This window comes from Pantoea sp. FN0305 (assembly GCF_050113845.1).
In the GTDB taxonomy this organism is placed as follows: domain Bacteria; phylum Pseudomonadota; class Gammaproteobacteria; order Enterobacterales; family Enterobacteriaceae; genus Mixta; species Mixta alhagi.
Window position 1 is genome coordinate 1 of the sequence record NZ_JBNJSN010000010.1, and the last position, 56953, is coordinate 56953.

At 53.8% G+C, this 56953-nt stretch carries 55 protein-coding genes and 1 riboswitch (1 of these 56 cut by a window edge); of the genes, 27 read left to right on the forward strand and 28 right to left on the reverse strand.

Translation table 11 applies throughout. The features are described 5' to 3' along the window. Positions 1–368: 368 nt before the first annotated feature. Together murI and btuB are read right to left on the reverse strand one after the other, a co-directional pair. Positions 369–1220 carry a glutamate racemase gene (gene murI / locus ACQE3Y_RS17740; RefSeq protein WP_426982178.1) on the reverse strand — a complete coding sequence of 284 codons (852 nt, stop codon included), beginning with the start codon at positions 1218–1220 and terminating at the stop codon, positions 369–371. Continuing rightward, positions 1165–3048, reverse strand: coding sequence for a TonB-dependent vitamin B12 receptor BtuB (gene btuB, locus ACQE3Y_RS17745; protein WP_426982179.1), 1884 nt, complete (start codon positions 3046–3048; stop codon positions 1165–1167). Before btuB ends, murI begins: the two co-directional genes overlap by 56 nt. A 69-nt stretch (positions 3049–3117) precedes the next feature. Then, positions 3118–3298, reverse strand: a riboswitch (cobalamin riboswitch). A 121-nt stretch (positions 3299–3419) separates the two neighbouring features. Here btuB and trmA point away from each other — a divergent pair. Next, complete coding sequence (gene trmA, locus ACQE3Y_RS17750) at positions 3420–4520, forward strand: tRNA (uridine(54)-C5)-methyltransferase TrmA (protein WP_426982180.1); 1101 nt, start codon at positions 3420–3422, stop codon at positions 4518–4520. Here the strand turns inward: trmA and ACQE3Y_RS17755 are convergent. The 3 genes from ACQE3Y_RS17755 to fabR are packed head-to-tail and all read right to left on the reverse strand — an operon-like array spanning position 4517 to position 5860. Next, positions 4517–4792 carry a hypothetical protein gene (locus ACQE3Y_RS17755; RefSeq protein WP_426974964.1) on the reverse strand — a complete coding sequence of 92 codons (276 nt, stop codon included), beginning with the start codon at positions 4790–4792 and terminating at the stop codon, positions 4517–4519. The genes trmA and ACQE3Y_RS17755 overlap by 4 nt on opposite strands. A 60-nt stretch (positions 4793–4852) precedes the next feature. Next, a complete protein-coding gene (locus tag ACQE3Y_RS17760; RefSeq protein ID WP_426974963.1) occupies positions 4853–5200 on the reverse strand; it encodes a YijD family membrane protein in 348 nt (115 codons plus the stop codon). Between the two features lie 18 nt (positions 5201–5218). Next, positions 5219–5860, reverse strand: coding sequence for an HTH-type transcriptional repressor FabR (fabR, locus tag ACQE3Y_RS17765; RefSeq protein ID WP_250651161.1), 642 nt, complete (start codon positions 5858–5860; stop codon positions 5219–5221). 193 nt (positions 5861–6053) lie between these two features. Between fabR and sthA the strand changes: the two genes are divergently transcribed. Continuing rightward, positions 6054–7454: a Si-specific NAD(P)(+) transhydrogenase gene (gene sthA / locus ACQE3Y_RS17770; RefSeq protein ID WP_426974962.1), complete on the forward strand. Its 1401-nt coding sequence runs from the start codon at positions 6054–6056 to the stop codon at positions 7452–7454. Here sthA and oxyR read toward each other — a convergent pair. Beyond that, entirely contained in the window at positions 7437–8354 is a 918-nt protein-coding gene (oxyR, locus tag ACQE3Y_RS17775) for a DNA-binding transcriptional regulator OxyR (protein ID WP_085069399.1), read from the reverse strand. The genes sthA and oxyR overlap by 18 nt on opposite strands. Positions 8355–8494: 140 nt before the next feature. Between oxyR and ACQE3Y_RS17780 the strand changes: the two genes are divergently transcribed. Then, a complete protein-coding gene (locus ACQE3Y_RS17780) occupies positions 8495–9229 on the forward strand; it encodes a redoxin family protein (RefSeq protein ID WP_085069397.1) in 735 nt (244 codons plus the stop codon). Between the two features lie 137 nt (positions 9230–9366). On the opposite strand, the gene ACQE3Y_RS17785 is transcribed toward ACQE3Y_RS17780, so the two are convergent. The 5 genes from ACQE3Y_RS17785 to argC all read right to left on the reverse strand — a co-directional run bounded on the left by ACQE3Y_RS17785 (position 9367) and on the right by argC (position 14257). Then, complete coding sequence (locus ACQE3Y_RS17785; protein WP_426974960.1) at positions 9367–9492, reverse strand: hypothetical protein; 126 nt, start codon at positions 9490–9492, stop codon at positions 9367–9369. Between the two features lie 263 nt (positions 9493–9755). Then, the gene (gene argH, locus ACQE3Y_RS17790; protein WP_426982181.1) at positions 9756–11135 is read right to left on the reverse strand and encodes an argininosuccinate lyase; all 1380 of its coding nucleotides are present in this window, start codon (positions 11133–11135) and stop codon (positions 9756–9758) included. A 90-nt stretch (positions 11136–11225) separates the two neighbouring features. Continuing rightward, positions 11226–12437 carry an argininosuccinate synthase gene (locus tag ACQE3Y_RS17795; RefSeq protein WP_275553213.1) on the reverse strand — a complete coding sequence of 404 codons (1212 nt, stop codon included), beginning with the start codon at positions 12435–12437 and terminating at the stop codon, positions 11226–11228. A 25-nt stretch (positions 12438–12462) separates the two neighbouring features. Next, a complete protein-coding gene (gene argB / locus ACQE3Y_RS17800; RefSeq protein WP_250651167.1) occupies positions 12463–13239 on the reverse strand; it encodes an acetylglutamate kinase in 777 nt (258 codons plus the stop codon). A gap of 13 nt (positions 13240–13252) precedes the next feature. Beyond that, entirely contained in the window at positions 13253–14257 is a 1005-nt protein-coding gene (argC, locus tag ACQE3Y_RS17805) for an N-acetyl-gamma-glutamyl-phosphate reductase (protein ID WP_426974958.1), read from the reverse strand. Positions 14258–14434: 177 nt separating this feature from the next. Between argC and argE the strand changes: the two genes are divergently transcribed. Both argE and ppc read left to right on the forward strand, forming a co-directional pair. Further along, positions 14435–15583 carry an acetylornithine deacetylase gene (argE, locus tag ACQE3Y_RS17810; protein ID WP_426982182.1) on the forward strand — a complete coding sequence of 383 codons (1149 nt, stop codon included), beginning with the start codon at positions 14435–14437 and terminating at the stop codon, positions 15581–15583. 243 nt (positions 15584–15826) lie between these two features. Continuing rightward, a complete protein-coding gene (gene ppc, locus ACQE3Y_RS17815; RefSeq protein WP_426974956.1) occupies positions 15827–18478 on the forward strand; it encodes a phosphoenolpyruvate carboxylase in 2652 nt (883 codons plus the stop codon). 73 nt (positions 18479–18551) lie between these two features. Here ppc and metF read toward each other — a convergent pair whose 3' ends face one another. Beyond that, positions 18552–19454 (reverse strand): methylenetetrahydrofolate reductase, encoded by a 903-nt coding sequence (gene metF, locus ACQE3Y_RS17820; RefSeq protein ID WP_426974955.1) that lies wholly within the window; start codon positions 19452–19454, stop codon positions 18552–18554. 270 nt (positions 19455–19724) lie between these two features. On the opposite strand from metF, the gene ACQE3Y_RS17825 reads away from it, so the two are divergent. Then, on the forward strand, positions 19725–20198 hold the full coding sequence (locus ACQE3Y_RS17825; RefSeq protein WP_426982183.1) for a hypothetical protein: 474 nt from the start codon (positions 19725–19727) through the stop codon (positions 20196–20198). Between the two features lie 33 nt (positions 20199–20231). On the opposite strand, the gene ACQE3Y_RS17830 is transcribed toward ACQE3Y_RS17825, so the two are convergent. Beyond that, positions 20232–22667, reverse strand: coding sequence for a bifunctional aspartate kinase/homoserine dehydrogenase II (locus tag ACQE3Y_RS17830; protein ID WP_426974953.1), 2436 nt, complete (start codon positions 22665–22667; stop codon positions 20232–20234). A 3-nt stretch (positions 22668–22670) separates the two neighbouring features. After that, positions 22671–23831: a cystathionine gamma-synthase gene (gene metB / locus ACQE3Y_RS17835; protein ID WP_426974952.1), complete on the reverse strand. Its 1161-nt coding sequence runs from the start codon at positions 23829–23831 to the stop codon at positions 22671–22673. Positions 23832–24110: 279 nt separating this feature from the next. On the opposite strand from metB, the gene metJ reads away from it, so the two are divergent. Continuing rightward, positions 24111–24428: a met regulon transcriptional regulator MetJ gene (gene metJ / locus ACQE3Y_RS17840; protein WP_038629044.1), complete on the forward strand. Its 318-nt coding sequence runs from the start codon at positions 24111–24113 to the stop codon at positions 24426–24428. A gap of 92 nt (positions 24429–24520) precedes the next feature. Here metJ and rpmE read toward each other — a convergent pair whose 3' ends face one another. Then, positions 24521–24733 (reverse strand): 50S ribosomal protein L31, encoded by a 213-nt coding sequence (rpmE, locus tag ACQE3Y_RS17845; protein ID WP_085069375.1) that lies wholly within the window; start codon positions 24731–24733, stop codon positions 24521–24523. 216 nt (positions 24734–24949) lie between these two features. Between rpmE and priA the strand changes: the two genes are divergently transcribed. From priA to rraA, 7 genes are all read left to right on the forward strand, one after another. Beyond that, positions 24950–27145 carry a primosomal protein N' gene (gene priA / locus ACQE3Y_RS17850; protein WP_426982184.1) on the forward strand — a complete coding sequence of 732 codons (2196 nt, stop codon included), beginning with the start codon at positions 24950–24952 and terminating at the stop codon, positions 27143–27145. 189 nt (positions 27146–27334) lie between these two features. Continuing rightward, positions 27335–28360 carry a DNA-binding transcriptional regulator CytR gene (gene cytR, locus ACQE3Y_RS17855; RefSeq protein WP_426974950.1) on the forward strand — a complete coding sequence of 342 codons (1026 nt, stop codon included), beginning with the start codon at positions 27335–27337 and terminating at the stop codon, positions 28358–28360. 176 nt (positions 28361–28536) lie between these two features. Further along, positions 28537–29487, forward strand: coding sequence for a cell division protein FtsN (gene ftsN / locus ACQE3Y_RS17860; protein ID WP_426982185.1), 951 nt, complete (start codon positions 28537–28539; stop codon positions 29485–29487). Positions 29488–29577: 90 nt separating this feature from the next. Continuing rightward, on the forward strand, positions 29578–30108 hold the full coding sequence (hslV, locus tag ACQE3Y_RS17865) for an ATP-dependent protease subunit HslV (RefSeq protein ID WP_085069368.1): 531 nt from the start codon (positions 29578–29580) through the stop codon (positions 30106–30108). 11 nt (positions 30109–30119) lie between these two features. Further along, entirely contained in the window at positions 30120–31451 is a 1332-nt protein-coding gene (gene hslU, locus ACQE3Y_RS17870) for an HslU--HslV peptidase ATPase subunit (protein ID WP_250651181.1), read from the forward strand. 158 nt (positions 31452–31609) lie between these two features. Then, positions 31610–32530 (forward strand): 1,4-dihydroxy-2-naphthoate polyprenyltransferase, encoded by a 921-nt coding sequence (locus tag ACQE3Y_RS17875; RefSeq protein ID WP_426982186.1) that lies wholly within the window; start codon positions 31610–31612, stop codon positions 32528–32530. A gap of 96 nt (positions 32531–32626) precedes the next feature. Then, positions 32627–33112, forward strand: a complete 486-nt coding sequence (gene rraA / locus ACQE3Y_RS17880; protein WP_085072261.1) for a ribonuclease E activity regulator RraA — start codon at positions 32627–32629, stop codon at positions 33110–33112. Between the two features lie 109 nt (positions 33113–33221). Here the strand turns inward: rraA and zapB are convergent, their stop codons facing one another. After that, positions 33222–33461 carry a cell division protein ZapB gene (zapB, locus tag ACQE3Y_RS17885; protein ID WP_085069362.1) on the reverse strand — a complete coding sequence of 80 codons (240 nt, stop codon included), beginning with the start codon at positions 33459–33461 and terminating at the stop codon, positions 33222–33224. A gap of 441 nt (positions 33462–33902) precedes the next feature. On the opposite strand from zapB, the gene ACQE3Y_RS17890 reads away from it, so the two are divergent. The 3 genes from ACQE3Y_RS17890 to glpX all read left to right on the forward strand — a co-directional run bounded on the left by ACQE3Y_RS17890 (position 33903) and on the right by glpX (position 37412). After that, entirely contained in the window at positions 33903–34760 is an 858-nt protein-coding gene (locus ACQE3Y_RS17890) for an MIP/aquaporin family protein (RefSeq protein WP_426974947.1), read from the forward strand. A gap of 30 nt (positions 34761–34790) precedes the next feature. Then, on the forward strand, positions 34791–36305 hold the full coding sequence (gene glpK, locus ACQE3Y_RS17895) for a glycerol kinase GlpK (protein WP_085072260.1): 1515 nt from the start codon (positions 34791–34793) through the stop codon (positions 36303–36305). A 96-nt stretch (positions 36306–36401) separates the two neighbouring features. Continuing rightward, the gene (gene glpX, locus ACQE3Y_RS17900) at positions 36402–37412 is read left to right on the forward strand and encodes a class II fructose-bisphosphatase (protein ID WP_250651184.1); all 1011 of its coding nucleotides are present in this window, start codon (positions 36402–36404) and stop codon (positions 37410–37412) included. Positions 37413–37415: 3 nt separating this feature from the next. On the opposite strand, the gene emrD is transcribed toward glpX, so the two are convergent. Continuing rightward, positions 37416–38594 carry a multidrug efflux MFS transporter EmrD gene (gene emrD, locus ACQE3Y_RS17905; RefSeq protein ID WP_426974946.1) on the reverse strand — a complete coding sequence of 393 codons (1179 nt, stop codon included), beginning with the start codon at positions 38592–38594 and terminating at the stop codon, positions 37416–37418. Positions 38595–38897: 303 nt separating this feature from the next. Here emrD and fpr point away from each other — a divergent pair, with 303 nt between their 5' ends. Further along, positions 38898–39644 carry a ferredoxin--NADP(+) reductase gene (gene fpr / locus ACQE3Y_RS17910; protein ID WP_426974945.1) on the forward strand — a complete coding sequence of 249 codons (747 nt, stop codon included), beginning with the start codon at positions 38898–38900 and terminating at the stop codon, positions 39642–39644. Here the strand turns inward: fpr and ACQE3Y_RS17915 are convergent. After that, positions 39635–40087: a DUF805 domain-containing protein gene (locus ACQE3Y_RS17915; RefSeq protein WP_426974944.1), complete on the reverse strand. Its 453-nt coding sequence runs from the start codon at positions 40085–40087 to the stop codon at positions 39635–39637. The genes fpr and ACQE3Y_RS17915 overlap by 10 nt on opposite strands. Positions 40088–40190: 103 nt before the next feature. Between ACQE3Y_RS17915 and ACQE3Y_RS17920 the strand changes: the two genes are divergently transcribed. Together ACQE3Y_RS17920 and tpiA are read left to right on the forward strand one after the other, a co-directional pair. Further along, positions 40191–40793, forward strand: coding sequence for a DUF1454 family protein (locus tag ACQE3Y_RS17920; protein ID WP_426974943.1), 603 nt, complete (start codon positions 40191–40193; stop codon positions 40791–40793). Positions 40794–40917: 124 nt separating this feature from the next. Continuing rightward, positions 40918–41682 (forward strand): triose-phosphate isomerase, encoded by a 765-nt coding sequence (tpiA, locus tag ACQE3Y_RS17925; RefSeq protein ID WP_085069348.1) that lies wholly within the window; start codon positions 40918–40920, stop codon positions 41680–41682. Between the two features lie 40 nt (positions 41683–41722). Here tpiA and ACQE3Y_RS17930 read toward each other — a convergent pair whose 3' ends face one another. The 5 genes from ACQE3Y_RS17930 to cpxP form a co-directional block, all read right to left on the reverse strand. Next, positions 41723–42478, reverse strand: a complete 756-nt coding sequence (locus ACQE3Y_RS17930; protein ID WP_426974942.1) for a CDP-diacylglycerol diphosphatase — start codon at positions 42476–42478, stop codon at positions 41723–41725. A gap of 80 nt (positions 42479–42558) precedes the next feature. Further along, positions 42559–43548: a sulfate ABC transporter substrate-binding protein gene (locus ACQE3Y_RS17935; protein ID WP_426974941.1), complete on the reverse strand. Its 990-nt coding sequence runs from the start codon at positions 43546–43548 to the stop codon at positions 42559–42561. Positions 43549–43689: 141 nt separating this feature from the next. Further along, positions 43690–44652 carry a 6-phosphofructokinase gene (gene pfkA / locus ACQE3Y_RS17940; protein ID WP_426974940.1) on the reverse strand — a complete coding sequence of 321 codons (963 nt, stop codon included), beginning with the start codon at positions 44650–44652 and terminating at the stop codon, positions 43690–43692. A 218-nt stretch (positions 44653–44870) separates the two neighbouring features. Then, positions 44871–45767, reverse strand: coding sequence for a CDF family cation-efflux transporter FieF (fieF, locus tag ACQE3Y_RS17945; RefSeq protein ID WP_426974939.1), 897 nt, complete (start codon positions 45765–45767; stop codon positions 44871–44873). Positions 45768–45937: 170 nt separating this feature from the next. Continuing rightward, positions 45938–46453, reverse strand: coding sequence for a cell-envelope stress modulator CpxP (cpxP, locus tag ACQE3Y_RS17950; RefSeq protein ID WP_426974938.1), 516 nt, complete (start codon positions 46451–46453; stop codon positions 45938–45940). A 151-nt stretch (positions 46454–46604) separates the two neighbouring features. On the opposite strand from cpxP, the gene cpxR reads away from it, so the two are divergent. Genes cpxR through trmL form a run of 3 tightly spaced genes read left to right on the forward strand, consistent with a single transcriptional unit; the run spans position 46605 to position 49182 of the window. Further along, positions 46605–47303 (forward strand): envelope stress response regulator transcription factor CpxR, encoded by a 699-nt coding sequence (gene cpxR, locus ACQE3Y_RS17955; RefSeq protein WP_085069337.1) that lies wholly within the window; start codon positions 46605–46607, stop codon positions 47301–47303. Beyond that, positions 47300–48673: an envelope stress sensor histidine kinase CpxA gene (cpxA, locus tag ACQE3Y_RS17960; RefSeq protein WP_426974937.1), complete on the forward strand. Its 1374-nt coding sequence runs from the start codon at positions 47300–47302 to the stop codon at positions 48671–48673. Before cpxR ends, cpxA begins: the two co-directional genes overlap by 4 nt. 35 nt (positions 48674–48708) lie before the next feature. Beyond that, a complete protein-coding gene (trmL, locus tag ACQE3Y_RS17965) occupies positions 48709–49182 on the forward strand; it encodes a tRNA (uridine(34)/cytosine(34)/5-carboxymethylaminomethyluridine(34)-2'-O)-methyltransferase TrmL (protein ID WP_085069334.1) in 474 nt (157 codons plus the stop codon). An 18-nt stretch (positions 49183–49200) separates the two neighbouring features. Here trmL and cysE read toward each other — a convergent pair whose 3' ends face one another. From cysE to ACQE3Y_RS17990, 5 genes are all read right to left on the reverse strand, one after another. Then, positions 49201–50022 carry a serine O-acetyltransferase gene (gene cysE / locus ACQE3Y_RS17970; RefSeq protein ID WP_085069332.1) on the reverse strand — a complete coding sequence of 274 codons (822 nt, stop codon included), beginning with the start codon at positions 50020–50022 and terminating at the stop codon, positions 49201–49203. Between the two features lie 72 nt (positions 50023–50094). Further along, complete coding sequence (gpsA, locus tag ACQE3Y_RS17975; protein WP_426982187.1) at positions 50095–51114, reverse strand: NAD(P)H-dependent glycerol-3-phosphate dehydrogenase; 1020 nt, start codon at positions 51112–51114, stop codon at positions 50095–50097. Further along, positions 51114–51578: a protein-export chaperone SecB gene (secB, locus tag ACQE3Y_RS17980; RefSeq protein ID WP_085069328.1), complete on the reverse strand. Its 465-nt coding sequence runs from the start codon at positions 51576–51578 to the stop codon at positions 51114–51116. The genes gpsA and secB overlap by 1 nt, the downstream gene beginning before the upstream one ends. 51 nt (positions 51579–51629) lie before the next feature. Next, entirely contained in the window at positions 51630–51881 is a 252-nt protein-coding gene (grxC, locus tag ACQE3Y_RS17985) for a glutaredoxin 3 (RefSeq protein WP_085069326.1), read from the reverse strand. Positions 51882–51899: 18 nt separating this feature from the next. Further along, entirely contained in the window at positions 51900–52331 is a 432-nt protein-coding gene (locus tag ACQE3Y_RS17990; RefSeq protein ID WP_085069324.1) for a rhodanese-like domain-containing protein, read from the reverse strand. 333 nt (positions 52332–52664) lie between these two features. Between ACQE3Y_RS17990 and envC the strand changes: the two genes are divergently transcribed. The 4 genes from envC to ACQE3Y_RS18010 all read left to right on the forward strand — a co-directional run. Then, positions 52665–53972: a murein hydrolase activator EnvC gene (gene envC / locus ACQE3Y_RS17995; protein WP_426982188.1), complete on the forward strand. Its 1308-nt coding sequence runs from the start codon at positions 52665–52667 to the stop codon at positions 53970–53972. 21 nt (positions 53973–53993) lie between these two features. After that, entirely contained in the window at positions 53994–54881 is an 888-nt protein-coding gene (locus tag ACQE3Y_RS18000; RefSeq protein ID WP_426974969.1) for a divergent polysaccharide deacetylase family protein, read from the forward strand. 86 nt (positions 54882–54967) lie between these two features. Continuing rightward, positions 54968–56200 (forward strand): glycosyltransferase, encoded by a 1233-nt coding sequence (locus ACQE3Y_RS18005; protein ID WP_426974935.1) that lies wholly within the window; start codon positions 54968–54970, stop codon positions 56198–56200. Continuing rightward, on the forward strand, positions 56193–56953 hold the 5' portion of the coding sequence (locus ACQE3Y_RS18010; protein WP_426974934.1) for a hypothetical protein. It continues 148 nt past the right edge of the window; the window shows 761 of its 909 coding nt (coding positions 1–761); it begins with the start codon at positions 56193–56195; its stop codon lies beyond the right edge, outside the window. The genes ACQE3Y_RS18005 and ACQE3Y_RS18010 overlap by 8 nt, the downstream gene beginning before the upstream one ends.

Below are 56953 nucleotides of genomic sequence, written 5' to 3' on the forward strand. Positions count from 1 at the left end.
GCCAGCGTTCAATCTGAGCCATGATCAAACTCTTCAATTTAAAAGTCTGATGCTCAAAGAAAAACGTCGTAATGAATTACGTGTTCACTCTGAGACTTGATACTGCAATAGTTTTTGCGATATCCCGTCCGTGAGTGCCCACACAGATTGTCTGATAAATTGTTAAAGAGCGGCGCCACATTCTTCAGTGGCGCGGGCTGCGTATACTACGCTTTCCCGCTGAAGAGTCAAGAGTTTATTTTCTTTTCCCTTCCTGACAAGGCCGACTAAGAAGTCGTTGTTCCGTGTCAGTGGAGGCGCATTATAGGGAGTTCTTTTTGCCTGACAAGTACTAATTTCAAAAATAAATTCAGATGTTGTTTTTTTCATCAAAGTGCGAGTTTTTCAAGCTTTTCGAAGCCATAACGCTGTAAAACGGGTGTTAATTGTACTGTTTCCGGCTTCATTTCCATGCAAAAAGCCAGATTGGCATCTGAAGAGCAGGCGTTTGGCGCTTCATGCTCAAGCAGCCATACGGTACGCCGTGCAATAGCCGCCCCTGAATCAATCAGTCGAGTGCCTTCAGGTAATACCGCCTGAAGCTCTTCCGCTAACAAAGGAAAGTGGGTACATCCCAGCACAACGGTATCGGGCGGTTCAGACATACGCAGCCAGGGCTGTAAAATCCGACGAATAGTTTCAAGAGGGATGGTTCGCCCGTGGAGTTTCATCTCTGCCAGTTCCACCAGCTCCGCTGAACCCAGCATCTCGGTTTTACACTCGCTGGCAAACTGCGCAACCAGCTCGCGCGTATAAGAACGGCGTACTGTTGCACGCGTAGCCAACAGCCCAACAATACCGTTTCGGGTTAGCCGGGCGGCAGGCTTGATGGCAGGTACGACGCCGACAACCGGAAAGGCGAAATGCGCACGTAATGCAGGCAGTGAAACGGTGCTGGCAGTATTGCAGGCCACAATCACCATAGATAATGGATAGCGTCGCGTTACTGCTTCCACGATAGCCACTACGCGATCGACGATAAACTCTTCCGATTTCTCACCATACGGAAAAGCGACATTATCAAAAGCGTAAAGGTAATGCAGATCCGGCAGCAGTTGCCGGACCTCATCATAGACAGAAAGCCCACCGACGCCGGAATCAAACACCAGCACGGTAGGCCGCAGATTAGAAGCTGTAGATTCCGCTGAGGTAGTACTCTCGTCCTGCAGTTGGATAGCCATACACTGTCTCATAATCTTTATCGAACAGGTTGGCAATTCTACCACGAACCGTCAGGCGAGAGGTGAGCGGATAAGAGACGGCAACATCCCAAAGGCTGACACCGCCCATTTTTATCCGACGAGAGGGATGGCTATTAAAGTCCTGATCGTAGCGTTGGCCTAAATAGTGCCAGGTTAAAGACCAGTCAAACTGATGCAGCGTCAAGTCCAGCTGGTATTTGACCTGCTGTTTGGCGCGGCGTAGCAGTATCTGATCGGTTTCGCTGTTGCGCGGATCAACATAATCATACGATACCTGATGACTGAATAGCCCGGTATCAAATTGCGCGGTCGCTTCGACGCCTTTAATACGCGCTTTGCCAATATTGTAGTAACGAGAAGTCGCAGGATCGCTGCTAATCAAATTATCAACATCGTTGCGCCAGGCGGACAGACGCCAGTTTACCGGCCCGGTTAATCCTTCTACGCCCCCTTCCCACTGCTTACTTTCTTCTGGATTAAGCTCACGATTGCCATAATTAGGGCTGTAAACCTGCGACAGACCCGGGGCTTTAAACGCTGTACCGTAAGAAGCGAAAAGGCGATATCCTTCCACGAACTCCCAGCCGGCGGCAGTTTGCCAGGTGCTATGCCAGCCAAACTGGTTGTTATCATCGCCGCGCAACGCGCCTTCCAGCGTCACGCTTCCCATCTGCTGCTGGCCGGTAATATAGATACCGGTGTTGCGCTGTTCGTATCCCTCATTTAAATAGTTAGTGCCGGGTTCGGTAGTCTCTTTTTGCCAGTCGATGCCCGTGCTTATTGCACCATTACCTACCTGGAAAGTATTGCCCCACTGCAGGTTATATTGTTCAAGATCATCCAGCGTGTCGTGAGCGCTATAACGGCCAATACGCCGGTCATAATAATAATCTTTGCTATGACTGTAGCTTGCGATCAGTTGAGTAGAATAGATGCCGTCGTGAAAACGCAGGCCACCATCCCAGGTTCGACTATAGAGCTGACGCGTATCCAGCAATACGCCGGGAACAAACTGAAAGTTGTTGTCGTAGGTATATGAGGCATCAATATCAGTACGGTTATCGAAACCATAACCGCGTACAAAACCACTAAACCGCTCGTCAAACTGATGTTCTAACGAGCCATAAAGCGTTTTACTCATAAAACCATCGCGGTCTGGCTGCGCCGGACCACTGGCGCTTGGGAATCCCGCTTTAACATCATATCCTTTGGTATAAGTGTAATCGCCCGCCAGGGTTAATTTAGTGGCCTCGCCCAGCATCTGTTGCGTTGTGCCATCATAGGATTGGTAACCGTTAGATCCCATGCCAGCGGTTAAGGTCGTACCCGGCTGCGCGCGTCCGGTAATGATATTGAGAACGCCGCCGATAGCATCAGAACCATATACAGCAGACCGCGCACCACGGATATATTCTATCCTTTGCACCAGCGAAAGCGGAATTTGACTTAAATCGGATGAGCCGCTGATACCTGCCTGATTCAGCCGCACGCCGTCAATCAGAATCAGTACATGCCTGGACTCGGAGCCACGAATAAACAGCGAGCTGAGTTGTCCCATGCCGCCGCTTACCGCAGTATCGACGCCGGGCAAACGCCGCATAACATCGACCAGGCTTTTCGCCTGCCAGCGATCGATATCTTCGCGAGTGACAACGGTCGTTGGAGCCAGCACGGAAGAGACAGGCTGAGCGTAACGATTTGCCGTCACTGTCATAGCCTCATCACTGTTTGCGGCAATGCCGGATTGCGCCCAGAGGGAAACCGCCGCGACAGCCAGTGCCAACGGCGTTTTTTTCATTATAATCATCGGTTTCAAGCATCCAAAAAACACAGCAGGATGCCGCATGCATACGGCCAATAGTACGCGATAGCCGTAAAGTGCGACGTGTTGCCGGCAGGTCTTCGGGCTTGGAATCGATTAAATGGCGAAGACTTCCCATCAAAAGACAGTGTCTGCGTTAGCAATCGCCACGACATTCCTTACCGCTGCGCGTCAGCTCCAGAATTTCACTGGATTCCCTATTAACTCAGCAGGAGGCCGGCTCGCGCAGTCTACAATTGAGGCTTATGGAAGTCCAGACTTCTGGCCCGCCATAACAGAGACGATCACAGCACTGGACATCACCTGGCGAATCCCTACAATCGCCCGGCAAGTTTGCCATTCAATCAGGAAAAGCCATGACGCCCGAAAAACTGCCTGTCGACCAGTATGAAACCCAGCTCGCGGAGAAAACGACGCGCCTGCAAAACATGATGGCACCGTTTTCTGCGCCTGCCGTTGAGGTCTACCGCTCGCCGGTCAGCCACTATCGTATGCGCGCCGAATTTCGTATCTGGCACGAGGGCGACGACCTTTACCACATCATGTTTGATCAGCAGACGCGCGATCGTATTCGTGTCGATCAATTCCCGGCCGCAAGTGAACTGATTAATCAACTTATGCCGTTGATGATCGCCGCGATCCGCCGTAACGATGCGCTACGCCGTAAGCTTTTCCAGATCGATTACCTTTCGACCATGAGCGGTCAGGTGGTGGTATCACTGCTTTACCACCGCAAGCTGGATGATATTTGGCAGCAGGCGGCAGAAGCGCTGCGCGATGATCTGCGGGCCCAGGGCTTTGACTTACAGCTTATTGGCCGGGCGACAAAAACCAAAATCTCTCTTGACCGCGATTATGTCGATGAGCGCTTGCCGGTAGCCGGCCGCGAAATGATTTACCGTCAGATTGAGAACAGTTTTACTCAGCCTAACGCAGCAATGAATATTCAAATGCTGGAATGGGCGCTGGATGTGACAAAAGGCGCTACCGGCGATCTGCTGGAACTCTATTGCGGCAACGGCAACTTTTCTCTGGCGCTGGCCCGTAATTTCCGTCGCGTACTGGCAACGGAAATCGCCAAACCTTCCGTAGCGGCCGCTCAATATAATATCGCGGCGAACCAGATCGATAATGTGCAGATTATTCGCATGTCGGCAGAGGAATTTACTCAGGCGATGAATGGCGTTCGCACCTTTAACCGTCTGCAGGGCATTGACCTTCAGGCGTATCAGTGCGAAACCATTTTTGTGGATCCGCCGCGCAGCGGCCTGGATGAGGAGACGGTAAAACTGGTGCAGGGCTATCCACAGATTCTCTATATTTCCTGCAACCCGCAAACACTGTGCGCCAACCTGGAAACGCTATCGCAGACGCACGATATTACGCGTCTGGCGCTGTTCGATCAGTTCCCCTATACCCATCATATGGAATGCGGCGTACTGCTCACGCAACGTTAAAAATGCAGCGGGACAGTAACGCCCACATAATCAGGATCAGGATGCTGCGAACGTTCGGTACAACGGCTGCGCTCGGCTTTGCTGTCCGCTTTCTTGCTGGCGGAAAGGCAGTCGTTGTATCTCTGTGACGGGCTGCGTTCATCGCCATGGATGCGTCCCTGGGATGAAGCCGGGTAAATAGCCTCGCCCGGTGTCCAGCTGCTGCCCTGATAATCGCTGCAGCTGACGCAAAGTACCAGCATTAGGGCGGCTGAAAAGCCATGTTTATTCATGCACTACCTCCTTGTAAACTTTATGGATTTGGCGCAGTCGCCCTGACTGCGCCAGGCATCTTAACGTCGGCGGCGCAGCCTGGTGCCAATCCAGAAAATCAGCGCCACCATTAATACGACGGGCAGAAAATTAGAGCCGATTTCCGGGTAGTCGGCACGTACAGTCGCGCTATACAGCAGAATACCCAGCAGGAAAAAGGCCGCGGCAAGCGAAGGCATCCCTTCCGGCATGGCGCGATTAAGATAGCGTTGATGCAGGCACCAGGCTGCAAGACCCAGCGCGATAAGCGGAAAAATCGAAAACGGCACGAAAGAATTAAAAAGCACTGAAAAAGAGCCATTGATCGTCAGGCCAGTAATAAACGCCAACAGCAAGGTTCCTTTATCGCGTGGATTTTTATCTGTCATGTCCTCTCCTTTTTATATTTAGTTATGGTTATCAAGCGTAACGGCCATGCGCTCTTGTTCCCGACGATACCAGTAGTAGGCGCCTTTAGAAATCATGCGCAATTGTAAAACCAGCCGCTCTTCCAGCTTGCGTCGTTGTTCAACATCAACATCCAGCGCCTCGGCGCCCGCGTTAAAAACGATAATGACCATCGCTTCCGCCTGCGCTTCGGTAAAGCTACGCGGCATACGATTTTCTAATTCAAGGTAATCCGCCAGTTCGGCAATAAAGTGCTGAATTTCACGTGCAACGGCGGCACGAAAGGCGGCAGAAGTGCCGGAGCGTTCCCGCAGCAGCAGACGAAACGCATTGGGATTACTGTCGATAAATTCCATAAAGGTGGCGACGGAGGTTTTGATCACGCTGCCGCCTTTGGCAATACGCTGGCGCGCCTGACGCATTAACTGTCTTAACATCAGTCCGCTTTCATCAACCATGGTCAATCCCAGCTCATCGACATCGCGAAAATGGCGGTAAAAGGAGGTTGGGGCAATTCCGGCTTCACGAGCAACTTCCCGCAGACTCAGGCTGGCAAAACTACGCTCGGCACTTAATTGACTGAATGCCGCTTCAATTAGCGAACGTCGTGTACGTTCTTTTTGCTGTGCTCTAACGCCCATTTTTCTGCCTGTTAGCCTGCCGGAAGCCCACTATAACAAATTACTCAGCATACAGTCCGTCAAAGTTTGTGACCGACTGTTAACCTCTTTATTTAGCTAATTGAGGCTAAAATCATTCAGGGAATTGGGATGTACGCGCCGGGATGTTAGAATCTCGTTGCTAAAATGTATATAAAATAAAGGAAGTGCCGGTATGCAACATGCTTACGATTACGATGTTATTGTGATTGGCTCCGGTCCGGGCGGTGAAGGCGCCGCAATGGGCCTGGTGAAACAAGGGGCCCATATCGCGGTAATTGAGCGCTATCACAATATAGGCGGCGGCTGCACACATTGGGGGACGATACCGTCTAAAGCATTACGACATGCAGTAAGCCGTACCATCGAGTTTAACCAAAACCCTTTATACAGCGATCACTCCCGTCATCTTCGCTCTTCATTCGCCGATATTCTGAATCATACAGAAAACGTCATTAGCCAGCAGACCCGTATGCGTCAGGGCTTCTATGAGCGTAACCGCTGTGAGCTTCATCAGGGCGACGCCCGTTTCATTGACATGAATACCATTGCGTTAACCCGACCTGATGGTTCCGTTGAGCGGCTGACAGCAGAGAAGTTCGTCATTGCCTGCGGTTCACGCCCTTATCATCCGATTGACGTTGATTTTACCCACCCGCGCATTTATGACTCCGACTCCATCCTTAACCTTAATCATGAACCGGGCCATGTCATTATCTATGGCGCAGGTGTGATTGGCTGCGAATACGCTTCTATTTTCCGTGGCCTGAATGTGAAAGTGGATCTGATCAATACGCGCGACCGCCTGTTGGCTTTCCTGGATCAGGAGATGTCCGATGCGCTTTCTTACCATTTCTGGAACAGCGGCGTGGTTATTCGTCATAACGAAGAGTTCGAGAAGATCGAAGGCGTTAACGATGGCGTGGTAATTCACCTGAAGTCAGGTAAAAAAGTCAAAGCAGACTGCCTGCTCTATGCGAACGGACGCACGGGCAATACAGACTCTTTGTCGCTGGAAAACGTTGGGCTGGAAGCGGATGGACGTGGTCTGCTAAAAGTTAACAGCATGTACCAGACGGCACAGCCGCATATCTATGCGGTAGGCGATGTCATTGGCTATCCAAGCCTGGCTTCCGCCGCGTACGATCAGGGACGGATTGCCGCTCAGGCCGTGATAAAAGGTGAAGCGACGGCGCATCTGATTGAAGATATTCCGACTGGCATCTATACCATCCCGGAAATCAGCTCAGTAGGGAAAACCGAACAGCAGCTGACGGCGATGAAGGTGCCGTATGAAGTGGGCCGGGCACAGTTTAAGCACCTGGCGCGCGCGCAGATTGTCGGGATGAACGTTGGCAGCCTGAAAATCCTGTTCCACCGTGATACCAAAGAGATCCTGGGTATTCATTGCTTTGGCGAACGTGCGGCCGAGATTATTCATATTGGCCAGGCGATCATGGAGCAAAAAAATGGTGGCAACACGATTGAATACTTCGTGAATACCACCTTTAACTACCCTACGATGGCGGAAGCATACCGCGTTGCCGCGCTAAACGGCTTAAACCGCCTGTTTTAACGTGGTTTCCATATAGTTCTGCATTTGGCTACGGATAGCCTCGGCCAGTTGCTCATAGCGGCTGCGCAGAGGCGATCCCGGGCGGTAAACCAGAGCGATAGTACGCTGCGGCACCGGCTTATAGCAGGAAACGTAGGTTATGCCGTCGCGGGTGCGATCCTGAGGAACCGCCAGCGCAGGCAGCAGAGTAATGCCGCTTCCTGCCGCAACCATATTGCGCAGCGTTTCAAGACTGGTAGCACGGAAGTGCGTATCTTCATCAGCGCCCGCCTGGAAGCAGAAACCCATCGCCTGATCGCGCAAGCAGTGACCATCTTCGAGCATCAGCAGTTTCTCACCAGCAAGATCGGACATCGGCACACGATCGCGATCTTTCCACGGATGATCCTGCCAGATCGCCAGTTTCATTGGCTCATCAAACAGCGGCACTTCGATAAAGGCTTCGCTCTCTTTTACCAGCGCGATGATTGCGCAGTCGAGCTTCCCGCTATCCAGCTGGCTTAACAGCTGCTGCGTTTGCGCTTCGTGCAAATACATTTCCAGCTTGGGAAAACTTTGATGCAGCTGAGGAATAATATGCGGCAGCAGATAAGGCCCCACCGTTGGGATTAAGCCAATATGCAGCGGACCGGACATCGCTTCGCCCTGCTGGCTGGCCATCTCTTTCAGCACTTTGACTTCACGCAAAACGGTGCGCGCCTGATCCACCAGCAGCAGACCCGCCTGGGTAAACAGCACCTTACGACTGGTGCGCTCCAGCAGCATGACACCAAGCTCATCTTCCAGCTTACGGATCTGACCGCTTAAGGTAGGCTGACTAACGTGGCAGGCGTCGGCAGCGCGACGAAAGTGGCGGTGTTCAGCCAAAGAGACAAGGTATTCAAGATCACGAATATTCATTTTATCCTCCGAGCCACGATAGCCCGTGGCAATGAATAGAATAGCAATGAACGATTAGCCCTATCAAGGGTAGATGGGAATAATGCACACCAGAAGCTAAACACATCAAGCGCAACGCTAATTAAGAGGTATTGATTCTTATGTTTGCAAGTCAGGAAGGTAAACGCGTCCCACAGGTAACTTTTCATACGCGTCAGGGCGATAGCTGGGTCGATGTTACAACTGACGAGCTGTTTAAGGGCAAAACCGTAATCGTATTTTCACTGCCGGGCGCGTTTACGCCAACCTGCTCTTCCAGCCATTTACCGCGTTACAATGAACTGGCAGGCGTCTTCGCTCAGCATGGCGTTGACAGCATTTTGTGCGTTTCAGTTAATGACACCTTTGTGATGAACGCCTGGAAAGCCGATCAGCATGCCGAAAACATTACCTTTATTCCGGACGGCAACGGCGAATTTACGCGTGGCATGGAGATGCTGGTTGAGAAAGCTGACTTAGGTTTCGGTCCGCGCTCATGGCGTTACTCAATGCTGGTTCGTGACGGCGTAGTGGCTAAAATGTTTGTGGAGCCGAATAAACCGGGTGACCCGTTTGAAGTTTCCGACGCTGATACCATGCTGCGTTACCTGGCGCCAGAATTCAAAGTGCAGGAGTCTGTCTCGTTGTTTACCAAACCCGGCTGCCCGTTCTGTACCAAAGCGAAGCAGATGCTGCTCGATCGTGGCATTCAATATGAAGAAATCGTTCTTGGACAAGATGCTACCACCGTTAGCCTGCGTGCGATGACCGGTCGTGCAACGGTACCACAGGTCTTTATCGGTGGACGTCATATCGGCGGCAGCGATGACCTGGAGAAATTTTTCCACTTTGCCTGAGACTGAGAATCCGGAAACCGGCTCCGTTACCCTGGTCGGTTTTCAGATGTGCCCATAACAAAAAAGTATCTGAAGTCAGAGGTTGGCGGGCTAGTATGCCCGCCTTTTTTTGATACATCAGTAACCGGACGAATATTTCATTTAAAGTAGATTAATATTTTCAGACTACCCGATTTGCCTTCCATCAGATTATCAATAATGTCTTCCGCCACGATCAGGCCTGGCTGATAGCCAACGAAAGGTCCTGCAACCGCTCCCGCCATAGCGCCTAATACCGTATGACTTATCCGGCATATAAATTTAGCCGCATGACACAATATGCTGGCGAAGGATGTTTATGCGGAGGGTTAAAAAAGGAAATGAAGGAGTGATATAGCGAGGCACGGAAGAGGAGTGGTCAACATTGGTTGTTAAATCAACAGCGCGCTTTTACATTTTATCAGCCACAAAACAGGCGTTGTTTTGTGGCTGAATCTTTTATCAAAACACATTATTCCGATCAGTTTATTGTTCGGTTACCGGTAAATTACCGATCGCTGAGTCTTGCCTTTGCCTCAGCTATCGCGTTGGCAACCTGTTGTGGTGCCACGCCACCTTTGGCATTACGCTTATCCAGGCAGGACTGAAGCGAAAGAATTGGGTAAACATCCTGTTCGATTTGCGGACTAAACTGCTGAAGCTGTGCCAGCGTTAACGCTTCCAGCGCCACGCCCTGGCCGATTGCCACCACCACCGCTTCACCCACAATATGATGCGCTTCGCGGAACGGGATGCCTTTCGCCACCAGATAGTCCGCCAGTTCGGTCGCATTAGCATAGCCCTGCTCTGCCGCTTCCTGGCAGCGTGGACGTTTTACCTGAATGCCATCCAGCACCAGCACCGACATATGCAGACAATCAAGCCAGGTATCAAGCGCGTCAAACAGCCCTTCTTTGTCTTCCTGCATATCTTTGTTGTAGGCCAGCGGCAACCCTTTCAGCGTCATCATCATGCCGGTCAGCGCACCCTGCACCCGACCACACTTGCCCCGGATCAGCTCCAGCGCATCAGGATTTTTCTTTTGCGGCATCAGTGAAGAGCCGGATGTCACGCGATCGGATAACTCAACAAAGTTGGCTTCACCGGTATTAAAAAAGATCAGATCTTCGGCAAAGCGCGACAGATGCACCATGCCGATCGCCGCATCGGAAAGCAGTTCCAGCGCATGATCACGATCGGAAACGCTGTCCAGGCTATTACGTGTGGCACAGGCAAAGCCCAGCCATTCGGCCAACTGCTCGCGATCGATTTCATATGCGGTTCCAGCCAACGCACCGCTACCCAGCGGGCTGACATCCAGGCGTTTCAGCGTATCCTGCAGGCGGCTCTCATCACGCGCCAGCATTTCAACATAGGCCAGACACCAGTGCGCGAAAGTCACCGGCTGCGCGCGCTGCAGGTGGGTATAGCCTGGCATAACTGCATCCTGATTGGCTTCTGCGGTATCCACTAATGCCCGTTGCAGTTCGCGCACCGCGCTCAGCAGCAGCAAAACCTGCTCTTTGCACCAGAGCTTTAAATCGGTCGCAACCTGATCGTTACGGCTACGCCCGGTATGCAGCTTTTTGCCCAACGCGCCCACTTTTTCAATCAGACGGCCTTCAACCCAGCTATGGATATCCTCAGCGTCGCTTTGCAGAATCTGCTGTGGATTAGCACGAACTTCTTCCAGCAGCGTATTCAGCGCAACTTCCAGTTGCTGCTGCTCATCCTGAGTTAATACGCTAACGGTCACCAAGGCTTTTGACCAGGCGACAGAACCGATAATATCCTGTTCTGCCAGTCGATAATCAAAGCGCAACGAATCATTGAACTGCTTAAACCGTCCATCCGCCGCCTGTGTAAACCGTCCACCCCATAGTGCCATCTTGAATGCTCCTGAAATCTGTTGCGCGCAAGGCTCAGCCTGGCTTGTTATCAGGGCGGCTTCAACGCCTGCCGCCCGTTGCCGTCCCGGTTATTTCTTCTCGTTCAGCGCCCGAATGCGTGAAGAGAGAGAGAACAGACGGATAAAGCCGCCCGCATGGCTGTGATCGTAAACTTCATCTTCGCCAAAGGTTGCGAACTCTTCAGAATAGAGGCTGTTTGCCGATTTTTTCTGAATCGCCGTTACCTGACCTTTATAGAGCTGCAACACAACTTCGCCGTTGACTTCGGTAGCCAGTGACTCAGCGGCAGCCTGTAAGGATTTACGCAGCGGAGCGAACCAGCGCCCGTCATAAACCACATATGACATCTCCAGGCCCAACTGCTCGCGCCATTTAAAGCTATCGCGATCCAGTACCAGCTGCTCTACGGCACGCAGCGCATTGACCATAATGGTGCCGCCAGGCGTTTCATAGCAGCCGCGGGATTTGATGCCTACCAGACGGTTTTCCACGATATCGATACGTCCCACGCCGTGCTTCGCGCCCAGCGCGTTGAGTTTATCAAGGCACTGGAACGGGCTCAGCTGCTCGCCGTTAACTGCCACAACGCGGCCTTTTTCTACCGTTACCGTTACCTGCTCTGGCTGATCCGGCGCTTCCTGAGGATCCACTGTCCAGACCCAGCAATCTTTATTCGGCGCGTTCCACGGGCTTTCCAGCACGCCGCCTTCGGTAGAAATATGCCAGGCGTTTTCATCACGGCTGTAGATTTTTTCCAGCGAGGCGGTGGTCGGGATATTGCGCTCTTTCAGGTAATCCAGCAGCGCTTCACGCGAGCGCAGGTTCCACTCACGCCACGGTGCCACCACTTTCAGCTGCGGAGCCAGCGCGGTGTAGGTGGTTTCAAAACGCACCTGATCGTTACCTTTACCGGTTGCGCCGTGACATAAAGCATCAGCACCCACTTTTAACGCCAGCTCAACCTGCGCTTTGGCAATGATCGGACGCGCCATAGAGGTGCCCAGCAGATAGCTGCCTTCATACAGCGCGCCGGTTTGCAGCACCGGGTAAACGTAATCACGGATAAACTCTTCACGCAGATCGGCAATATGGCATTCTGACGCACCTGACTGCAGCGCTTTCTTCTCTACGCCGACTAAATCTTCGCGATCCTGACCAATGTCCGCGACAAAAGCGACCACTTCACAGCCGTAATTCTCTTTCAGCCACGGAATAATGGCAGAGGTATCCAGGCCACCGGAGTAAGCTAAAACGATTTTCTTGATGCCTTGATTTTGCATGTCTTAGTCCTTGAATATTTTTACTTTATGCGTGGATCCGGGTGCCGATAGACACACCGTTAAACAGAGAGGGCAATTGCTCAGCATGACGCCAGCTGGCGATATCGACCGGACGCCCCAGCGTACGTGCCGCATCCAGAGCCGCATGGACTTTCACAATCATACCGTCGGTAATAATGCCCTGAGCGATCAGCTGCTCCGCTTGCATCGCCGTCATTTCAGGAATGCGCTGACCTTTGCCATCCAGAATACCGCTGACATCTGAAAGCAAAACCAGATCCGCGCCAAGTGTCGCCGCTAACGCTGTTGCCGCCTGATCGGCGTTAACGTTCATCAACTGACCCTCTTCCGTGATGCCGATTGAGCTGATAACCGGCATATACCCTGCCTGCAACAGCGTGTTCAGCAACGCCGGCGAGCCTGGCAAAGCGTTACCGACATGGCCCAGCTCATCATCGAATTGAGCTACATTCGCCATGCCGCCATCGCCCAGGCAAAGTCCAACCGCCTGAATATGATGTTTCTTTGCCCAGGCCAGTAGGGTTTTATTAGCGGTTCCCGCCAGCGCGCCGGTGATAATGTCGATCTGATCGGCGGGCGTAACGCGCAGGCCATTTTTCTTTTGCACCGGCAGCGCCAGCTTTTTCATCAGTTCATCAACCAGACATCCGCCGCCGTGAACGATCAGCAGAGGACGCTGATGTGCCTCCCGATAAGTCACCAGCGCCGTAAACAGACGCGCCAGCGCTTCTTCGCTATCCAGCAGCACGCCGCCCAGTTTGATAATTAATGGAGTGGTCATAGTATTTATCCGCTTAAATAAGTGACTGGGTTTCCGGGAAACCGAAACGAATATTGAGACACTGCACCGCCTGCGAGGCTGCGCCCTTCAGCAGGTTATCTTCCGCCGCCACCACAATCAGATGCTCATCCTGTACGGCAAAGCCGATATCACAGAACGGCAGGCCCACCACGGATTTCAATGCCGGCACGCCCTGCTCATAGATACGCACCAGCGGTTTATCCTGATAGGCGTTATGGAAAGCTTCGGCAATATCCTCGCGACTGACGCCCGGCTTCAGGCGACAGGTAATAGTGGCAAGAATGCCGCGAGGGAAATTGCCGAGATGCGGCGTAAAAATAACCGGCACGCCAAGGTGCGCGACGATTTCAGGATGATGCCGATGATTAAAGATGCCGTAAGGTTGCAGACTGACCTCACAAAAGCTGTTATTGAGGCTGGCTTTACGTCCAGCGCCGCTTACGCCGCTGGTGGCATTAATTACCGGCCACTGCGCATTATTCAGCAATCCTGCTTCAATTAATGGCTTAAGCGCCAGCTGCGACGCAGTGGGATAGCAGCCAGGCACGGCAATCAGCTGCGCTTCTTTAATCGCGTCATGCTGCCATTCAGCCAGGCCATAGACCGCTTTCTCCAGCCACGCTGCGTGCTGATGAGTAAAGCCGTAATAGCGTGTATAAAAGTCACCATCGTTTACGCGGAAGGCACCGGAGAGGTCAAACACCACACAGCCTGCCGCCAGAAATTGCGGAGCCAGATCGTGACTAACTTCATGGGCGGTGGCGAGGAACACCACATCCACCTTGTCGGCCCACACTGACACATCGCTCAACGGCTCCAGCGGCAGATCAAGGATCCCTTTTAGCTGCGGGTGCAGGTCAGAAAGACGCTTTCCGGCATCCGGGCTTTGCGCTGAAACCGCTAAAGCGGTTATGTTCATATGGGGATGGCGATTCAGGAAGGTCGCCAGCTCAACACCAGCATAGCCACTGGCACCTACAATCAGCGTATTCAACATCAGGCTGTATACCTTTTACAGTCATTCAGATCCGGTGTGCAGCCGTGTCGCCGCGCGCCCATGAAGTTTAACGTCAGTCAGCGGGTAAATTCATTTCCCATCCCGCGAACGTTATTGTATTTTTATTCACTATTAATGCATGAATATTGATACATCCTAACTCAAGGACCGTCAACAGTGAAGACAAAATTACCGCCTTTTATCGAACTTTACCGCCAGCTGATAGCCACACCGTCGATCAGCGCTACCGATAGCGCGCTTGATCAGAGTAATGAAAGTTTAATCACTCTGCTGGCCGGCTGGTTTCGTGATTTAGGCTTCAGCGTAGAAGTCCAGCCGGTGCCGGGCACGCGGCATAAATTCAATATGCTGGCCAGAAGCGGTGAAGGCACAGGCGGCCTGTTACTGGCTGGCCATACCGATACGGTTCCCTTCGATGATGGGCGCTGGACGCGCGATCCTTTTACGCTGACAGAGCATGACAACAAGCTGTACGGCCTCGGCACGGCAGATATGAAAGGTTTCTTCGCCTTTATTCTTGATACGCTTCGTGACGCCGATATCAGCACGTTTCAGAAGCCGCTCTATATTCTCGCTACGGCGGATGAAGAAACCACAATGGCCGGTGCTAAATACTTTTCTGAATCCACCAGGCTACGCCCCGATTGCGCGATTATCGGCGAACCGACCTCGTTGAAACCGGTGCGGGCGCACAAAGGCCACCTATCCAATGTGATTCGCATAGAGGGGCAATCGGGCCATTCCAGCGATCCTGCTCGCGGCGTTAACGCGATTGAGCTGATGCATGAGTCAATCGGTCATCTGATGCAATTGCGTAATACGCTCAAAGAGCGTTATCACCATGATGGCTTCGCCATTCCTTATCCCACGATGAATTTTGGTCATATTCACGGCGGCGATGCAGCGAACCGTATTTGTGCCTGCTGCGAATTACATATGGATATTCGTCCTCTGCCCGGACTGACGCTGACCGATCTTGACGAGCTGTTGAATGAGGCGCTGGCGCCGGTTAGCGTGCGCTGGCCGGGCCGTTTGACAGTGGCCGAACTTCATCCGCCGATTCCGGGCTACGAGTGCCCGCGTGAGCATCAGCTGGTTCAGGTAGTGGAAAAGCTGCTTGGTACGCCAACGGAAGTCGTGAACTACTGTACCGAAGCGCCTTTTATTCAGCAGTTGTGTCCTACGCTGGTGTTAGGACCGGGATCGATTAATCAGGCGCATCAGCCAGATGAATTTATTGATATGGCATTTATCAAGCCGACACGTGAGCTGATCGGTCAAATGGTTAACCATTTTTGTCACTGATTTGCATCATTTGGGGCAATTCACTGCTAAAACGGTAAATTGCTCCTGAAAAGTTTCAACTTTGCCGATAAGAATAACTTATCCCACTCCGTCAGCGTTAAATTTCTTAAATTACCAGCATTTACCTGCATTACGCGGCACGTTTTACGCAATTGACGAACGGTAAGTTACATGGCTAGATAAAAGGCGGCGTTATACCCGCAAGGGTAAAAACTAAAAGACAAGAAGGGTGTCAGGGGTCATATGAACGAACAATATTCCGCAATGCGAAGTAATGTCAGTATGCTCGGCAAACTGCTCGGGGATACGATTAAGGATGCGCTGGGAGAAAACATCCTTGATCGGGTGGAAACCATCCGCAAACTCTCCAAGTCATCCCGTGCGGGAAATGACGCTCATCGGCAGGAACTGTTAACTACCCTGCAGAACCTCTCCAATGACGAACTACTGCCGGTAGCACGCGCTTTCAGCCAGTTCCTTAATCTCACGAATGTGGCTGAACAATATCAGACCATTTCACCCAACGGTGAAGGCGCCAGTCATGCTGAATTGATGAAAAAGGCGTTCGAGCGGCTGAAGCAACAGCCTGACCTGAACGAAGCGGATATCCGTGAGGCGATTGAATCGCTTTCTCTGGAGCTGGTTCTTACCGCACATCCTACCGAAATTACACGCCGCACGCTGATTCATAAGTTGGTTGAGGTAAATACCTGTTTAAAACAGCTCGATCATAATGATATCTCTGACTATGAGCGCAACCAGATTATGCGCCGCCTGCGTCAGCTGGTAGCCCAGGCGTGGCATACCGATGAAATCCGTAAATATCGCCCTTCTCCGGTTGATGAAGCCAAATGGGGATTTGCGGTAGTGGAAAACAGCCTGTGGGAAGGTGTGCCGAATTTTCTTCGTGAACTGAACGAACAGGTCGAAGAGGCCTTTGGCTATACGCTGCCGGTAGACTTTGTACCGGTGCAGTTTACTTCATGGATGGGCGGCGACCGCGATGGCAATCCCAACGTTACCGCCAGTATTACCCGTCATGTTCTGCAATTGAGCCGCTGGAAAGCCACCGATCTTTTCCTGCGGGATATCGGCGTGCTGGTCTCCGAGCTGTCGATGTCGGAATGCACCGAAGAGCTGCGCGAGCTGTGCGGCGATCCGCACGCGCAGGAGCCCTACCGCGAAGTTTTAAAACGCCTGCGGACCCAGTTGATGACGACCCAGGCTTATCTGGAGCGGCGTCTGAAAGGCGAGCGCCTGCCGCGTCCGGAAGGGCTGCTGATTTCCAACGATCAGCTATGGGATCCGCTTTATGCCTGTTATCAGTCATTGCAGGCGTGCGGCATGGGCATCATCGCCAACGGACAGCTGCTTGATACGCTGCGTCGGATTAAATGTTTCGGCGTTCCACTGGTACGTATCGATCTACGTCAGGAAAGCACGCGTCACACCGAAGCGCTGGCAGAAGTCACGCGTTACCTCGGCCTTGGTGATTACGAGAGCTGGTCTGAAGCGGATAAACAGGCATTTTTGATCCGTGAGCTGAACTCAAAACGTCCTTTGCTGCCGCGTCAGTGGGAACCAGGCGAAGAGACGCGTGAAGTACTGGAAACCTGCCGCGTAGCGGCGGAAGCGCCACGCGGATCGATTGCCGCCTATGTTATTTCCATGGCGAAAACGCCTTCCGACGTGCTTGCGGTTCATCTGCTGCTGAAAGAAGCCGGTATACCTTTCGCCCTGCCGGTCGCACCGCTGTTTGAAACGTTGGATGACCTGAATAACGCTAACGATGTCATGTCGCAGCTGCTGAGCATCGACTGGTATCGCGGCTTTATTCAGGGCAAGCAGATGGTCATGATCGGTTATTCCGATTCAGCCAAAGATGCTGGCGTGATGGCCGCATCCTGGGCGCAATATCAGGCGCAGGACGCGTTGATTAAAACCTGTGAAAAAGCCGGTATCGCCCTGACGCTGTTTCATGGTCGCGGCGGCACCATTGGTCGCGGCGGCGCACCGGCGCAGGCGGCTCTGCTCTCCCAGCCGCCGGGTAGCCTGAAAGGCGGCCTGCGCGTCACCGAACAGGGCGAAATGATCCGCTTTAAGTATGGTCTGCCGGAAGTAGCGGTGGCCAGCCTGTCGCTTTATACCAGCGCTATCCTCGAGGCTAATCTGCTGCCGCCGCCAGAGCCTAAAAGTGAATGGTGCGACATTATGAATCAGCTCTCTAAGACTTCCTGCGCCGTCTATCGTGGTTATGTGCGTGAAAACCCTGATTTTGTGCCCTATTTCCGCTCTGCTACTCCGGAACTGGAATTAGGCAAACTGCCGCTGGGATCGCGCCCGGCCAAACGTCGCCCTACCGGCGGCGTTGAGTCACTGCGCGCCATTCCGTGGATTTTCGCCTGGACACAAAACCGTCTGATGCTGCCCGCCTGGCTGGGCGCAGGGGCGGCGCTACAGCAAGCGATGGATGAAGGTCATCAGGATCAGCTGGAGGCGATGTGCCACCACTGGCCTTTTTTCTCTACCCGTCTCGGCATGCTGGAAATGGTTTTCTCGAAGGCCGACCTGTGGCTGGCGGAATACTACGATCAACGTCTGGTAGATCCATCTCTGTGGCCGCTGGGCAAGCAGCTGCGCGATCGCCTCGCTGCGGATATTAAAGCAGTGCTGACTATCGCTAATGATTCGCATCTGATGGCTGATGAACCATGGATTGCAGAATCGATTGCTTTGCGTAACGTCTATACCGATCCGCTCAACGTTCTACAGGCTGAACTGCTGCACCGATCGCGTGCGCAGGAAGCCAAAGGAGAAGAGCCGGATCCGTGCGTTGAGCAGGCGCTGATGGTCACTATCGCTGGTGTGGCAGCAGGTATGCGTAACACCGGTTAATTGCCACGACAAAAGGCGCATCGCCATCTGGCGATGCGCCTCATCAGGCATTCTTTTTCGATTACTCAGTTAATCAGGCAACCAGCTGCGCTGACGGGCGCACGCCCAGCGTATGGCAAATGGCGTAGCTCATTTCAGCGCGGTTCAGCGTATAGAAGTGGAAATCCTTAACGCCTTCACGGCTGAGGATTTTTACCATGTCCATCGCCACATTGGCGCCCACCATTTTGCGCGTTTCCGGATCGTCGTCCAGTCCGGCAAACATGCTGTTCATCCAGCCCGGTACGCGAACGTTGGTCATGGCGGCAAAGCGCTGCAGCTGTTTAAAGTTAGAAACCGGCAGAATGCCAGGTACGATCTCTACATCAATGCCGGTCGCTACGCAGCGGTCGCGAAAACGCAGATAGCTTTCCACATCAAAGAAAAACTGCGTAATGGCGCGGTTGGCGCCCGCATCGATTTTACGTTTCAGGTTAATCAGATCCGCCTGAGCGCTTTTCGCCTCCGGATGCACTTCAGGATAGGCAGCGACGGAGATATCAAAGTCACCGACCTCTTTGAGCAGCGCCACCAGATCGGTCGCATACAGCTCTGGTTTGCCTCCGCCTGGCGGCAGATCTCCGCGTAGCGCGACAATATGGCGAATGCCATTTTCCCAGTAATCCCGGGCAATGGTACGTAGCTCATCCCGGGTGGCGTCAACACAGGTCAGATGCGGTGCCGCTTCCAGTCCGGTGCGCTCTTTGATGCCCTTGATGATAGAGTGGGTGCGATCGCGTTCTCCTGAATTCGCACCGTAGGTAACGGAGACGAACTTTGGCTTCAGGCTGCTGAGCCGATCAATAGAACTCCACAGCGTCTCTTCCATTTCACTGGTGCGCGGCGGAAAAAATTCAAATGAAACATTAATCCGCCCGTTCAGTTCTGCCAGGCTCTGGTTCAGCGCTTCGCGCTGGTTGGCGTGAAAGAAACTCATATCCGCTTACCTTATCAATCGCTTAGTGGATGATGCGTGAGCATCACGCTAAACATCTATACGTTTAGACGTCTATAACTCCATAAGATGCTATCAGCCTGGCTATTTGTCAATCAAAAAGCAGTGCAGTGGCGCTGAATTCCTTTCAGGTGCACATGAAAAAAAAGCAACATCCTTCAGATACGTGCAGAAGCGAGAAAACCAGGAATTTTCTTTATTAAAAACCTCCTAAAAAAGAGGCTATTACCGTTATGTAACCGATTTACTTCCATGAAACGTAATTTATCGTATTTAACCTACAGCAAAGGGGCCGATGGCGGCGTCAGCGTGCTATATGGCGTGGAAGCGATTAAGGAAACCTACTGGAACTGGTTCGAGTATAAAGACCTCACCTATTCCGTCACCAGCAACGGGCTGGCGCTGGATGGCAAGCACGCCCTTGATTATGCTGACGCGGTGCATGGCGATCAGTCCGGCAGCGGTAATGACATCATGTATGCCAACGGCGGCGATGATACCGTTATGTTTGCTGGCGACAGCGTCGGCGATAACGTCATCTATCGGTTCGACCAGGACGATAAGCTGGTGATCCTGGGCAACAAAGAAATTAACGCCAACGGCAACTATCTGGATTATTTGAGCGTATATGATGATGGTCTGCTGTTTACCTGTGGAGACAGCAGCATTTCACTGGTGGGCCTGACGCTTGATCAGGTGCATGAAAGCCAGTTCGTGCTGGCCTAAAACAACGGGTGGCTCAGGCCACCCGTTTTGTTGTTACACCAGCTGCGCCAGCCGATTAATATCAGACTGAATCGCACCCGCCGTTACATCACGTCCTGCACCCGGCCCGCGGATCACCAGTGGATTATCGCGATACCAGCGGCTTTCAATGGCAAAGACGTTATCACACGGCAGCAGCGCCGCCAGCGGATGTTCCGGACGCACCGCCTCGATACCCACACGCGCTTTGCCGTTAGCATCAAAACGCGCGACGTAGCGCAATACCAGCCCCATCTCCTGTGCCGCTTCCAGACGCTGCAGCATCTGTTCGTTTAGCGCATCGCTGTTTTCGAAAAAGTGATCGACAGAGCCTTTTTCACAGCCCGCTGGCACCAGCGACTCAACGCGTACCTGATCCGGTTCAATATCGTAGCCCGCCTCACGCGCCAGGATAACCAGCTTACGCATTACATCCTGACCAGAGAGATCAACGCGGGGGTCCGGCTCGGTTAACCCCTGCTGCCACGCCTGATCGACCAGCTCGCTGAACGGCACCGTACCGTCAAACTGCAGGAACAGCCAGGAGAGCGTGCCGGAGAAGATGCCGCTGATCGACAGAATACTGTCGCCGCTTTCCCGCAGATCGCGCACCGTATGGTTGACCGGCAGCCCTGCGCCCACCGTGGCGTTATACAGCCAGTGACGTCCGGTTTTCGCAAATGCGTCCCGGATCTGCCGCCACTGATAGCTGCCTGACGCGCCGGCCACCTTGTTGGCGCTAATCACATGAAAACCGTGGCTGGCGAAATCAAGATATTGTTCAGCCAGCGCTTCGCTGGCGGTCACATCCAGCACCACCAGATCATCATAAGGATGCGCCCGCATCCACAGGAACAGAGACTCTTCATCCTGTGCAATCGCTTCATCTTCAAAGAAAGCCAGCGCGCGGCTGGCATCCAGCCCTTCATAGCTCAGCAGACTGCGACGGCTGTCCACCACTCCCGCCAGCACAAATTCAAAACCGGTGCGCGCCGAGAGATTTTTCTGTTCCCGGGCAAACAGCTCCAGCCAGCGCGAACCGATATTTCCTTTGCCAAACAGCATCAGGCCAATACGTTTTTCCGCGCGGAACAGCGACTGATGCAGCCCCTGAACCAGATGTTCCGTCGGGCCAACACGCAGCACCGCCACCAGGCTGATTTTATCTTCCGACTGCCAGATAAACTCTACCGGTTGATCGTTAATCTGCTGCCAGAAACGATGAGTATGCAGCGGGTTGCGGCTGACGCCCGCGCCAACCAGCGCCACCAGCGCCAGCCCTTCGCGCAGCTGCAGATGGCCTGGCAACCCGGCATCCTGCAGCAGTTCAAACACGCTGCTCACCACTTCGGAGGTATAGCAGAGCTGAAGCAGGTTGCGATCGCTATGTACGCCTATGGCCAGCGGACGAATCTGCGCCCGTTTCAGCAGATGATCGACTTCTTTATGCAGCGCATTGAAATCGTGTTGCGCCGACACTTCAATATCGATCAGGCAAACATCGTCATGACTGGTCACAATACGCGCGCCGGTGCCGGAAGCCAGCACACGCTCAATGCGCGTCGATCCCTGCTCAGGCTGATAGCTGCAGCGCAGCTGTAAATCGATATCGCTGTTGGAAACCGGCTGCAGCGTGCGGGCATGCAGTACCGGCGCTGCCAGACGCGCCAGCTCGCTGGCTTCATCCAGTCGCAGCAGCGGCAGCAGACAAGCGTCTTTTACTTTGCGCGGATCGGCGCTGTAGACTCCGGCGACATCGCTCCAGATGGTGACACGACTGACGCCCGCCAGCGCACCGATTTGCGTTGCTGAATAGTCAGAGCCGTTACGCCCCAACAGCACCGTTTCACCTGCCTCATTGCGACAGATAAAGCCGGTAACCACCAGACGCTGATGCGCATGCTGCGCGATCAGCTGCTGCAGCAGCGGCCAGGACTTTCCTTCGTCAACCTGCGGCTGCGCCGCCCGCTCGGCGCGTAAAAACTCGCGGGCGTCCAGCCAGCACGCTTCCAGATCGCGCTGCTGCAGCACTGCCGCCATCAGCCGCGCCGACCAGATCTCACCGTGCCCGACCACCTCGGCATAAACGGCGTCGGTAATTTTTCCATCCAGTAACCCGGCCAGGTGCTCCAGATCCTGAATAAAGCGGCTCAGCAACGGCTGAGCTAACTCCGGCGCGAGCAGGCCGTTGATCAGATCGGACTGATAACGACGCAGGCTCTGCTGCACCTGATGAGCCGATAAGCGATCGGTCTGGCTGAGCTTCAGCCAGCTAATCAGCTGGTTAGTGGTGCTGCCAGCGGCAGAGACCACCATTAAATCGCCCGGCTGACTGTAATCGGCCATGATACCCGCGACGCGCTGATAACAGCTGACATCGGCAAGGCTGCTACCGCCAAATTTATGCAGCTGCCTGCTCTGCGGCGCTCCCGCTGCGGCTGAAATACTCATTTCTTAATCCTCGGCTGCCACCCGGAATGCATTATCCAGATCGGCGATTAAATCTTCATGATCTTCTATCCCAACCGACACGCGCAGTAAGGTATCAGAAATCCCTGCCGCCGCACGCGCTTCTGCCGACATCCCCGCGTGGGTCATGGTTGCGGTATGGGAAATCAAACTTTCCACTCCCCCCAGCGACTCAGCCAGGGTAAATAATTCCAGCGCCTTCAGAAAACGGCGCAGACGCTGTTCGTCGCCATCAAGTTCAAAACTTAACATTGCGCCAAAGCCGCGCTGTTGACGCACCGCATGCTGATGGCCCGGGTTCTGTGGCAAAGAGGGATGATACAGTTTTTTCACCAGCGGCTGCTGCTGCAAATACGCTACAATCTCCAGTGCGTTACGCTGCGCTGCCGCCATACGCGGGCCAAGGGTACGCATTCCACGCAGCAGCAAATAGCTGTCAAAGGCAGAGCCGGTCACGCCGATATTATTCGCCCACCAGGCAAGTTCGGTTGCCACCGCCGCATCTTTCGCGATCACTGCGCCAGCCACCACATCCGAGTGACCATTGAGGTATTTGGTACAGGAGTGCACCACCAGATCGGCACCCAGCGCCAACGGATTTTGCAGAGCGGGGCTTAAAAAAGTGTTATCCACGACGCTTATCGCGCCAGCGGCGCGCGCGGCCTGACAAATCGCGGCGATATCCACTACGCGCAGCAGCGGATTGCTGGGACTTTCCACCAGTACCAGTTTCGGCTGTTCAGCCAGCGCCGCCTGCAGGGCTTCGGCATCGCCCTGATCGACAAATTTAACGCGCCAGGCGCCGCGCTTGCTTTGGCTGTCAAACAGACGATAACTGCCGCCATAGCAGTCATGCGGCGCAACCAATAAATCGCCAGGTTTCAGGAACAGCGTACAGACCAGATGAATCGCGGACATACCGGTATTGGTCATTACAGCCCCGGCACCCCCCTCCAGTTCGGCCAGCGCACGCTGTACGACATCACGCGTAGGATTACCGCGACGCGAGTAGTCATGAGCGCGTGGCTGATTGAAATCAGTGAAGTTATAGGTGCTGGAAAGGTGAATCGGAGGGACAACGCAGCCATACTGCTCATCATCATTCAAACCGCTGCGCACTGCGATGGTTGCCTGTTTACGCGTCATAGTGCTTACTGTTCCTGAAAGACCCTGAAAGAAGGCTAACAGGATAACATCACGCCACTGGACGTCAATACATCTGGACATCTAAATGTCTTTGCGTATAGATTGAGCAAATGCGCAATAACCGCTAAAATTGCAGTGAATTGCCTCCTACTGCAGCGCAACCCAGGTAAAAGCAGCAAAGTTACGTATTAAATGCTGACTTTGATTAGTGAGGCGTGAAAATATCGGGCATAATTGGCTGAATTTCGACAATTTAACTTTTAATAATTAAGGTAACTCATGGCTGAATGGAATGGCGAATATATCAGCCCTTATGCTGAGCATGGTAAGAAGAGCGAGCAGGTCAAAAAAATTACCGTGTCTATTCCGCTGAAAGTGTTAAAAATCCTGACAGATGAACGTACGCGCCGTCAGGTAAACAATCTGCGTCATGCCACTAACAGCGAGCTGTTATGCGAAGCATTTCTGCATGCGTTTACCGGTCAGCCGCTACCGGACGATGTCGATCTGCGCAAAGAGCGCAGCGATGAGATCCCGGAAGAGGCGAAAAAGATTATGCGTGAACTGGGTAAAGATCCCGACACATGGGAATACTGATACGCTGTTTTTGCGCATAAAAAAACCCAGCCGAAGCTGGGTTTTTTCTTGCATCCGCTCCATCGAAAATAACGTAGCGTCTGCCGGGAAACTTATTTGCTGCCCGGAATGCTGAAGCGTTTGTTGAAGCGCTCAACACGACCACCGGTATCAACAACACGCTGTTTGCCGGTGTAGAACGGGTGGCATTTACCGCACACGTCCAGGTTCAGATCGTGACCCACTGTAGAGCGAGTTTTGATCACATTACCGCAAGAACAAGTTGCAGTAATTTCAACATACTTAGGATGAATACCTTCTTTCATGGGGTAACCTCAGTAAAGGCCGTGTCGCTCTCCCGCGCCAGGAAAAACCTGCGCCGGCACCACACGCGGATTGAACATTCTGGTGATTTTTGATGCCTTATTCCGCATCAAAGGCGGCGAACTATACAGAAAATAACCGCCCAATGCAATCGAATCCGCACATTTATGGCTACACAGTGTACACTACGCCGTTCAACTCTTTTTACGGATAACGTCATGCCCGTTGCTCAGGTCGCGCTGCCCGTTCCGCTCGCACGCCAGTTTGATTACCTGCTTCCCGCGCATCTTCACCCGGTGCCTGGCGGGCGCGTTCGCGTGCCCTTTGGTAACCGCACGGCAATCGGTATCGTGGTTGGCTTCAGTGAACAAAGCGATCTGCCCACCGGACAGTTGAAAAGCGTGCTGGAAACGCTCGACAGCGAAACGCTGTTTCCTGCTTCGCTATGGCGCATTTTGCACTGGGCCGCCGAGTACTATCACTATCCGCTGGGCGAGGTGCTTTTCCATGCGCTGCCGGTGCTGCTGCGCCAGGGTAAACCGGCGCAGGAAACGCCGCTCTGGCAGTGGTTTATTACCGAGCTGGGACGGGAAACCGCGCCGGAAAGCCTGAAGCGCGCGCCAAAGCAGCAGCAGGCGCTGGCCGCATTGCGTCAGCAACCGCTTTATCGCCATGAGATCATTCAACATGAACTGGCAGACGCGGCGCTCCAGGCGCTCCGCGCTAAGGGTCTTTGCGATCTGCGTGAGCATCTGCCCGCCCGCCAGGACTGGCGTGATAGTTTTGCGGTTAACGGCGAGCGGCTGCGGCTAAATACGGAGCAGGCGTTGGCGGTTGGCGCGATCCGCAGCGAAGATGAAAAATTTGCCCCCTGGCTGCTGGCAGGGATTACTGGCTCAGGCAAAACGGAAGTCTACCTTAGCGTCCTGGAAAACGTGCTGAGTCGCGGACGTCAGGCGCTGGTGCTGGTACCGGAAATCGGCCTGACGCCGCAAACCATCGCCCGCTTTCGGGCACGCTTTAACGCCCCGATTGATGTCCTGCACTCCGGTCTGAACGACAGCGAACGCATGGCCGTCTGGCTGCGCGCGCGTCAGGGTGACAATGCCATTGTGATCGGCACCCGCTCCGCGCTGTTTACGCCCTTTGCCCGTCCGGGCGTCATCATTATTGATGAAGAACATGACAGCTCTTATAAACAGCAGGAAGGCTGGCGTTATCATGCCCGCGACCTGGCGGTATTCCGGGCGCGTGAAGAGAACATCCCGATCGTGATGGGCTCGGCGACGCCAGCACTGGAAACGCTGCATAACGTGCAGAGCGGGAAGTACCGTCAGCTTAACCTGAGCAAGCGCGCCGGTAATGCGCGTCAGGCGACGCAGCAGCTGATCGATTTAAAAGGCGTCCAGCTGCAGGGCGGCCTGTCGCCCGCGCTGATCCAGCGTATGCGTCTGCACTTACAGGCGGATAATCAGGTGTTGCTGTTTCTTAACCGCCGCGGCTTCTCGCCGGCGCTGTTATGCCACGACTGCGGCTGGATTGCTGAATGTCAGCGTTGCGATCACTATTACACGCTCCATCAGCAGCAGCGCCAGCTACGCTGCCACCATTGCGACAGCCAGCGCCCGGTGCCGCGTCAGTGCCCGCAGTGCGGCTCGACGCATCTGGTGCCGGTGGGCCTCGGCACCGAGCAGCTGGAGCATAATCTCCAGAGTGTATTTCCGGGCATTCCGCTCTCGCGTATTGACCGTGACACCACCAGCCGCAAAGGGGCGTTGGAGCAGCATCTGGCCGATGTGTTTCGCGGCGGCGCCCGTATCCTGATTGGTACACAGATGTTGGCGAAAGGGCATCACTTCCCTGATGTAACGCTGGTATCGTTGCTGGATGTGGATGGCGCGCTCTTTTCGGCGGATTTTCGCGCCGCTGAACGCTTTGCCCAGCTCTATATTCAGGTTGCCGGGCGCGCTGGCCGGGCCGGTAAGCAGGGCGAAGTACTGCTGCAAACCCATCATCCTGAACATCCGCTGCTACAGATCTTATTGCATCAGGGCTACGATGCGTTTGCCAGCCAGACCTTAAGCGAGCGCCGCAGCGTGCAGCTTCCGCCATTCACCAGCCATGCGCTGTTTCGTGCTGACGATCATGATAATCAGCAGGCGGCAGCCTTTTTACATCAGCTGCGCAACCTGCTGGAGGCCAGTCCGCTGCGCGATGAGTCGTTGTGGATTATGGGCCCGGTACCTGCTCTGCAGGCTAAGCGTGGCGGGCGCTATCGCTGGCAACTGTTGCTACAGCATCCTTCCCGGCTTCGGCTACAGCAGCTGCTCAAAACCAGCCTGCCGTTAATCTCCACCCTGCCGCTGTCGCGTAAGGTGAAATGGACACTGGATATCGACCCCACGGAAAGCTGATCGATGCTTACGCACAAGGTTTGCGAGCTGGATCGAAAAACCTCGAATAAGTCACAGTTTTTATGCAATTAAGGTAACGGCCCCTTATACAATCTGTTAAAAATGTGATGGCCGTCAGCTTTGACCGCAACAAGCGCAGCAGACGACACATGACGTCTTACTATTCAGGCCGGTGTAAGGAGAAAAGCGTTGGAGCAGAACCAGGAGTCAACGGCAGCCACCATGAAAGACGTGGCTGAGCGTGCGGGGGTTTCAACCGCCACCGTGTCCCGCGCACTGATGAACCCTGAAAAGGTCTCAGCGATAACCCGCCAAAAGGTTGAACAGGCGGTGATCGAAGTGGGCTACTCTCCTCACGCTCTGGCGCGGAATGCCAAACGCAGCGAATCACGCACTATTCTGGTTATTGTTCCCGACATCTGCGATCCCTTTTTCAGCGAAATCATTCGCGGCGTTGAAGTTACGGCAGCCGCTGAAGGCTATCTGGTACTGATTGGCGACTGCGCCCATCAGAATCAGCAGGAAAAGACTTTTCTGAGCCTGATGCTGACGCGTCAGATCGACGGCATGGTACTGCTGGGTTCCCAGGTGCCTTTCGATACCGGGGTGGAAGAACAGCGCAGTTTACCGCCGATGGTGATGGCGAATGAATTTGCGCCCGATCTGGAGCTTCCCACGGTGCATATTGATAACCTGACCGCAGCCTTCGAAGCGGTTAATCATTTATGGCAGCTGGGCCATCGCCGCATCGCCTGCATTGCCGGCCCGGAAGAGATGCCGCTCAGCCATTACCGTTTGCAGGGCTATATTCAGGCGCTACGCCGCCATGGGCAGGCAATCGAATCACGCTATATTGTACGTGGCGACTTTACCTTTGAAGCCGGCGCTGCGGCGTTTAAGCGGCTGATGGCTTTGCCACAGCCTCCGCAGGCGCTCTTTTGCCATAACGATATTATGGCCCTGGGCGCGATGTCGCAGGCGAAAAGCATGGGCCTGCGCATTCCGCAGGACATCTCTCTGGTCGGCTTTGATGATATTGAGCTTTCACGTTACAGCGATCCTCCGCTAACTACCATTGCGCAACCGCGCTTCGCTCTGGGCCGGGAAGCGATGCTGCTCTTGCTGGAGCAATTACAGGGCCGTACCGTGAACAACGGCTCGCGCCTGCTGGAGTTTGAACTCAAGCTGCGCGGAAGCACAATGCACGCCAGCTAAGCGTCCAAATGCCGTTAATCCGGCAGTTTCAGCAGATTCTTAATCGACTCGCTGCTGGTCAAACTTCCAGCCCTTGAGTAACATGGCGGGCTAATAGCCGGATAGTTAAGGCGTTGCGCTAACTTAGCGCGCTTTATCCGGCATGCATTTTCTTCTTTGAATTAGCGGAACGATTAGTGGCACAAAAAGATTATGTAGGCCGCGGGCGTTCGACGGGGACGCGTCGCAAGAAAAGTAATAGCCGCAGCAAGAAACGCAACGGCAGCTCCGGCGTTTCAAAAATTATGATCGGGCTGGCGGTAGCGGTGCTGGTGACATTCGCGGGCGGGCTATGGTTTATCGCTCATCATAAAAAAGAAGAGACGCCGATTATCCCGGATCACAAAGTCAGTGGAAACGGGTTACCGCCCAAGCCGGAAGAGCGCTGGAAATATATTAAAGAGCTGGAAAACCGTCAGCTTAGCGTGCCCACGCCAAAAGAGCCTTCCGCCGGCGGCGAAGTGCAGTCGCAAACTCAACTGACCGATGAGCAGCGCCAATTGCTGGAGCAAATGCAGGCCGATATGCGCCAGGCACCCACTCAGCTAAACGAAGTCCCGTGGAATGAACAAACGCCGATACAACGTCAGCAGACGCTACAGCGCCAGCAGCTGCAGCAGCAGCAGCAGCAGCGCATTGAGCAACAGCAACGCGTTCAACAGCAGCAAATTCAGCAGCAACAGCGTCTTGAACAGCAGCAACGTCTGCAGCAGCAGCGTGCTCAACAGCAAACCACGCAGCAAACGCATATGCTGCCGCAAAATGGCGCTCAGCAGCCGGTAAATGCGCCGAAACCCCAGGAAAACAGCCGCGTTAAACCGCAGGAAACCGCCAAAGCCAAAGCGGTGGAAAAAGAGAAGTCGCAGCGCTGGATGGTGCAGTGCGGCTCGTTTAAAGGCAGTGAGCAGGCGGAATCGATCCGCGCCCAGCTGGCCTTTGAAGGTTTTGAAAGCCGTATCACTAACGGCGGCGGCTGGAACCGAGTGGTTATCGGGCCCTATAACAGCCGCGCCAGCGCCGACAGCACCCTGAAACGCCTGCGCAGTTCCGGTCATTCAGGCTGTATTCCTCTCGCGGTTGGGGGTTGAAACCCTTCAATCCTGCCCCATATCTTGTTGCATTATGCTTCGCGCCACACAGCGCGAAGCTCTTTTTCCACTGTAACAAGGGGTCTGCCCGTGACAACGATAGTAAGTGTACGACGCAACGGCCACGTAGTAATTGGCGGTGATGGCCAGGCTACGCTCGGTAATACCGTAATGAAAGGCAACGTCAAAAAAGTGCGTCGTCTCTACAATGATAAGGTGATTGCGGGTTTTGCTGGCGGTACAGCCGATGCCTTTACGCTGTTCGAGCTTTTCGAGCGTAAGCTGGAAATGCATCAGGGCCATTTGGTTAAAGCCGCGGTGGAACTTGCTAAAGACTGGCGAACCGACCGCATGCTGCGCAAACTTGAAGCGCTGCTGGCGGTGGCGGATGAAAACGCCTCGCTGATTATTACCGGCAATGGTGATGTTATCCAACCTGAAAACGATCTGATCGCGATTGGCTCCGGCGGCCCGTACGCCCAGGCGGCGGCACGCGCCATGCTGGAAAATACCGAGCTAAGCGCTCGCGACATTACCGAAAAAGCGTTGGGTATTGCAGGTGATATCTGCATCTACACCAACCACAATCTGACTATTGAAGAATTAGCGTCCAAAGCGTAAGGATCGAAACTATGTCTGAAATGACTCCGCGCGAGATTGTCAGCGAACTGAACAGATTTATCATCGGCCAGGATGGCGCCAAACGTGCTGTGGCGATCGCCCTGCGCAACCGCTGGCGTCGTATGCAGCTGGATGAAGATCTACGCCATGAAGTTACGCCGAAAAACATTCTGATGATTGGCCCGACCGGCGTAGGTAAAACGGAAATCGCCCGTCGCCTGGCTAAGCTGGCTAACGCGCCTTTTATCAAGGTTGAAGCCACCAAATTCACCGAAGTCGGCTACGTCGGTAAAGAAGTGGATTCTATTATCCGCGATTTGACGGATGCGGCGATGAAAATGGTGCGCATGCAGGCGATTGAACGCAATCGCTACCGCGCAGAAGAGATGGCTGAAGAACGCATTCTTGATGCGCTGATCCCTCCGGCTAAAAATAACTGGGGCCAGCCAGAGCAAAATGCCGAGCCGTCTGCTGCGCGCCAGTCCTTCCGTAAAAAACTGCGCGAAGGCCAGCTGGACGACAAAGAGATTGAGATCAACCTGGCCGCCGCGCCGATGGGCGTAGAAATCATGGCGCCTCCGGGCATGGAAGAGATGACCAGCCAGCTGCAGTCAATGTTCCAGAATCTGGGCGGACAAAAGCAGAAGCCGCGCAAGCTGAAGATCAAAGATGCAATGAAGCTGCTGGTGGAAGAGGAAGCGGCCAAGCTGGTCAATCCAGAAGAGCTGAAAGAAGAAGCGATTGAAGCGGTTGAGCAACACGGTATCGTGTTTATCGACGAGATCGATAAAATCTGTAAGCGTGGCGAAACCTCAGGCCCGGATGTTTCTCGCGAAGGCGTGCAGCGTGACTTGCTGCCTCTGGTAGAAGGCTGCACCGTCTCTACCAAGCACGGCATGGTTAAAACCGACCATATCCTGTTTATCGCTTCCGGCGCATTCCAGGTAGCCAGCCCGTCAGATCTGATTCCGGAACTGCAGGGTCGTCTGCCGATTCGCGTTGAGCTGCAGCCGCTGACCGTAAACGATTTCCAACGTATCCTGACCGAGCCAAGCGCTTCCGTTACCGTGCAGTATAAAGCGCTGATGGGAACCGAAGGCGTTAATATCAGCTTTACCGAAGATGGCATTCGCCGTATCGCTGAAGCGGCATGGCAGGTTAACGAAACCACTGAAAACATCGGTGCGCGTCGTCTGCATACGGTGCTGGAGCGTCTGATGGAAGATATTTCCTATGATGCCAGCGATCGCAGCGGTGACAGCATTACCATTGATGCCGCGTATGTTTCGCAGCATCTGGATCAGCTGGTTGCTGACGAAGATCTCAGCCGCTTCATTCTGTAAGCGGTATTTAGCATCAGTAAGGAGGCTACGGCCTCCTTTTTTATTGCTTCCTTCTGCGCCTGAACCACGTCAATTTGACGGAGGTTAAGGTGGCTGCGTGTATACCGCCGTAGACTCGATCTACCTCTTTTGGATTAAAAACGGCGGCGGTCTCACTTATGGAACATATTCAACCGGCAACGTTCTTTCACTTCCGCGCCTGGATGGAAAGCCTGCGCTTGCGCACTTTGCCGCTGGCATTCGCCTCTATTCTGACGGGTTCTGCTCTGGCCTGGTGGCAGGGCGCTTTCAGCCTGACCATCGCCCTGCTCTGCTTCCTGACCAGTGGTCTGCTGCAGGTGCTATCTAATCTGGCTAACGATTATGGTGATGCGGTAAAAGGCAGTGACGGTAGCGAGCGTCTGGGGCCTTTGCGCGGCATTCAAAAAGGCGCGATTACCTTAGCGCAGCTGCGAACGTCGATAGTTATTGCTACCGCAATGGCGCTGGTCTGCGGCATTTTACTGATTAGCTATGCCTGTCACAGCCTGAGCGATATGTTGAGTTTTCTGCTGCTGGGGGCGCTGGCGATTATCGCGGCCATTGCCTACACCGTAGGAAAAAAGCCCTATGGCTACCTGGGCCTGGGCGATTTATCGGTGTTGATATTTTTCGGCTGGCTGGCCGTCAGCGGCAGCTTTTACCTGCAGAGCCACCTTATCAAACCACTGGTGCTGTTGCCTGCAACGGCCAGCGGCCTGCTGGCGGCGGCGGTGCTTAATATCAATAATCTGCGCGATATTGAAACCGATCGTCAATGCGGCAAGATGACGCTGGCAGTACGGCTGGGCGCTGCTCACGCTCGCCGCTATCACCTGCTGCTGCTGGGCGGCGCGCTGCTCTGCTATGCCGCCTTTGCCTGTTTCGCGCGCCCAGGCTGGGGAAGCTGGCTCTTTCTGCTCTCTGCGCCGCTGTTCTGGCAACAAGGTCTCTATATTCTGCGTGAAAGATCGCCCCTTGCTATGCGTCCCATGCTGGAAAAAACGGTGAAAGCAGCGCTGCTGGCGAACGTGCTGTTTTCTATAGGGATGCTGCTTTGATTGATATATCGCAACCTTTGCACCATTGATGATTTTGCCAACAACTTAAATAAAGCGATATACTTACCGCTCCTGTGGCAAACAGACGAAAATCCTATGAAATACGATACTTCCGAACTCTGCGACATCTATCACGAAGACGTAAACGTGGTAGAGCCCCTTTTCTCCAATTTTGGAGGTCGCACCTCGTTTGGCGGCCAAATCACGACGGTGAAATGTTTCGAGGACAACGGCCTGTTATACGACCTGCTGGAAGAAAATGGCCGGGGTCGTGTGCTGCTGGTAGATGGCGGCGGCTCAGTGCGGCGCGCGCTGGTTGATGCGGCGCTGGCTCAGCTGGCGGTGCAAAACGAATGGGAAGGCATTGTGGTCTACGGCTCGGTCCGCCAGGTTGACGATCTGGAAGAGCTGGATATTGGTATCCAGGCTATTGCCGCTATTCCGGTTGGCGCGGCGGGCGAAGGCATTGGCGAAAGCGATATTCGCGTTAACTTTGGCGGTGTTACCTTCTTTTCCGGCGATCATCTGTACGCGGACAATACCGGTATTATCCTGTCGGAAGATCCGCTGGATATTGAATAGCGGATGCGGTTACTGCGCCTGAGCTTGTCGCCAGGGCAGATCGCGGACAGCAAAAACGGGTGCCTGGGCACCCGTTTTTTATGTTCGATGAAAGCAGCATCCGTGCGGATTAAACTTCTTCCATCTTACCTAACAAAGCCCGCAGGCGCTCCTGCCACTGAACCTGTTCTTCTTTCAGGTGCTGGTTTTCACGCACCAGCGCTTCGCTGTTTCCCGAGGCCTGTTGAACTTCATGTTTCAGACTGTTGTTCTGCTCTTTCAGCTCTTCGATTTCCATCTGCAGCAGCGTGATGGTATCAATCGCCTGCTGTACTTTCGCTTCCAGTTTCTCGAATACTTCAAATGACATTCTATGACTTCTCCTAATCGCAAGGCGTTGATGATGCCAGCCGCAGACGACGAGACATCACAAAACTTCGTAAAAAAATCTAACACTCCGATTGTAAGTAGCCGCACAGCCCAAGTCCAGCGGCGAACCGTTGTGAAGCGCAGTATGTAACACTTTTCAGCATATACCGAAAGCGGTACGGCAGCCTAATCGTTGATAATGGCCCGTTTGTTAACAAAACGAACGCAACGTGCAGCGAGAGGTGACAAAAATGATGTTTAAAGAACAGCAAAAGACGCGAAAGCGAGCATTTTTTTGATGGACTACACAGTTTTAGCGTTCGCTATTTCTCGTTTATGCGCGTTAACGATAAATTCACAACAGCCCTACATTTGTTTGGGTAGCTCAATGGAATGAAAACAACGATTGATAAAATTTAACCTCGCCTTCAGGAATTTCATTATGAGTCAGACAGCAACTAGCACACTCAAAGGTCAGTGCATTGCCGAATTTATTGGAACCGGCATGATCATCTTCTTCGGCGCTGGCTGTGTCGCCGCAATGAAGCTGACTGGCGCCGCTTTCGGTCAATGGGAAATTTGCATTGTCTGGGGCCTGGCCGTGGCCATGGCCGTCTATATGACGGCAGGGGTTTCAGGCGCACACCTGAACCCAGCCGTTACCGTCGCACTTTGCCTGTTCGCCAATTTTGAAGGACGTAAAGTTGCCCCTTATATTGTGGCTCAGGTCGCCGGAGCATTCTGCGCCGCCGCACTGGTTTATGGACTTTATTACAGCTTATTTATTGACTATGAAAGCAGCCATCAGATGCTACGCGGCAGCGCAGAAAGCCTCGATCTGGCCGGCATATTTTCAACCTACCCTAACCCGCATATTAGTGTAGGGCAGGCGTTTCTGGTGGAGATGGTGATTACGGCAGTATTGATGGCTGTGATTATGGCGCTTACCGATGATGGCAATGGCGTACCTCGTGGGCCATTAGCACCGCTGCTTATTGGTTTGCTGGTTGCGATTATCGGTGGTGCAATGGGGCCGCTGACCGGATTCGCACTGAACCCGGCACGTGATTTTGGTCCAAAAATTTTCGCCTGGCTGGCAGGCTGGGGTAACGTCGCCTTTACCGGTGGCCGTGATATTCCCTATTTCCTCGTGCCGATTTTTGGCCCGCTGGTTGGTGCCTGTCTGGGAGCCTGGGGTTATCGCTCACTGATCTGCCGTCATCTGCCCTGCAACCTTAATATCACGCAGGATACCAAAGCGGGAAAGCCGGTCGCGCGCGCTGAGCAGCATAAAGCGTAACAGTGTTTAATCTTTGCACATCAGGAATTGATTATGTCTACAGATAAAAAATATATTGTCGCGCTCGATCAGGGCACTACCAGCTCTCGTGCTGTGGTTCTTGACCATGACGCCAACATCGTGGCCGTTTCCCAACGCGAATTTACACAAATCTATCCGAAAGCGGGCTGGGTTGAACACGATCCGATGGATATCTGGGCTTCCCAAAGCTCTACGCTGGTTGAAGTGCTGGCGCATGCGGATATTCGCTCTGACCAGATTGCTGCTATCGGTATTACTAACCAGCGCGAAACGGCGATTGTCTGGGATAAAGAATCTGGCAAACCGATCTATAACGCAATTGTCTGGCAGGATCCACGCACGGCTGACTACTGCGAAAAGCTGAAAAAAGAGGGGCTGGAAGAGTACATTCAGCACACCACGGGTCTGGTGATTAACCCCTATTTCTCTGGCACCAAAGTGAAATGGATCCTCGATCATGTGGAAGGCGCACGCGAGCGCGCCAAACGTGGCGAGCTGCTGTTCGGAACCGTGGATACCTGGCTTATCTGGAAAATGACCCAGGGCCGGGTACATATTACCGACCACACCAACGCATCGCGTACCATGATGTACAACATTCATAAGCTGGAATGGGATCAGCGGATGCTGGACATCCTCGACATTCCGCGTGAAATGCTGCCGGAAGTGAAATCTTCATCTGAAGTGTATGGGCAAACCAATATCGGCGGTAAAGGCGGAACGCGTATTCCTATCGCCGGTATCGCTGGCGATCAGCAGGCGGCACTGTATGGCCAGCTCTGTGTATTGCCGGGTATGGCGAAAAATACTTACGGTACCGGCTGCTTTATGCTGATGAACACCGGCACCGAGGCGGTCACCTCTACGCACGGCCTGTTAACCACTATCGCCTGCGGCCCGCGCGGTGAAGTTAACTATGCGCTGGAAGGTGCCGTGTTTATCGGTGGTGCCGCAATTCAGTGGCTGCGCGATGAGATGAAACTGATCAGCGATTCTGCCGACTCAGAATATTTCGCCATGAAAGTAAAAGACTCAAACGGCGTCTATATGGTTCCTGCCTTTACCGGTCTGGGCGCGCCTTACTGGGATCCCTATGCGCGTGGTGCGCTGTTTGGTCTGACGCGCGGCGCAAATGCCAATCATATTATTCGTGCAACGCTGGAATCTATCGCCTATCAGACGCGCGACGTGCTGGAAGCGATGCAGAATGATGCCAATACGCGTCTGCAATCCCTGCGCGTTGACGGCGGCGCGGTCGCAAATAACTTCCTGATGCAGTTCCAGTCCGATATTCTCGGTACCCGCGTAGAGCGGCCGGAAGTACGTGAAGTTACCGCGCTGGGTGCGGCCTATCTTGCCGGTCTGGCAGTGGGCTTCTGGAAAGATCTGGATGAAGTACGTGCGAAAGCGGTTATTGAGCGCGAATTCCGCCCGAGCATTGAAACCACCGAGCGAAACTATCGCTACGCCGGCTGGCGTAAAGCTGTGGCCCGTGCCCAGGCATGGGAAGAGCACGACGAGTAATGCTTCAGGCCCGCGTCGCCAGGCGGCGCGGGCTTTTCTCTCCCCTTTCCCCGCTGTGATACACTTTCGCCTCATTTGTTTTTTCAGAGGCTGGTCATGAAACGAGAACTCGCCATTGAATTCTCCCGCGTTACCGAAGCTGCCGCTCTGGCAGGCTATAAATGGTTGGGTCGCGGCGACAAAAATCAGGCTGATGGCGCAGCAGTGAATGCCATGCGCATTATGCTCAACAAAGTTGATATCGACGGTCAGATTGTTATCGGCGAAGGTGAAATCGATGAAGCGCCGATGCTCTATATCGGTGAGAAAGTCGGCACCGGCAACGGCGATGCCGTTGATATCGCCGTCGATCCGATTGAAGGCACCCGCATGACCGCCATGGGTCAGGCGAATGCGCTGGCCGTGCTGGCAGTTGGCGACCGGGGCACGTTCCTGAATGCGCCCGATATGTATATGGAAAAGCTGATTGTCGGCCCCGCCGCTAAAGGCCATATCGATCTCAACCTGCCGCTGGAAACTAACCTGAAAAATATCGCAGCGGCATCAGGCAAAACGCTTGATGAACTGACGGTAACCATTCTGGCGAAGCCGCGCCATGATGACGTGATCAGGCAGATGCAGCAGCTGGGCGTGCGCATTTTCGCGATCCCCGACGGCGATGTCGCCGCCTCTATCCTGACCTGTATGCCCGATAGTGAAGTCGATGTGCTGTACGGCATCGGCGGTGCGCCGGAAGGCGTGGTATCAGCAGCGGTGATCCGCGCGCTGGATGGCGACATGCAGGGGCGTCTGCTGCCTCGTCATGAGGTGAAAGGGGAAAGCGAAGAAAACCGGCGCCTGGGCGAGCAGGAACTGGCGCGTTGCCATGAAATGGGGATCAACGCCCATCAGGTGCTGACGTTAGATATGATGGCGCGTAACGACAATGTGATTTTCTCCGCCACCGGCATTACCAGTGGCGACCTGCTGAAAGGCATTACGCGCCAGGGAAATATCGCAACCAGTGAAACGCTGCTGATCCGGGGTAAATCAAGGACTATCCGCCGTATTCAGTCGATTCACTATCTCGATCGCAAGGATACGGCGCTGCATCCGTGGATCCTGTAAGCATCAAATGGCCTGCGGTTCGGGGCCTTTTGATAGCGGCCACCAGCACAGCAGCATTAACACTGCGGTCGCGCACATCAGCATGCCCAAGCTAAACTGGCTGTTCTGCGGCAGCATCGCCGACAGCCAGGCAACCAGCCCGGAACCCAGGTTCTGTAGCCCGCCAATCAGTGCGCCAGCCGTCCCCGCCAGCCAGGCGTAAGGCTCCATCGCGCCAGATGTTGCCAGCGGAAACATCATCCCGGCGCCAAAGAAAAACAGGGATGCCGGTACCAGCAGCGTCCAGATATTCATGATGCCAAACCAGGCGGGCAGCCACATCAGAACGCCAGCCAGCAGGCAGCTGTTTACCGCATACCACATCAGCGTATGAAAGCTTTTCTCGTCACGTCCGGCAAACCAGGCGCCGAAAAAGGCTGCCGGGATCGGCAGAATAAACAGAATACTGATGGTCATTGCATCCAGCCCCAGCACGCCGCCCATCAAAATGCCGCAGCTTGCCTCATAGACGGCAATCCCCGCCAGCGCGCCAATAAGCATAATCAGATAGCGAACAAAAATGCGATCGCTCAGTAATGGCCGATAACGCGAAAACAGTGGCCGGGTTTCGCTCGCCAGAGGACGGGTTTCCGGGAGCCAGCGCGCCATTGCGCCGGTGACCAGCAAACACAGCAGCAGCAGGAAAGCAAAGCAGGCGTGCCAGCCAAACAGATGCGTTAGCATCGCGCCGATCATTGGCGCTGCAAGTGGGCTGACAAGAATCCCCATATTTAACAGGCTGTTTGCCTGACGCAGCGCGCTGCCGGCATATAAATCACGCGGCATGGTCCGCGCCATCACGCCTGCGACGCCGGTGCCTAATCCCTGCAGGGCGCTGGCCGCTATCAGCCAGTCAATAGAAGGCGCAAGCAATGCCCCCAGCGCGCCCAGCATAAAAATAGCCATGCCCGCCAGTATTACCGGTTTACGTCCCACGCTATCGGAGAGAGGCCCGTAAATCAGCTGTGAACTACCATAGGTCATCAGGTAGGCGGCCATTACGCGCTGCATTACGCCATCGCGTATGTTAAAAGATGCAGCAATGTCGGCCATTGCCGGGACATAGATGGTTTGTGCCATTTGTCCTACCGCCACCAATACAATCAGCATCAGTAACAGATGTCCGTTTTCTATCTTTTTCATAGCCACTTAGAAGAAAGTTACAGAATAAAAGCCCACTGTTTGACTGTTATGTAGCAAATCAGTGGGGATTTCAGATTTGATGGCGGCAAAAATAGCAGTTTGCTTACAGAAGGGAATGACGCAGCGACAAGTTTTTTTATCATTCTGTCAGCAGAAATTGCCCTTCTTTGTAAAACTAACTATACGGCCGCACAAACTGATACCTCCTTTTGTCGCGCAGAGCTTTTCTGGCGCAGGCAGGCTGGAAAAAACGGCGTTGAGTGACGAAGATAGGCAAAGAGCTAACTGGAGAGAGGAAAAGTCATGGCTGAATGGGTTAACGGCAGCGTTACGGAAGTTACACACTGGACGGATAGTTTATTCAGCATCAAGGTTAATGCTCCCGTCACGCCCTTTACCGCTGGTCAGTTTGCCAAGCTGGCGCTGGAGATTGAAGGCGAGCGGGTGCAGCGCGCCTACTCTTATGTGAATGCTCCTGCCGATCCCGCTTTAGAATTTTACCTGGTCAATGTGCCGGAAGGGAAATTAAGCCCAAGGCTACATGCCTTACAGCCGGGCGATCGGGTAATGGTGACGAAAGAAGCCGCCGGTTTTTTTGTGCTGGAAGAGATCCCCGAATGCCAAACCCTGTGGATGCTGGCAACCGGCACCGCTATCGGCCCTTACCTTTCGATTTTGCAACAGGGCGAAGGCCTGGAGCGGTTCCAGAATCTGGTACTGGTTCATGCCGCGCGCTACGCCGCCGATTTAAGTTATCTGCCGCTCATGCAGCAGTTAGAGCAGCGCTATAACGGCACGCTGCGGATCCAGACGGTCGTCAGCCGCGAAGAGAGCCCGGGCTCGTTAACGGGGCGCGTCCCGGCGCTGATCGCCAGCGGTGAGCTGGAGCGTGCGGTAGGGCTGCCAATGGAGGCTGACAGCAGCCACGTTATGCTGTGCGGTAATCCGCAAATGGTGCGCGATACCCAACAACTGTTAAAAGAGACGCGCGCAATGAATAAACATCTGCGGCGTAAACCCGGTCATATCACCAGCGAGCATTACTGGTGAGGACTTTTTTCCACGCCGCGCCAGCGAAAATAGTTAACCGGCTGCGCGGCACGACCATAACGGTTTTCGCCTGCCGAACCGCTCAGTAGCCCTAATTCGCATAACATGCCGACAAGAATTAGCGCAGGCACAAAACGTCCCAGACCGCTGTGCCAGCCAGCGCCTAAAACGCCCCAGTTACCCGCCAGCAGGATCCAGGCAACCACCAGCAACAGCGCCCAGTAGCCGCGTTTGTTACGATCGTGCAGGCGTTTCACCAGCACCGCGCTGGCAGGCCATAGCAAGCAGACCACGCAGAATGCTGCCGTCTGGGTATCCAGCAGATCGTTTCCCGCCAGCGTGAAAAGCGCGGTCATGGTCAACAGCCAGACTATCTGCCAAATCCAGAAGTCACGCCGTCCCAGGCGACCACGATAAGAAAAACACCATTGCTGTAGCGTCATGCTTTCGTCCCGAGGAAAACTAAAAAGGGTTGCCGCAGCTTTTGACTTTGGCGGGTAAAAACCGTTCTAATCTGGGCTGAGTTTACTGGACAGGGCAAAAAAAATGAAGAAAGCGCCAGGCTCTTTGCTGACGCCCATCCCGATACTGTTGGCACTATTGACGGGCACCGCCGCGCATGCCGATGATGTATCGTCGCGTAGTAATGACTTGCCCACTGCGCCTTACCTGCTGCCAGGTGCGCCAACATTTGATATGAGTATTGCGCAGTTTCGGGAAAAGTATAATACGGCAAATCCTGATTTACCGCTCAGCGAATATCGGGCGATCGACAGCCGACTGGATAAAAGTCCATTAACGCGTGCGGCCAGCAAGATCAGCGAAACGCTCTACGCCTCTACGGCGCTGGAGCCGGGCACCGGAAAAATAAAAACGCTCCAGATCACCTGGCTGCCAATTCCCGGCCCTGATGAAAAAGCAGCACAGGAAAAAGCACAGGCATATATGACGGCGCTGATGCGCTTTTTCTCGCCAACACGTTCGCCAGAAGATAGCCGCAAAAGGCTGAATGAGCTGCTGAGCAAAGGGAAAGGCGCACGCTATTATTCGCAGACCGAAGGCGCGCTACGCTTTGTAGTCGCAGACAACGGCGAAAAGGGGCTCACCTTTGCTGTAGAGCCAATCAAGCTCTCGCTCACTGTGCCCTAAGGGTTGTGCCAAAAATGACGAAAAGCAAAGCCATTCAGGGTTAACATCTCTATACTGTCTGGCAGACATCGCTGCCCGTCGGGCAGTGTACTTTACTGGTATTGCGTTACACGTGGAGGATATGATGCGACATCCATTAGTTATGGGTAACTGGAAACTGAACGGCAACAAAAAAATGGTCAGCGATCTGATCGACGGCCTGCGTAAAGAACTGAACGCCGTTCAGGGCTGTGGCGTTGCCATCGCCCCGCCAGTGATGTATCTGGATCAGGCGCAGCAGGCGCTGGCCGACAGCCAGATCGTACTGGGTGCCCAGAACGTTGATGTTAACCTGTCTGGTGCCTTTACCGGTGAAGTCTCTGCCGAAATGCTGAAGGATATTGGCGCTCGCTATATCATTATCGGCCATTCAGAACGCCGTACTTATCACAAAGAAAGCGATGAGTTTATTGCGAAAAAATTCGCCGTGCTGAAAGAAGCAGGTCTGACTCCGGTACTCTGCATCGGTGAGACCGAAGCAGAAAACGAAGCGGGTAAAACCGAAGAAGTATGTGCGCGTCAAATTGATGCGGTGCTGGAAAGCCAGGGTGCTGCTGCCTTTAACGGCGCAGTGATTGCCTATGAGCCGATCTGGGCGATTGGTACCGGCAAATCAGCCACTCCGGCGCAGGCGCAGGCGGTGCATAAGTTCATTCGTGAACATATCGCAAAGAAAGATGCGAAAGTAGCCGAGCAGGTTATTATCCAGTACGGCGGCTCCGTTAACGATAAAAATGCCGCAGAGCTGTTTGCTCAGCCGGATATCGATGGCGCGCTGGTTGGCGGTGCTTCACTGAAAGCTGACGCCTTTGCCGTCATCGTCAAGGCCGCTGCCGCAGCAAAAGCCTGATGTTTAACGGGCGGCATTGCCGCCCGTTTTCTGTTGTGCCTTAATGCAGAATCGTACAGCGATGTTCCTGCAACTCTTCCGCCGAAGCCCGATTCAACTTCAGCCAGTCACGCTTTATTGCCATTAATGCCAGCCTGCCATCGGATAAGCTAGCCAGCGCCAGGCCATATTTCCCCATCTCCTGCTGCGCCTGCGGCACTTCCTGCATTAAACGCATAAAACTGCTCTGCTGCGCCAGCTCGGCTGGCGTCAATGCGCGAACCAGCCAGCGATGCTGATGCAATGTTTCCGGCTGCCACTGTGAATTCAGCTGCGGCGTTAGCCTGTCCAGCTGTTGACGTACCTCAGGATCCAGGCAGGAGATATGAATATGCAGCTGGTTCTGGGTACGGCCATACTCGGAATTAATGGCTAATGAGATGGCGCTATCGGGAACGGCAGAGCCGTGACGCATCGTCAGCAGATGACGCTGTTGCCAGGCCAGCGCAAAGAAATCAGGCGTAGCGGGATCCCGCAGCGCCGGGCTTTCGATACCGCTGATGCGGGCCACAGGCATTAATAAATATTGCAGAGAGCCGTTACGATCTTTCAGCGTGACGTAACCTGCCTTGATATCAACGCTCTGGCAGGGGCTGGGATCGTTTTTTTGTAGCTGGCCCGGCACGCACTGCTGGCTAATAATTTGCCACAGCGCGTTGCCGTTATGATGGAAACGCCATGCCGCGAAGGCCAGCGCGATAACAAGAAAGGCGATAACAACCGTAACGATTTTCAGAACGCGTGCAGGGACTGACATAGCGACTCCTCCTGATGAACGCTGACAACCCTCGTTGGCTTAACGAGAATTGTCACGCTAAATCATCAGAGGAGAACGCGCTAGCGTTTCATTACCTGGTCGTAGGTGCCACCTTCCGCAAAGTGCGTTTTCTGTGCCTGCGTCCAGCCGCCGAATTTGTTATCAATGGTGAACAGCTTCAGCGGCGTAAAGGTGCTGGCATATTTCTTTGCCACCCCGGCATCACGAGGACGGTAGAAGTTTTGCGCGGCAATGGCCTGCCCCTCCGGTGAGTAGAGATAATTCAGATAGTCATTGGCTACTTTGCGCGTATCACGATCGTCAACCACGCGATCGACAACGGATACCGTCGGCTCGGCAAGGATAGACTCACTGGGCGTAACAATCTCAAACTGGTCTTTACCCAGCTTATTTACCGCCAGATAAGCTTCGTTCTCCCAGGCAATCAGCACATCGCCAATGCCGCGCTCAACAAACGTATTCGTTGCCCCGCGAGCGCCGGAATCCTGTACCTCGACGTTTTTATACAGCGCTTTAACAAACTCCAGCGCCTTATCCTGGTTGCCATTGTTCTGGTCCAGCGCGTAGCCCCAGGCGGCAAGATAGTTCCAGCGTGCGCCGCCAGAGGTTTTAGGATTAGGAGTAATAACCGCAACGCCAGGCTTCAGCAAATCTGGCCAGTCGTGGATCTGCTTTGGATTGCCTTTACGCACCAGAAAAACGATGGTGGAGGTGTAAGGCGCAGAATTATCCGGGAGCCGTTTTATCCACTCTTTATTAATTCGGCCGCGCGCGGCAATGGCATCAATATCGGAAGCCAGCGCCAGCGTTACCACATCGGCGCGAATACCGTTGATTACCGACGTTGCCTGCTTGCCGGAGCCGCCATGCGACTGGCGGATCACGATATTATCGCCGGTTTCCTGCTTGTAGTGCGCGCTGAACGCTTTGTTATATTGCTCATACAGCTCACGTGTCGGATCGTAAGATACGTTCAGCAGTTCAATATTTTTTGCCAGTACGCTGGTTGATGCCAGTAAAACGGCCAGCCCTACACTCCACTTATTCATCGTACGCTCCCCCGGAAGTTATTAACGGAAGCGTGACATAAAGCTTACGGCGTTTTAAAGAATTAAAAATAGGAGGTTATTACTTTATGGAATATAAAAAGGGGGAAACAGGGCACTGCGTGCGCAGCGCCCTGAAAACAATTAATAAAGTTTTTTTGCGGTTTCCAGCCAGTCGCGTTTGAAAGGGCGCTTCATGTTTTCAATGGCATCGATGATATCGTGATGCACCATCTTTTCATTCTGGATGCCCACGCAGCGGCCGCCGTAGCCCTGTAGCAACAGTTCAATCGCATAAGCGCCCATACGTGAAGCCAGAATACGGTCATAGGCGACCGGTGCACCACCGCGCTGGATGTGACCCAGAACCGTCGCGCGCGTTTCGCGTTTGGTTTCCGCTTCGATATATTTCGCCAGCTCATCGATATCGCAGATATGCTCAGTAATCGCCACGATAGCGTGCTTTTTACCTTTCTCGATACCCGCTTTGATCTCCTGCACCAGCTCTTCGCGAGTATAAGGAATTTCCGGCAGTACGATAAATTCACATCCGCCCGCAATCGACGCTGCCAGCGTCAGATCGCCACAGTAACGGCCCATCACTTCAACGATAGAAATACGCTGGTGTGAAGAAGAGGTATCACGCAGGCGGTCGATTGCTTCAACCACCGTTTCCAGCGCTGTGAAATAACCAATGGTGTAGTCGGTACCGGCCACGTCGTTATCGATGGTGCCCGGTAAACCGATACATGGGAAGCCCATTTCAGTCAGGCGTTTCGCACCCATATAAGAGCCGTCGCCACCAATCACCACCAGCGCATCGATATTGCGCTTTTTCATATTCTCAATGGCTACCTGACGCGTTTCCTCATTACGGAACTCAGGAAAACGCGCAGAGCCCAGAAAGGTGCCGCCGCGGTTAATCATGTCAGAAACGCTGTAGCGGTCGAGGTTGATCATGCGGTCTTCATACAAGCCGAGATAGCCATCATAAATGCCACAAACTTCCAGTCCTTCACTCAGGGCGGAGCGAACGACACCGCGAATAGCTGCGTTCATCCCTGGGGCGTCGCCGCCGCTTGTCAGTACACCGATTTTCTTGATCATGGCTACCTCTGGACTTAATACTTAATGATGAATTCGTTACGCCGGAAAGGTTCGACGCCCGCTCAGTGTCCGATCTTACCGACTCATAATGGCAAATAGTATATCAAACCCCTGCTGCTGAATTGATTCAGGTCAGACTAGTTTCGGGTAAAATCTTTTCCACAATGTGGCTTTGCGCCTCGTTCAAAAGCCAGGCTGATATTATTCCACACTTCTGCCTATAAAAAACCCTGCGGCTCGGTGCGGGCAACAGAACAGGGATCCTGATGGATGATAATATCCGAGCCAGGAAAGTGTTTTAAAAGCGCCTGCTCTACCTGCTCCGCCACGCGATGTGCCTGAATTAACGGCAAGTTATCCTCTATTTCCAGATGGACCTGAATAAAGCGTGTCGGACCTGATTGTCGGGTACGCAAATCGTGCGCGCCCTGGACGCCAGGCCAGCTGGTGATGATTTGCACTATCTGTTGCCGCTCCGCATCAGGCAACGCACGATCAAGTAAAGACTGTACGGCATCATAGCCCATACGTAACGCGCTAAACAGAATCCATGCGCCAATGCCTAACGCAAACAGCGCATCAGCCCGGGTGAAGCCATACCAGCTAAGCGCCAGCGCCAGCAAAATGGCCCCGTTCATCAATACGTCAGACTGATAATGCAACATGTCGGCACGAATCGCCTGGCTTTGCGTTTTACGCACGACCCAGCGTTGAAAAGCCACCAGCAGCAGCGTTGAAACCAACGCCACAAGGGTAACGACCATACCTACCAGCGGTGCGTGTAGCACGCCCGGAGAAGCCAAATGCTGAATACCGGTCAGGAACAAAAACAGGGCAGAGCCGGAAATAAACATGCTCTGCGCCAGGGCTGCCAGCGATTCCGCTTTACCATGACCAAACGTATGCTCCGCATCCGCAGGCTGCAATGAATAGCGCACCACCAGAAGATTGGTTAAAGAGGCGGCGGTATCGACCAGCGAATCCACCAGAGCTGCCAGTACGCTGACCGATCCGGTATACCACCAGGCGAATATCTTGATAAATAACAGCAGCACTGCCAGCACCGTTGCTGCCATTGCCGCCCGGTTAACCAGCCGCGCATAGGAAGCTAACATCCGCACCCCACTGAAAGTAAAAGCTAAGTATAAGAGCAGTATCGCAAAAAGCAGCAGGATACGCGCAAAGGATGTGCAGAAAAGGGAGATATTATGGGCAAAAAAAACCCCGCCATCATGGCGGGGAAGACAGGGATGGTGTCTATGGCAAGGAAAACAGGGATACTATATTACTGGTTACTGCCGGCACTACTCGCTTCATGCAGAGGCTGAACCTGCTGCAAATTCGTCAGCCTGCGCAACTCACTCATTCGTTGCTCATGCTTTTGTTGCAAAACAGCCTGTTGCTGCGGCGTTAGCAGGTGATACATCTGGTTGCGGATACGGGCCATTTCGACCTGCCGCGCAACCTGTTCCTGTGCTAACTTTTCTGCCTGAGCCTTTACGGCTGTTTCATTAAACTTTTCTGCAATCACCAGATTATGCAGAGTTTCTAAATCTTTCACGTTTACGGGAGGGCGCTCATGTTGCGTCTGCTGCATTAGATCCCGCATCTGCTGACGCTGTTGTTCCGAAAGCTTAATGCCATCAAACATATGGCTTTGCGGATTTTGCGCTATGCTGCCAGTCATCAATTCGCCTGGCGGATGCATCCCGTCAATCGTCGTAACGTCTGCTGCCCATGCGCTGGAGTAACTAAAAACCACCGAGGCTGAAGCAAAGACGACGGCGGTTACTTTGCGCATCGTTTACTCCCACATTCGTTTGCATCATTTGATTCAACGCAGTTCAGACTACAGAGATAGCTGCAAACTAGCGTCAGGGGGTGTAAAACTACGTAAAGCGATGGAATGGGGTAGGCGATCACGCTATTTTGCCTGCGGAGGGCTTAAGAAAATGAATAAAATCCTGTTGGTTGATGATGACCGCGAATTAACTTCGCTGCTTAAAGAATTGCTTGAAATGGAAGGGTTTAATATCGTTGTCGCCTCAGATGGGGAACAGGCGCTCAGCCTGCTCGATGACACCATTGATCTGTTATTACTCGATGTGATGATGCCTAAAAAGAACGGCATCGATACGTTGAAAGAGCTTCGCCAGCAATATCAAACACCGGTGATTATGTTGACCGCGCGCGGCAGCGAACTGGATCGCGTTTTAGGTCTCGAACTGGGTGCCGATGACTATCTACCGAAGCCGTTTAACGATCGTGAACTGGTCGCCCGTATCCGCGCTATTTTGCGTCGTTCCAGCTGGAGCGAACAACAACAGCAGCATGACAACAGCTCGCCAACGCTGGAAGTCGACTGCCTGCGACTCAATCCCGGCCGCCAGGAAGCCAGCTTTGATAACGTTACGCTGGATCTGACCGGTACCGAATTCACCCTACTCTATTTGTTAGCCCAGCATCTTGGCCAGGTAGTATCACGCGAGCATCTCAGTCAGGAAGTGCTGGGTAAGCGCCTGACGCCATTTGATCGCGCCATTGATATGCATATCTCTAACCTGCGTCGTAAGCTGCCTGAACGCCGCGATGGTCACCCCTGGTTTAAAACGCTGCGTGGCCGTGGATATTTGATGGTCTCCGCGTCATGATAAGCAGCCTGACCACTCGCATCTTTGCCATCTTCTGGTTAACGCTGGCGTTGGTTCTGATGCTGGTGCTTATGCTCCCTAAGCTGGATTCACGCCAGCTTACGTCACTGCTGGAAAGCGAGCAGCGACAGGGCATCATGATTGAGCAGCACATTGAAGCGGAGCTTATGCAGGATCCGCCCAATGATTTGATGTGGTGGCGTCGGCTGTTTCGCGCTATCGATAAATGGGCGCCGCCCGGCCAACGTCTGCTGCTGGTTACCAGCGAAGGCCGCGTTATTGGCGCTCAGCATAATGAAATGCAGATTATCCGCAATTTTATCGGGCAATCTGACAATGCCGATCATCCTCTGAAAAAGAAATATGGCCGCGTTGAGCTGGTTGGGCCCTTTGCCGTACGCGATGGCGAAGATAATTATCAACTCTATCTGATGCGCCCGGCCAGCAGCTCCCAGCTGGATTTTATCAATCTGCTGTTTGACCGCCCGCTGTTGCTCTTGATTGTCACCATGCTGATCAGCTCCCCTCTGCTGCTGTGGCTGGCCTGGAGCCTGGCGAAACCGGCGCGTAAGTTAAAACACGCGGCGGATGATGTGGCTAGTGGGAATCTGCGTCAGCATCCGGAACTGGAAGCGGGGCCGCAGGAATTTCTTGCCGCTGGCTCCAGCTTTAATCAGATGGTCAGCGCGCTGGAGCGCATGATGACCGCGCAACAGCGCCTGCTCTCCGATATTTCACACGAGCTGCGTACGCCCTTAACACGTCTCCAGTTGGCCACTGCCCTGATGCGTCGTCGTTATGGCGAAGGCAAAGAGTTAGGACGCATTGAACTGGAGGCGCAGCGCCTTGACGGCATGATTAACGATTTGCTGGTGCTGTCGCGTACGCAGCATAAAAATGCGTTAGTCAGCGAAGCGATGAAAGCAAACCATCTCTGGAATGGCGTACTGGAAGATGCCAAATTTGAAGCGGAGCAGATGGGTAAAAAGCTGGAGGTGCCCTACCCGCCAGGCCCATGGCCGCTGTATGGCAACCCCCATGCGCTGGAAAGCGCGCTGGAAAATATTGTCCGTAATGCGCTGCGCTACTCAAATTCACATATTTCAGTGAGCTTCTCTGTGGATAATCAGGGGATCACAGTGCATGTCGATGATGACGGTCCTGGCGTCAGCCCGGAAGATCGTGAACAGATATTCCGTCCCTTCTATCGCACCGATGAGGCGCGTGACAGGGAGTCCGGCGGCACCGGGCTGGGTCTGGCAATTGTCGAAACGGCTATCCAGCAGCATCGCGGCTGGGTAAAAGCGGATGACAGCCCGCTCGGCGGCTTGCGTCTGACTATCTGGCTACCGCTGTACTCTGTGCGCTAATTTGTTATGCTTCGGCCCTCGTTATCGGGGGCCTTATGCTGAACATCGTCTTATTTGAACCTGAAATTCCACCTAATACCGGCAATATCATTCGCCTGTGCGCAAATACCGGCTTCCAGCTGCATCTGATTGAGCCGCTTGGCTTTACCTGGGATGACAAGCGCCTGCGTCGCGCCGGGCTTGATTACCATGAATTTACCGCGATTAAACGTCACGCCAGCTTTGAGGCGTTCTGCACCAGCGAACAGCCTGAGCGTCTGTTTGCGCTGACAACCAAGGGCACGCCTGCGCACAGCGCGGTTAGCTATCAATCAGGTGATTATCTGCTGTTTGGCCCTGAAAGCCGCGGCTTACCCGCCACGATTCTGGATGCACTACCTCCACAGCAAAAAATCCGCATTCCCATGCTGGCGCAAAGCCGCAGCATGAACCTGTCGAATGCGGTTTCAGTGGTGGTGTATGAGGCCTGGCGGCAGTTGGAATATCAGGGCGCTCTGCTAAAAAGCTGACGCCGACGAAGGGCGACGTCAGATGCCGTCGCCAAACTCAAAGCCGGGGATCGTGCCGTTAAAATGTTGATCCATATCCATGGATGGCTTATCGCTGGCCGGTTTGCCAACGATGCGCGCCGGCACGCCGGCGGCGGTGGTATGCGGCGGCACCGGCTGTAGCACCACCGAACCGGCACCAATTTTCGCCCCGCGCCCAACTTCAATATTGCCGAGGATTTTCGCACCGGCGCCAATCATCACCCCTTCACGAATTTTAGGATGACGGTCGCCGCTGGTTTTACCCGTGCCGCCAAGCGTAACCGACTGCAGGATAGAGACATCGTTCTCAACCACCGCCGTTTCGCCAATCACGATGCCGGTCGCATGGTCAAGCATGATGCCGCAGCCAATACGCGCGGCCGGATGGATATCTACGGCAAAAGAGACAGAGATTTCATTTTGCAGATAGACCGCCAGCGCCCGGCGACCCTCGTTCCACAGCCAGTGGCCGATACGATAAGCCTGCAGCGCATGGAAGCCTTTCAGATAGAGCAGCGGCGTCGAATATTTATCTATCGCTGGATCGCGCTGGCGTACCGCCAGAATATCGCGTGCCGCCGCAGCGATCATTGAGGGGTCATGGCGATACGCCTCTTCGACAATCTCACGAATGGCGATAGCGGGCATAATTGCATTAGCCAGCTTGTTAGCCAGCATATAACTTAGCGCGCCGCCAAGGTTCTCATGCTTAAGCAATGTCGCATGGAAAAAACTGGCCAGCATGGGTTCACAATCCGCCAGGGCACGCCCTTCCGCTTTGATGTTATTCCAGACCAGCTGTAACTCTTCATCCGACATTGCTCTCTCCCGATAAAAAAATAGCGTCCGGTTCGCCCGAGACGCCACAGGTATCCAGCCGGGCCTCCCGCCTCAGCGACTGCTGTTTTCATCCTTGCGGGTACGTCCCAGCAGGTTCAATGCTGCCTCGCGCGCCGATTTTTCGCAATACAATACCTGATAAATTTGCTCGGTTATTGGCATTTCGACACCATAGCGTGCCGCCAGCGCGCGCACCTCTTTGGTGTTGCGATAGCCTTCCACAACCTGTCCAATCTGTGTCTGCGCACTCTCGACATCCACGCCCTGACCCAGCATGATACCGAACCGGCGATTACGTGACTGATTATCAGTACAGGTCAGTACCAGATCGCCCAGCCCTGCCATGCCCATAAAGGTGGTAGGATCGGCGCCCAGCGCTTCGCCAAGACGACTCATCTCCGCCAGGCCTCGGGTAATCAAAGCAGTACGCGCATTCGCCCCAAAGCCGATACCGTCAGAAATACCTGCGCCGATAGCGATCACGTTTTTCACCGCACCGCCCAGCTGCACCCCGATAAAGTCAGGGTTGTTGTAGACGCGAAAACTTTTACCGCAGTGCAGCAGCAACTGAAGATCATCAGCAAACTGCGGATCGGTCGCGGCCAGTGCAATCGCAGTAGGTAAACCCGCCGCCAGCTCTTTCGCGAAAGTTGGGCCGGAGATCACCGCCAGCGGCAGCGTATCGCCAACAATATCGCGCGCCACATCCTGCAGTAAACGTCCGGTTTCGCGCTCCAGCCCTTTGGTGGCCCAAATAATACGCGAGTCAGCACGCAAATGTGGCTTGATCTGCTGTAGCACTTCGCCAAAAACATGACTCGGCACCACAATCAGCAAATCACGACTGGCGGCAACGGCCTGGGCAAGGTCTGGCTCGGTAGATAGCGTGGCGGGAAAAGGCACGTCTGGCAGAAAAGCCACGTTGCAGCGCTCGGATTCCAGCTGGGAGAGATGTTGAGGATTATGGCCCCACAACAGCACCTGATGGCCGTTGCGGGCTAAGGTAATGGCGAGTGCGGTGCCGTAAGATCCGGCACCAAGCACGGTAACTGCTGCGTTACGCTTGTTCATCAGGCATCCTGACGAGGTTCGCCGCCTTCTTCTTGCTGCTGCAGATAGTTCATAAACAGCGCATCGAAGTTAACCGGCGCAAGGTTAAGTTGCGGGAAGGTGCCGCGTGAAACCAGACTGGTGATGCACTCACGGGCGTACGGGAACAGAATATTCGGGCAGTAAGCGCCAAGGCAATGTGCCATCTGGGTGCCTTCGATACCGGAAATAGTGAAGATACCCGCCTGCTGCACTTCGCACAGGAACGCCGTTTCCGTCCCTACGGATGCCGTAACCGTTACGCGCAGCACCACTTCGTAAATACCTTCAGCCAGCTGGCTGGAGGCGGTATCCAGATCCAGTTTAACTTCCGGCTCCCACTCTTTCTGGAAAACCTGCGGCGCGTTAGGCGCTTCAAAGGAAATATCTTTCGTATAAATACGCTGGATCTGGAATGACATTTCGCTGGTGTTTTGTTCTGACATTGTGTTGAGTCCTGTTAGTTAAAAAAATCCATCGTGGTGCCAGTTAAGCCATCATTTCAGCAAAGGATCAAGACCTTCGCGGCTGTCCAGCGCATAAAGATCGTCACAACCGCCAATGTGTTGTGCATCGATAAAAATTTGCGGTACGGTGGTTCGGCCGCTGCGTTTAATCATCTCTTCGCGCTTATCCGCATCACCGTCAATCGGGATTTCCTGGAAAACCACGCCTTTCTGCGTCAGCAGCGCTTTTGCCCGATGGCAGTAAGGACAGGTTGCTTTGGTATAAATCTCTACGTTAGCCATGTTCAGCACCTTGTAAGGTTATTTACCGCGTACCAGCGGCAGATTTTCACTGCTCCAGCCAGCGATACCATCTTTCAGTACGCTTACCTGCTCGAAACCTGCAGCGCTCAGCTGAGAAGCCGCTTCAAAGGCGGAAGTTCCCGTCGCGCAAACTACAATTATGGGCTGAGCTTTATGCTTTTCCAATTCGCTGAACGTGCCCTTTTTAATATCCGCCGCCAGAATATTATGCGCGCCGGAAATATGACCTTTACGAAATTCATCGCGGGAGCGGGTATCCACAACCACCGCATCTTCCTTGTTAATCAGGCGAGTCGCTTCGCCACGGCTGATGGTTTTAACTTTGGAAAACATGCCCTTAAACGTGGTCACGATCACTAAAACCAGCAATACGACCCATGCCAGACACAGAATGGGGTGATTGCTTGCGAATTGCATAATTTCTTGCATGAGGGGTAACAACTCCCGACAGGGTTAATAAGCGAAAAATAGGTTTCTGAGTATACCTGCGCCACCTCGCATGTACAGTCGCGAAGCGGTGAGAGTGTGGTTTTCTGTTGTATAAAGCGGAAAAAATTTGCCGTGGCGCAAACAATACCGGAACCCGACGGTAAAAAGGCGCGGCAGAGGCGGCGATTATCCGCTAATGTCCTTTTAATAAAGCGAATTGCATTCTTTGCTGCCTGCCGTGCGGTAAAAGAAAGGCGTTTGAAACGAACAGAAACGCAAAAGCCAGGCCCATCGCTGGCAAGCGGCTATTCATCATGGAATAATCGACTCCTTATGAGGGAAAAAGCATCAGTTTTACATTCATGGACTTCAGGTAACTTTATGGCCGGTTACGCGCCGTTACACAGCCGTTTGTCCGCGCTCTCCGTCAGCCTGTTATGTGCTGGCGTACTGCTGTTGCCGCTGCATGCCAGCGCTGCGGATGACAATAAATCCCAGCTTAAATCTATTCAGCAAAACATTGCTGAAAAAGAAAAGAGCGTTCGCTTACAAAAAGAACAGCGCAGCAAGCTGCTGGATCAGCTGCAAAGCCAGGAAAAAATCATTGCCGAAGCCAGCCGTAAACTACGGCAAACTCAGCAACTGCTGACCCGTCTGAACAAAGAAATCGATACGCTAAACCATTCTATCGCTCAGCTGCAAAAGCAGCAGACGCAGCAGGAAACCTTGCTGGCGCAGCAGCTTGACGCCGCTTTTCGTCAGGGCAAGCATAGCGGCCTGCAGCTCCTGCTTAGCGGTGAAGAGAGCCAGCGCAGCGAACGCATCCTTTCTTACTTCGGTTATCTTAACGAAGCACGGCAGAAAAATATCGATGAACTGCAGAAAACGCGGCGCGATCTGGCCACGCAAAAAGCGGATTTGCTCAACAAACAGAACCAGCAGAAGTCATTGCTAAGCGAACAGCAAACGCAGCAGGCGCGGCTGGAACAGGCGCGCGTTGCACGGAAAAAAACGCTCGTGACGCTGGAAAGCGCGCTGGAAAAAGATCAGGCCGACCTGGTAGAGATGCGCCAGAACGAAAGCCGCCTGCAGGATAAAATCGCCCGTGCCGAGCGCGAAGCAAAAGCACGCGCTGAGCGTGAGGCGCGGGAGGCGGAGCAGGTGCGTAAGCGCCAGGCGCAAGCGAAAGCCAAAGGCTCTACCTATAAACCCACCGAAAGCGAGCGTTCGCTAATGTCACGTACCGGCGGCCTGGGTCGTCCCGGCGGTCAGGCTTTCTGGCCGGTACGTGGCCGCATCGAACATCGCTTCGGTGAAGCGCTCCAGGGCGAGCTACGCTGGAAAGGCCTGGTGATCGACGCGCCGGAAGGCACCGAGGTTAAAGCCATTGCCGACGGCCGCGTGCTAATGGCCGACTGGCTGCAAGGTTACGGACTGGTGGTGGTGGTCGAACATGGCAAGGGCGACATGAGCCTGTATGGCTATAACCAGAGCGCGCTGGTCACCACCGGCGCTCAGGTAAAAGCCGGACAGCCGATCGCGCTGGTCGGCACCAGCGGCGGCCGTGGCACGCCGTCACTCTATTTTGAAATCCGTCGTCAGGGACAGGCGGTCAACCCACTCCCGTGGTTAGGAAAATAAGTGTTGTTTTCAGTTAAAAGAATGGCCGTGGCGCTAAGCGGCCTGCTGTTCGCCTGTTCGGCGAGCGCTGGTAAATTGGCTATCGTGATTGATGATTTTGGTTATCGTCCCCAGCAGGAAAATCAGGTGCTGCAGATGCCGAACGCTATTTCGGTAGCAGTATTGCCTACCGCTCCGCATGCGCGTGAGATGGCAACCAAAGCCCACCAGCATGGGCACGAAGTGCTGATTCATCTGCCGATGGCCCCGCTCAGCAAGCAGCCGCTGGAGCGGGATACGCTTCAGCCGGAAATGAGCGCTGACGAGATCGCCCGTATCATTCATAACGCGGTAGCTAACGTGCCCTATGCGGTGGGCATGAATAATCATATGGGCAGTAAAATGACCTCCAGCCTGTCAGGAATGCAAAAAGTCATGCAGGTATTGGATCACTACAGTTTTTACTTTCTCGACAGCATGACCATTGGCAACAGCCAGGCGACACGCGCCGCTGCGGGCACGCGTGTAAAAGTCATTAAGCGCCGCGTATTCCTTGATGATAATCAGAACGAAGCAGAGATTCGCAAGCAATTTAATCGCGCGGTGCATCTGGCGCAGCGCAATGGCTCAGCGATCGCGATTGGTCATCCCCATCCTTCTACCGTACGCGTTCTGCAACAGATGCTGCCCAACCTGCCTGCAGACGTAACGCTGGTTCGCCCCAGCCAGCTGTTGAATGAGTCACAGACCCCTTCTGCTGCACCAGCGCCGCAGAAAACCGCGCCGAAGCCGCGTAATCCGTTCCGTGGTGTCGCGATCTGTCGCCTGCCGCAGCCGCTAACGCCGGTGCCGGCAACGCACGCGCTGGAGGTAATTACCGAGAGCGTTGCGCAAAGTCCGCTGGTGAAAAAGATCGGCAGCCTGTTTTGATAGATTGTGCATCGTCAGCGCGGCAGGAAATCTTTATAATGCCGCCCTGATCATTTCTTCCTTCGTGAGCGTAAGGATATGGCGCGATGACGCAAGCTCGACAAAAAATCCTGTTGCTGGATAACGGCAGAGAATGGGGCGGCGGCACCAACAGTATGCTGGAACTGCTGAAGCGTATCGATCGCGACCGTTTCGATATTACCTGCTGTTTTTATTATAATTACCAACGCGGCGAGGGTGAGACCATCGAGTCGGTGCTGAACGCCATCGGCATTCCGGTTATCTTTATTCCACAGCGTAAACAGCCTCTTTCAGCCAAGCTGCAAAAAGAGCTGCTGCGCGCGCTGCTGTTTTTCAGCCGCTCGCTGAAAAAGCGCGTGGCTGAGACGATCGATCGCCGCTGGCGCGTTGAGCCTAACGCACTCAGGCTGCGTGAGCTGCTGCTGCAGGGTGGGTACGATACGCTCTATATGAACAACCAACCCAGTACTAACGTTGAAGGTTACCTGGCGGTCGCCGATATTCCCGTTTCTCTGGTACAACATTGCCGTATTGAGCCGCTGCTGACTCCGCAACTGGTCCGCATGATTAATCAGCGGGTCAATGCGGTGATAGCCGTTTCTCATGGCGTCTGCCAAACCCTACGCTCCAGCGGCGTTGATCCTTCACGCTGCTTTACGGTCTCCAACGCCATCGATATCCATCAGCCTCTGCCCGATCGTTGTACGGTTCGCGCCCGGCTTGGCCTGCCGGAAGAGTGTTTTTTATTCGGCAGTATTGGCTCGCTTATTGCCCGTAAGGCGACACATCATACTCTGCAGGCGCTGGGCGCCTTTCAGCAAGCCTGCCCGCAGGTTAACTGGCATATGGTAGTGGTCGGCACAGGCCCGGAGCTGAACAGCCTGCAACAGCTGGCTGTGCGGGAAGGCATTGCCGATCGCGTGACGTTTACCGGTTTTCGTAATAACGCGCTCGATTATCTGGCGGCCATGGATGTTTTTGTGCTGGCCTCTAAAAGTGAAGGTCTGCCGCGCGTGGTGCTGGAAGCGATGCTGGTTAATACGGCGGTAATCGGCTCGAATGTGGTGGGCACCGCCGAGCTGGTTGATAATGGGCAAACCGGGCTGCTGTTTGAATATGGCGATACCGCACGCCTTTGTGCGCATATGCAGGCGCTCTGCCAGGATCACGCCCTGCGCCAGCAGCTGATTTCACAGGCTAATGCCAACGTTAAATCTCACTACGCTATTGAAAATTATGTGGCGGGCGTCGAAGCCCTGTTGCGAAGCGTGGCAAAGGAATCTTCTTCTCATGTTTGAATTTTTAAATCCTCAATACCGTCATATCCAGTCGCGGCACAATATCCCCTATACGCAGGCGGAGGTGCAGGGCGAGGTGCCTGTTACCTCCATTGTGATCCCCTGTACCGGCGCAGACTTTATTGAGGAAGCCGAGCTAAGCGCACTGTTTGCTTCACGCTATGCCGAACGGGCAGAAGAGATTGTTATTGTCAGCGATCAGCCCGCCGCGCTTTTCCGCAATTTGCCGCCAAAGACGCGCGTGGTCACGCTGACGGTGCCGGACCGTGAAGAGAGTTATCGCTATAAGCAAATCTATCGCAGCCGGTTAATTAAGCTACAGGCACCGCTTCAGGCACAAACCGACGGTATTTTGATGATCGATTCTGATCTTAACCTGTTGCAAATGCCTGAAATAAATATGAAAGCAGCACATATCTACTCCAGCTTTCGTCAGGGTAAAATGATTGCCAAGCTGGATAAGGCGGCGCCAGAGGATCAGCCCGCCTATTATTCACGGACGGTACGCCCTTTTCTGGTCGATCACGTTAATGGCGCATTCCTGGCCGCTACGCGCCAGACCTGGAAGCGTATCTGTCCGCTGTGGCTGACGCTGTTTCAGGATACCTGGGAGTTGATGGATGATTCACAGCCGCCGACGGATCAGCTACCGCTGGCCGCCCTGCTGGATTTGCTGGATCTCAAAACCGTTAACCTGGGTGAATGGATGAACTGGCCAGTCTCCAAACGTATCGGCGGTCAGGAAGCCACTAT

Bases quoted from the DNA above. Each gene is read 5' to 3' on its own strand.
- murI (WP_426982178.1), bottom strand. From the start codon at position 1,220: ATGGCTATCCAACTGCAGGACGAGAGTACTACCTCAGCGGAATCTACA.
- btuB (WP_426982179.1), bottom strand. From the start codon at position 3,048: ATGATTATAATGAAAAAAACGCCGTTGGCACTGGCTGTCGCGGCGGTT.
- trmA (WP_426982180.1), top strand. From the start codon at position 3,420: ATGACGCCCGAAAAACTGCCTGTCGACCAGTATGAAACCCAGCTCGCG.
- ACQE3Y_RS17755 (WP_426974964.1), bottom strand. From the start codon at position 4,792: ATGAATAAACATGGCTTTTCAGCCGCCCTAATGCTGGTACTTTGCGTC.
- ACQE3Y_RS17760 (WP_426974963.1), bottom strand. From the start codon at position 5,200: ATGACAGATAAAAATCCACGCGATAAAGGAACCTTGCTGTTGGCGTTT.
- fabR (WP_250651161.1), bottom strand. From the start codon at position 5,860: ATGGGCGTTAGAGCACAGCAAAAAGAACGTACACGACGTTCGCTAATT.
- sthA (WP_426974962.1), top strand. From the start codon at position 6,054: ATGCAACATGCTTACGATTACGATGTTATTGTGATTGGCTCCGGTCCG.
- oxyR (WP_085069399.1), bottom strand. From the start codon at position 8,354: ATGAATATTCGTGATCTTGAATACCTTGTCTCTTTGGCTGAACACCGC.
- ACQE3Y_RS17780 (WP_085069397.1), top strand. From the start codon at position 8,495: ATGTTTGCAAGTCAGGAAGGTAAACGCGTCCCACAGGTAACTTTTCAT.
- ACQE3Y_RS17785 (WP_426974960.1), bottom strand. From the start codon at position 9,492: ATGGCGGGAGCGGTTGCAGGACCTTTCGTTGGCTATCAGCCAGGCCTG.
- argH (WP_426982181.1), bottom strand. From the start codon at position 11,135: ATGGCACTATGGGGTGGACGGTTTACACAGGCGGCGGATGGACGGTTT.
- ACQE3Y_RS17795 (WP_275553213.1), bottom strand. From the start codon at position 12,437: ATGCAAAATCAAGGCATCAAGAAAATCGTTTTAGCTTACTCCGGTGGC.
- argB (WP_250651167.1), bottom strand. From the start codon at position 13,239: ATGACCACTCCATTAATTATCAAACTGGGCGGCGTGCTGCTGGATAGC.
- argC (WP_426974958.1), bottom strand. From the start codon at position 14,257: ATGTTGAATACGCTGATTGTAGGTGCCAGTGGCTATGCTGGTGTTGAG.
- ppc (WP_426974956.1), top strand. From the start codon at position 15,827: ATGAACGAACAATATTCCGCAATGCGAAGTAATGTCAGTATGCTCGGC.
- metF (WP_426974955.1), bottom strand. From the start codon at position 19,454: ATGAGTTTCTTTCACGCCAACCAGCGCGAAGCGCTGAACCAGAGCCTG.
- ACQE3Y_RS17825 (WP_426982183.1), top strand. From the start codon at position 19,725: ATGAAACGTAATTTATCGTATTTAACCTACAGCAAAGGGGCCGATGGC.
- ACQE3Y_RS17830 (WP_426974953.1), bottom strand. From the start codon at position 22,667: ATGAGTATTTCAGCCGCAGCGGGAGCGCCGCAGAGCAGGCAGCTGCAT.
- metB (WP_426974952.1), bottom strand. From the start codon at position 23,831: ATGACGCGTAAACAGGCAACCATCGCAGTGCGCAGCGGTTTGAATGAT.
- metJ (WP_038629044.1), top strand. From the start codon at position 24,111: ATGGCTGAATGGAATGGCGAATATATCAGCCCTTATGCTGAGCATGGT.
- rpmE (WP_085069375.1), bottom strand. From the start codon at position 24,733: ATGAAAGAAGGTATTCATCCTAAGTATGTTGAAATTACTGCAACTTGT.
- priA (WP_426982184.1), top strand. From the start codon at position 24,950: ATGCCCGTTGCTCAGGTCGCGCTGCCCGTTCCGCTCGCACGCCAGTTT.
- hslU (WP_250651181.1), top strand. From the start codon at position 30,120: ATGTCTGAAATGACTCCGCGCGAGATTGTCAGCGAACTGAACAGATTT.
- ACQE3Y_RS17875 (WP_426982186.1), top strand. From the start codon at position 31,610: ATGGAACATATTCAACCGGCAACGTTCTTTCACTTCCGCGCCTGGATG.
- rraA (WP_085072261.1), top strand. From the start codon at position 32,627: ATGAAATACGATACTTCCGAACTCTGCGACATCTATCACGAAGACGTA.
- zapB (WP_085069362.1), bottom strand. From the start codon at position 33,461: ATGTCATTTGAAGTATTCGAGAAACTGGAAGCGAAAGTACAGCAGGCG.
- ACQE3Y_RS17890 (WP_426974947.1), top strand. From the start codon at position 33,903: ATGAGTCAGACAGCAACTAGCACACTCAAAGGTCAGTGCATTGCCGAA.
- glpX (WP_250651184.1), top strand. From the start codon at position 36,402: ATGAAACGAGAACTCGCCATTGAATTCTCCCGCGTTACCGAAGCTGCC.
- emrD (WP_426974946.1), bottom strand. From the start codon at position 38,594: ATGAAAAAGATAGAAAACGGACATCTGTTACTGATGCTGATTGTATTG.
- fpr (WP_426974945.1), top strand. From the start codon at position 38,898: ATGGCTGAATGGGTTAACGGCAGCGTTACGGAAGTTACACACTGGACG.
- ACQE3Y_RS17915 (WP_426974944.1), bottom strand. From the start codon at position 40,087: ATGACGCTACAGCAATGGTGTTTTTCTTATCGTGGTCGCCTGGGACGG.
- ACQE3Y_RS17920 (WP_426974943.1), top strand. From the start codon at position 40,191: ATGAAGAAAGCGCCAGGCTCTTTGCTGACGCCCATCCCGATACTGTTG.
- tpiA (WP_085069348.1), top strand. From the start codon at position 40,918: ATGCGACATCCATTAGTTATGGGTAACTGGAAACTGAACGGCAACAAA.
- ACQE3Y_RS17930 (WP_426974942.1), bottom strand. From the start codon at position 42,478: ATGTCAGTCCCTGCACGCGTTCTGAAAATCGTTACGGTTGTTATCGCC.
- ACQE3Y_RS17935 (WP_426974941.1), bottom strand. From the start codon at position 43,548: ATGAATAAGTGGAGTGTAGGGCTGGCCGTTTTACTGGCATCAACCAGC.
- pfkA (WP_426974940.1), bottom strand. From the start codon at position 44,652: ATGATCAAGAAAATCGGTGTACTGACAAGCGGCGGCGACGCCCCAGGG.
- fieF (WP_426974939.1), bottom strand. From the start codon at position 45,767: ATGTTAGCTTCCTATGCGCGGCTGGTTAACCGGGCGGCAATGGCAGCA.
- cpxP (WP_426974938.1), bottom strand. From the start codon at position 46,453: ATGCGCAAAGTAACCGCCGTCGTCTTTGCTTCAGCCTCGGTGGTTTTT.
- cpxR (WP_085069337.1), top strand. From the start codon at position 46,605: ATGAATAAAATCCTGTTGGTTGATGATGACCGCGAATTAACTTCGCTG.
- cpxA (WP_426974937.1), top strand. From the start codon at position 47,300: ATGATAAGCAGCCTGACCACTCGCATCTTTGCCATCTTCTGGTTAACG.
- trmL (WP_085069334.1), top strand. From the start codon at position 48,709: ATGCTGAACATCGTCTTATTTGAACCTGAAATTCCACCTAATACCGGC.
- cysE (WP_085069332.1), bottom strand. From the start codon at position 50,022: ATGTCGGATGAAGAGTTACAGCTGGTCTGGAATAACATCAAAGCGGAA.
- gpsA (WP_426982187.1), bottom strand. From the start codon at position 51,114: ATGAACAAGCGTAACGCAGCAGTTACCGTGCTTGGTGCCGGATCTTAC.
- secB (WP_085069328.1), bottom strand. From the start codon at position 51,578: ATGTCAGAACAAAACACCAGCGAAATGTCATTCCAGATCCAGCGTATT.
- grxC (WP_085069326.1), bottom strand. From the start codon at position 51,881: ATGGCTAACGTAGAGATTTATACCAAAGCAACCTGTCCTTACTGCCAT.
- ACQE3Y_RS17990 (WP_085069324.1), bottom strand. From the start codon at position 52,331: ATGCAAGAAATTATGCAATTCGCAAGCAATCACCCCATTCTGTGTCTG.
- envC (WP_426982188.1), top strand. From the start codon at position 52,665: ATGAGGGAAAAAGCATCAGTTTTACATTCATGGACTTCAGGTAACTTT.
- ACQE3Y_RS18000 (WP_426974969.1), top strand. From the start codon at position 53,994: ATGGCCGTGGCGCTAAGCGGCCTGCTGTTCGCCTGTTCGGCGAGCGCT.
- ACQE3Y_RS18005 (WP_426974935.1), top strand. From the start codon at position 54,968: ATGACGCAAGCTCGACAAAAAATCCTGTTGCTGGATAACGGCAGAGAA.